46 protein-coding genes and 2 pseudogenes (2 of these 48 only partly in view) are annotated in these 57,671 nt (G+C 65.8%); 19 read left to right on the plus strand and 29 right to left on the minus strand.

The window, feature by feature from the left end; all coding sequences use genetic code 11:
• Nucleotides 1–438, plus strand: the final stretch of a protein-coding gene (locus tag ABD002_RS00810) for a potassium transporter Kup (protein ID WP_343786149.1). Its footprint begins 1,515 nt before the window's first position; the window shows 438 of its 1,953 coding nt (coding positions 1,516–1,953); its start codon lies off the left edge, out of view; its stop codon occupies nucleotides 436–438.
• 69 nt (nucleotides 439–507) lie between these two features.
• Here ABD002_RS00810 and ABD002_RS00815 read toward each other — a convergent pair.
• Together ABD002_RS00815 and ABD002_RS19610 are read right to left on the minus strand one after the other, a co-directional pair.
• Nucleotides 508–4,551, minus strand: a pseudogene (locus ABD002_RS00815) (DEAD/DEAH box helicase); the annotation flags it as partial.
• A 333-nt stretch (nucleotides 4,552–4,884) separates the two neighbouring features.
• Nucleotides 4,885–5,535, minus strand: a pseudogene (locus ABD002_RS19610) (DEAD/DEAH box helicase); the annotation flags it as partial.
• 388 nt (nucleotides 5,536–5,923) lie between these two features.
• Here ABD002_RS19610 and ABD002_RS00820 point away from each other — a divergent pair.
• From ABD002_RS00820 to ABD002_RS00850, 7 genes are all read left to right on the plus strand, one after another.
• Entirely contained in the window at nucleotides 5,924–6,178 is a 255-nt protein-coding gene (locus ABD002_RS00820; protein WP_343786154.1) for a hypothetical protein, read from the plus strand.
• 133 nt (nucleotides 6,179–6,311) lie between these two features.
• Nucleotides 6,312–8,048 carry a Na/Pi cotransporter family protein gene (locus tag ABD002_RS00825; RefSeq protein ID WP_343786156.1) on the plus strand — a complete coding sequence of 579 codons (1,737 nt, stop codon included), beginning with the start codon at nucleotides 6,312–6,314 and terminating at the stop codon, nucleotides 8,046–8,048.
• A 5-nt stretch (nucleotides 8,049–8,053) separates the two neighbouring features.
• Complete coding sequence (locus ABD002_RS00830) at nucleotides 8,054–8,731, plus strand: response regulator transcription factor (protein WP_343786158.1); 678 nt, start codon at nucleotides 8,054–8,056, stop codon at nucleotides 8,729–8,731.
• The gene (locus ABD002_RS00835) at nucleotides 8,728–9,684 is read left to right on the plus strand and encodes a sensor histidine kinase (protein WP_343786160.1); all 957 of its coding nucleotides are present in this window, start codon (nucleotides 8,728–8,730) and stop codon (nucleotides 9,682–9,684) included. The genes ABD002_RS00830 and ABD002_RS00835 overlap by 4 nt, the downstream gene beginning before the upstream one ends.
• 434 nt (nucleotides 9,685–10,118) lie before the next feature.
• A complete protein-coding gene (locus ABD002_RS00840; protein ID WP_343786162.1) occupies nucleotides 10,119–11,261 on the plus strand; it encodes an efflux RND transporter periplasmic adaptor subunit in 1,143 nt (380 codons plus the stop codon).
• The gene (locus tag ABD002_RS00845) at nucleotides 11,254–14,385 is read left to right on the plus strand and encodes an efflux RND transporter permease subunit (protein WP_343786164.1); all 3,132 of its coding nucleotides are present in this window, start codon (nucleotides 11,254–11,256) and stop codon (nucleotides 14,383–14,385) included. The genes ABD002_RS00840 and ABD002_RS00845 overlap by 8 nt, the downstream gene beginning before the upstream one ends.
• Nucleotides 14,382–15,815, plus strand: a complete 1,434-nt coding sequence (locus tag ABD002_RS00850; protein ID WP_343786166.1) for a TolC family protein — start codon at nucleotides 14,382–14,384, stop codon at nucleotides 15,813–15,815. The genes ABD002_RS00845 and ABD002_RS00850 overlap by 4 nt, the downstream gene beginning before the upstream one ends.
• A 403-nt stretch (nucleotides 15,816–16,218) precedes the next feature.
• Here the strand turns inward: ABD002_RS00850 and mgtA are convergent, their stop codons facing one another.
• The 16 genes from mgtA to ABD002_RS00930 form a co-directional block, all read right to left on the minus strand.
• Nucleotides 16,219–18,912: a magnesium-translocating P-type ATPase gene (gene mgtA / locus ABD002_RS00855; protein ID WP_343786168.1), complete on the minus strand. Its 2,694-nt coding sequence runs from the start codon at nucleotides 18,910–18,912 to the stop codon at nucleotides 16,219–16,221.
• Between the two features lie 328 nt (nucleotides 18,913–19,240).
• Complete coding sequence (lpxK, locus tag ABD002_RS00860) at nucleotides 19,241–20,248, minus strand: tetraacyldisaccharide 4'-kinase (RefSeq protein WP_343786170.1); 1,008 nt, start codon at nucleotides 20,246–20,248, stop codon at nucleotides 19,241–19,243.
• A 1-nt stretch (nucleotide 20,249) separates the two neighbouring features.
• A complete protein-coding gene (gene msbA, locus ABD002_RS00865) occupies nucleotides 20,250–22,031 on the minus strand; it encodes a lipid A export permease/ATP-binding protein MsbA (protein WP_343786172.1) in 1,782 nt (593 codons plus the stop codon).
• Complete coding sequence (locus tag ABD002_RS00870) at nucleotides 22,028–22,459, minus strand: ExbD/TolR family protein (protein WP_343786174.1); 432 nt, start codon at nucleotides 22,457–22,459, stop codon at nucleotides 22,028–22,030. Before ABD002_RS00870 ends, msbA begins: the two co-directional genes overlap by 4 nt.
• Before the next feature lie 4 nt (nucleotides 22,460–22,463).
• Nucleotides 22,464–23,135 carry a MotA/TolQ/ExbB proton channel family protein gene (locus ABD002_RS00875; protein WP_343786176.1) on the minus strand — a complete coding sequence of 224 codons (672 nt, stop codon included), beginning with the start codon at nucleotides 23,133–23,135 and terminating at the stop codon, nucleotides 22,464–22,466.
• 90 nt (nucleotides 23,136–23,225) lie between these two features.
• On the minus strand, nucleotides 23,226–25,568 hold the full coding sequence (locus ABD002_RS00880) for a DNA internalization-related competence protein ComEC/Rec2 (protein WP_343786178.1): 2,343 nt from the start codon (nucleotides 25,566–25,568) through the stop codon (nucleotides 23,226–23,228).
• Between the two features lie 136 nt (nucleotides 25,569–25,704).
• Nucleotides 25,705–26,403, minus strand: a complete 699-nt coding sequence (lolD, locus tag ABD002_RS00885) for a lipoprotein-releasing ABC transporter ATP-binding protein LolD (RefSeq protein WP_343786180.1) — start codon at nucleotides 26,401–26,403, stop codon at nucleotides 25,705–25,707.
• A 124-nt stretch (nucleotides 26,404–26,527) separates the two neighbouring features.
• Complete coding sequence (locus ABD002_RS00890) at nucleotides 26,528–27,772, minus strand: lipoprotein-releasing ABC transporter permease subunit (protein WP_343786182.1); 1,245 nt, start codon at nucleotides 27,770–27,772, stop codon at nucleotides 26,528–26,530.
• Nucleotides 27,773–27,870: 98 nt separating this feature from the next.
• A complete protein-coding gene (locus ABD002_RS00895) occupies nucleotides 27,871–28,296 on the minus strand; it encodes a hypothetical protein (RefSeq protein ID WP_343786184.1) in 426 nt (141 codons plus the stop codon).
• On the minus strand, nucleotides 28,268–28,510 hold the full coding sequence (locus ABD002_RS00900) for an FAD assembly factor SdhE (RefSeq protein ID WP_343786186.1): 243 nt from the start codon (nucleotides 28,508–28,510) through the stop codon (nucleotides 28,268–28,270). The genes ABD002_RS00895 and ABD002_RS00900 overlap by 29 nt, the downstream gene beginning before the upstream one ends.
• Nucleotides 28,507–28,929, minus strand: coding sequence for an MAPEG family protein (locus ABD002_RS00905; protein WP_343786188.1), 423 nt, complete (start codon nucleotides 28,927–28,929; stop codon nucleotides 28,507–28,509). The genes ABD002_RS00900 and ABD002_RS00905 overlap by 4 nt, the downstream gene beginning before the upstream one ends.
• 13 nt (nucleotides 28,930–28,942) lie before the next feature.
• Entirely contained in the window at nucleotides 28,943–29,728 is a 786-nt protein-coding gene (locus tag ABD002_RS00910; protein ID WP_343786190.1) for a succinate dehydrogenase iron-sulfur subunit, read from the minus strand.
• Between the two features lie 110 nt (nucleotides 29,729–29,838).
• Nucleotides 29,839–31,626, minus strand: a complete 1,788-nt coding sequence (gene sdhA, locus ABD002_RS00915) for a succinate dehydrogenase flavoprotein subunit (RefSeq protein ID WP_343786192.1) — start codon at nucleotides 31,624–31,626, stop codon at nucleotides 29,839–29,841.
• Nucleotides 31,627–31,629: 3 nt separating this feature from the next.
• The gene (gene sdhD, locus ABD002_RS00920; protein ID WP_343786194.1) at nucleotides 31,630–32,016 is read right to left on the minus strand and encodes a succinate dehydrogenase, hydrophobic membrane anchor protein; all 387 of its coding nucleotides are present in this window, start codon (nucleotides 32,014–32,016) and stop codon (nucleotides 31,630–31,632) included.
• Nucleotides 32,013–32,408 (minus strand): succinate dehydrogenase, cytochrome b556 subunit, encoded by a 396-nt coding sequence (gene sdhC, locus ABD002_RS00925; RefSeq protein WP_343786196.1) that lies wholly within the window; start codon nucleotides 32,406–32,408, stop codon nucleotides 32,013–32,015. The genes sdhD and sdhC overlap by 4 nt, the downstream gene beginning before the upstream one ends.
• A 61-nt stretch (nucleotides 32,409–32,469) precedes the next feature.
• On the minus strand, nucleotides 32,470–32,637 hold the full coding sequence (locus ABD002_RS00930; protein WP_343786198.1) for a DUF1674 domain-containing protein: 168 nt from the start codon (nucleotides 32,635–32,637) through the stop codon (nucleotides 32,470–32,472).
• 162 nt (nucleotides 32,638–32,799) lie between these two features.
• On the opposite strand from ABD002_RS00930, the gene ygfZ reads away from it, so the two are divergent.
• Nucleotides 32,800–33,633 carry a CAF17-like 4Fe-4S cluster assembly/insertion protein YgfZ gene (gene ygfZ / locus ABD002_RS00935; protein WP_343786200.1) on the plus strand — a complete coding sequence of 278 codons (834 nt, stop codon included), beginning with the start codon at nucleotides 32,800–32,802 and terminating at the stop codon, nucleotides 33,631–33,633.
• 454 nt (nucleotides 33,634–34,087) lie between these two features.
• Nucleotides 34,088–34,525: a cell wall hydrolase gene (locus tag ABD002_RS00940; RefSeq protein ID WP_343786202.1), complete on the plus strand. Its 438-nt coding sequence runs from the start codon at nucleotides 34,088–34,090 to the stop codon at nucleotides 34,523–34,525.
• A 182-nt stretch (nucleotides 34,526–34,707) separates the two neighbouring features.
• On the opposite strand, the gene ABD002_RS00945 is transcribed toward ABD002_RS00940, so the two are convergent.
• Nucleotides 34,708–35,187: an outer membrane lipoprotein gene (locus ABD002_RS00945; protein ID WP_343786203.1), complete on the minus strand. Its 480-nt coding sequence runs from the start codon at nucleotides 35,185–35,187 to the stop codon at nucleotides 34,708–34,710.
• A 183-nt stretch (nucleotides 35,188–35,370) separates the two neighbouring features.
• On the opposite strand from ABD002_RS00945, the gene ABD002_RS00950 reads away from it, so the two are divergent.
• From ABD002_RS00950 to ABD002_RS00965, 4 genes are all read left to right on the plus strand, one after another.
• Nucleotides 35,371–36,573: a magnesium transporter gene (locus tag ABD002_RS00950; protein WP_343786205.1), complete on the plus strand. Its 1,203-nt coding sequence runs from the start codon at nucleotides 35,371–35,373 to the stop codon at nucleotides 36,571–36,573.
• A 131-nt stretch (nucleotides 36,574–36,704) separates the two neighbouring features.
• Nucleotides 36,705–36,860, plus strand: coding sequence for a hypothetical protein (locus ABD002_RS00955; protein WP_343786207.1), 156 nt, complete (start codon nucleotides 36,705–36,707; stop codon nucleotides 36,858–36,860).
• 48 nt (nucleotides 36,861–36,908) lie between these two features.
• Entirely contained in the window at nucleotides 36,909–37,412 is a 504-nt protein-coding gene (locus ABD002_RS00960; protein ID WP_343786209.1) for a hypothetical protein, read from the plus strand.
• A gap of 390 nt (nucleotides 37,413–37,802) precedes the next feature.
• A complete protein-coding gene (locus ABD002_RS00965) occupies nucleotides 37,803–40,280 on the plus strand; it encodes a winged helix-turn-helix domain-containing protein (RefSeq protein ID WP_343786212.1) in 2,478 nt (825 codons plus the stop codon).
• A 160-nt stretch (nucleotides 40,281–40,440) separates the two neighbouring features.
• Here the strand turns inward: ABD002_RS00965 and ABD002_RS00970 are convergent, their stop codons facing one another.
• Together ABD002_RS00970 and ABD002_RS00975 are read right to left on the minus strand one after the other, a co-directional pair.
• Nucleotides 40,441–42,402: a DUF7933 domain-containing protein gene (locus tag ABD002_RS00970; protein ID WP_343786214.1), complete on the minus strand. Its 1,962-nt coding sequence runs from the start codon at nucleotides 42,400–42,402 to the stop codon at nucleotides 40,441–40,443.
• Between the two features lie 163 nt (nucleotides 42,403–42,565).
• Nucleotides 42,566–44,425, minus strand: coding sequence for a S8 family serine peptidase (locus ABD002_RS00975; protein ID WP_343786216.1), 1,860 nt, complete (start codon nucleotides 44,423–44,425; stop codon nucleotides 42,566–42,568).
• A gap of 1,340 nt (nucleotides 44,426–45,765) precedes the next feature.
• Here ABD002_RS00975 and ABD002_RS00980 point away from each other — a divergent pair.
• From ABD002_RS00980 to ABD002_RS00990, 3 genes are read left to right on the plus strand one after another with little or no spacing between them, the layout of a single operon-like run.
• On the plus strand, nucleotides 45,766–46,233 hold the full coding sequence (locus tag ABD002_RS00980; RefSeq protein ID WP_343786217.1) for an HvfA family oxazolone/thioamide-modified RiPP metallophore: 468 nt from the start codon (nucleotides 45,766–45,768) through the stop codon (nucleotides 46,231–46,233).
• Between the two features lie 4 nt (nucleotides 46,234–46,237).
• Nucleotides 46,238–47,155: an HvfB family MNIO-type RiPP peptide maturase gene (locus ABD002_RS00985; protein ID WP_343786219.1), complete on the plus strand. Its 918-nt coding sequence runs from the start codon at nucleotides 46,238–46,240 to the stop codon at nucleotides 47,153–47,155.
• A 7-nt stretch (nucleotides 47,156–47,162) separates the two neighbouring features.
• Entirely contained in the window at nucleotides 47,163–47,951 is a 789-nt protein-coding gene (locus tag ABD002_RS00990) for an HvfC family RiPP maturation protein (protein WP_343786221.1), read from the plus strand.
• A 48-nt stretch (nucleotides 47,952–47,999) separates the two neighbouring features.
• Here the strand turns inward: ABD002_RS00990 and ABD002_RS00995 are convergent, their stop codons facing one another.
• The 3 genes from ABD002_RS00995 to ABD002_RS01005 form a co-directional block, all read right to left on the minus strand.
• Nucleotides 48,000–48,890: a sensor domain-containing protein gene (locus ABD002_RS00995; RefSeq protein ID WP_343786223.1), complete on the minus strand. Its 891-nt coding sequence runs from the start codon at nucleotides 48,888–48,890 to the stop codon at nucleotides 48,000–48,002.
• The gene (locus ABD002_RS01000; RefSeq protein ID WP_343786225.1) at nucleotides 48,887–49,246 is read right to left on the minus strand and encodes a PadR family transcriptional regulator; all 360 of its coding nucleotides are present in this window, start codon (nucleotides 49,244–49,246) and stop codon (nucleotides 48,887–48,889) included. Before ABD002_RS01000 ends, ABD002_RS00995 begins: the two co-directional genes overlap by 4 nt.
• A gap of 331 nt (nucleotides 49,247–49,577) precedes the next feature.
• Nucleotides 49,578–50,567 (minus strand): alpha/beta hydrolase family protein, encoded by a 990-nt coding sequence (locus tag ABD002_RS01005; RefSeq protein WP_343786227.1) that lies wholly within the window; start codon nucleotides 50,565–50,567, stop codon nucleotides 49,578–49,580.
• Here ABD002_RS01005 and ABD002_RS01010 point away from each other — a divergent pair.
• Entirely contained in the window at nucleotides 50,566–50,862 is a 297-nt protein-coding gene (locus tag ABD002_RS01010; RefSeq protein ID WP_343786229.1) for a hypothetical protein, read from the plus strand. The two genes, ABD002_RS01005 and ABD002_RS01010, sit on opposite strands and share 2 nt — an antisense overlap.
• A gap of 106 nt (nucleotides 50,863–50,968) precedes the next feature.
• Here the strand turns inward: ABD002_RS01010 and ABD002_RS01015 are convergent, their stop codons facing one another.
• From ABD002_RS01015 to ABD002_RS01030, 4 genes are all read right to left on the minus strand, one after another.
• Nucleotides 50,969–51,844: a DMT family transporter gene (locus ABD002_RS01015; RefSeq protein WP_343786231.1), complete on the minus strand. Its 876-nt coding sequence runs from the start codon at nucleotides 51,842–51,844 to the stop codon at nucleotides 50,969–50,971.
• Nucleotides 51,837–52,661, minus strand: a complete 825-nt coding sequence (locus ABD002_RS01020; RefSeq protein WP_343786233.1) for a DUF2182 domain-containing protein — start codon at nucleotides 52,659–52,661, stop codon at nucleotides 51,837–51,839. The genes ABD002_RS01015 and ABD002_RS01020 overlap by 8 nt, the downstream gene beginning before the upstream one ends.
• Nucleotides 52,662–52,673: 12 nt before the next feature.
• Nucleotides 52,674–53,276 carry a DUF1326 domain-containing protein gene (locus ABD002_RS01025; protein WP_343786235.1) on the minus strand — a complete coding sequence of 201 codons (603 nt, stop codon included), beginning with the start codon at nucleotides 53,274–53,276 and terminating at the stop codon, nucleotides 52,674–52,676.
• A gap of 231 nt (nucleotides 53,277–53,507) precedes the next feature.
• Nucleotides 53,508–55,316 carry a glucan ABC transporter ATP-binding protein/ permease gene (locus ABD002_RS01030; RefSeq protein ID WP_343786237.1) on the minus strand — a complete coding sequence of 603 codons (1,809 nt, stop codon included), beginning with the start codon at nucleotides 55,314–55,316 and terminating at the stop codon, nucleotides 53,508–53,510.
• A 116-nt stretch (nucleotides 55,317–55,432) separates the two neighbouring features.
• On the opposite strand from ABD002_RS01030, the gene ABD002_RS01035 reads away from it, so the two are divergent.
• Complete coding sequence (locus tag ABD002_RS01035; protein ID WP_343786239.1) at nucleotides 55,433–56,143, plus strand: PDZ domain-containing protein; 711 nt, start codon at nucleotides 55,433–55,435, stop codon at nucleotides 56,141–56,143.
• Between the two features lie 56 nt (nucleotides 56,144–56,199).
• On the opposite strand, the gene pnp is transcribed toward ABD002_RS01035, so the two are convergent.
• Nucleotides 56,200–57,671, minus strand: the 3' portion of a protein-coding gene (gene pnp / locus ABD002_RS01040; protein ID WP_343786241.1) for a polyribonucleotide nucleotidyltransferase. Its footprint extends 631 nt past the window's final position; the window shows 1,472 of its 2,103 coding nt (coding positions 632–2,103); the start codon falls outside the window, past its right edge — the gene reads right to left on this strand; the stop codon is at nucleotides 56,200–56,202.

Raw genomic sequence — 57,671 nt, forward strand, 5'->3', positions numbered from 1 at the left:
TTCCTTACGCGATCCAGGTCCGGCGCCCCGCCGGTACTCCTCTGGTACGTGAAACACGCCCATGCCCTGCACGAGCGCGTCCTTGCGGTGACGCTGGAAACCGCATCCACGCCCTGGATCGCGGCTGACAAGCACCTGGAGATAGCGGAGACGGCGCCCAATTTCTGGTCGGTCCATGCCTGCTACGGCTTCATGGAGAGGCCCGACATGCCGGCCTTGATGGCGCGGATCAGGATGCACAACTGCCCCATAGACCCGCACCGGCTCACGTATTTCGTCGGTATGGAAAAGATCGTTCCTCGCGAAGACCGCCGCGGGCTGCCGCGCTGGATGGAAGCGACATTCGGCGCCATGCTGCGCAATTGCACGCGCGTCACCGACTACCTGCGGGTGCCTGCCGACCAGGTCGTGGATCTGGGAAGACAGGTTTCCATCTAACCGACCCGGATCCGCGGCCTGTTCGCGAACGCGTGCGCTTGGCGCGCGTTTCGCAGCTCCGTGGACGCCCTATTCTTCCTCACCGTGTTCGACCGGCGACCGCGGTCGCTCCATTCCCCGTAACAGCGTCGTTCGTGCCACACGTTCTGCAGTCGCATCCATCGATTCGAGCATCGACGTTTGCCCAGCGACACGCTTGGCAACCGGCACCCCATCGCGATACAGCACGCGCGACCCGGTCAAGCGCGGCACCTTCTCGCCGGCGAGCAGACTGCCGACAAGGTTCAACGGATCGGCGCCGCAGACGCAGACCAGGGTCTGGTCCGGCGCGCGCTGGCGCACGGACCGCAACGACGCGATCGCTTCCGGCAACGCGAACTGCTCGCCGGAGATACCGGCGACGAAGCGACCGCCACGGATTTCACCACGCGCTTCGAGACGGTGATAGACGCGCAACAGGTCGCGCCATGGCGGCAGCCAGTCGGCTTCGTGCGCGAGCATTCGCCAGCACACGACGCCATAGCGCTTCAGCAGCACGCGTGCGACGTGCTCGAGCGCGTCCGCGTCGAACTTGTCCCGCGACGTACGCGGTGATGCCGGTGCTCCAGCCTGATCGTTTTCGACCGTCGCCGCACGCCGACGCACCAGCGACCAGCGCCCTGCGTCCTCGATGCCGAACAGGGCACGACGACGGCCGTGCCGGCGACTCGTCGATGGCCGCTTCGACGAGGGCACCAGCAACGCACGCAGGCCGCTGAAACTGTCCGCATTGATCAGGCCGATCGCAACGAGTTCGCCGAGCGCATCCTCGAGTTCGGTGTGCAGTAGGCGCGTTCCGGACAGCAGCTCGTCGAAGAACGAGGCACCGTGCGCGGAGAGATGATCGGCGACCGCTTGCGCGCGCGACGACAACGTCAACGCGGCGCCTGCGGCGAGTCCGCCGAACTGTGTCCAGGTATCGAGATGGCGCCGCTGCAGCAGCACGATCGGCGTCGCGCGCACCGGGCCGCCGCCGCGCTCGCCATTTGCAGAACGCCCGCGCAGGCGCGTCCAGACCTCGCGCCCAGCCTGACACAGCGCGTCGAGCCAGGCGATCTCGTAGCCGGCGACGCGCGCGGGCAGGATCTCGCTTTCCCACGCCGACGCGGCGGCCTCGAACCCCTCCAGCTGTGCGAGCACGCCAGCCAGCGCATCCGGTCCGCTGACCTGCGAACCGGGTGCGATGCGCTGCCACTCGAACAGAAAGCGCATGAAGTCGCGCGGCTCGACCGGCTCGATCTCGCGGCGCAGGCGCTTGACCGTATAGCGATGGATGCGCGCAAGCAGGTGGCGCTCGCACCATTCCGTTTCCTTCGCTGCGGGATCGGACATCCTGTCGCGACCCGCAGCAAAACGGTCGCGGCCAAGCCGCGCCACGTTTTCCGAACCGGCGACTGGCGCCGCCGGTTCGTCGGCTCCTCCCTGGGCCGAATCGGCCGCGGACGTCATGGTGGTGAACTGGCCGCGCATCACGAAGCCTTCGGATTCGAGCGCGAGCAAGGCGATGCCGACGTCGCCCTGCGCAATACCGAGCGATGCAGCGATTTCGCTCGCGCGGGTCGGGCCAAGCGCAGTCATGCGCGCGCGCAGCACATCGATCAGTGCGTCCTCGCGCGTCCATTCGACCGCGGCGTATTCGGCGGGCGCGTCAATCGCGGGTTCGCGCAGCGCGTCGGGAAGGATCGCCTCGAATTGCGGCAGGCGTTCGGCGGGAATCCACACATACGGCTCACCCGCTTGCGAACCAGCCGCCGCAACATTTGTAGGAGCGGCTTCAGCCGCGATGCTCTTGCATGTGACATCCGACAAAAGCATCGCGGCTGAAGCCGCTCCTACGGGGGCTTTCGGCGTCGTTCCTATCACGGGGGCGAGACGCGTCACGCGCTGGTCCGCGGCGAGCTGCGCCAGCCATTCCGACCAGCCATACGTCGCGCGCGCTTCGGTCTCGGCGATGAACGCAACGCCCATCAAGGCCGCATGCAACTCGTCGGACGAACGTGCTTCCGGCCACGCCTCCTCGCGCACCGCCGCGATCGCATCCGGATCGAGCCGGCCGAGATCGTCGACGCTTTCGGGATCGCTCCAACGCCGGCTGGCCACGGCTTGCGTGCGGCGCTCCTCCAGCGGCGCGTCATCGAGGAACGAATACGGTCGCGCGCCAAGCACTTCGGCCGCCAGCGGCGAAGGACCGGTCAGGTCGCGCGCGACGATGTACGCACTGCCCTCTTCCAGTCGCTTCAGCAGCGCGACCAAGCCATCGATGTCCATCGCGCCATGCAGGCAATCGTGCAAGGTCTGCTCGACCAGTGGGTGATCGGGAATCTCGCGCTCGCCGACCAGGTTCTCAGCGCAGGCGACCTGATCGGGGAACACGGTCGCGAGCAGGTCCTCGGCCTTCATGCGCTGCAGTTGCGGCGGCACCTTGCTGCCGCCCTGGAAGCGCGGCAGTGCGAGCGCGGACGTCGCGTTCCAGCGCCAGCGCACGCCGAACATCGGCGCGTCGAGCAGAGCCTGGATCAGTACGTCGCGCACCGAGGCCGAGTGCAGGTAGCGCGTGACGTCCTCGAGCGGGAAGCTGTGGCTGGTCGAGAGCGACAACACGATCGCATCTTCGGTCGCCGCCGCCTGCAATTCGAAGTTGAACTTGCGGCAGAAGCGCTTGCGCAGCGCGAGCCCCCAGGCGCGGTTGATGCGGCTGCCGAACGGCGAATGGATGATCAACTGGGTACCGCCGGATTCATCGAAGAAACGCTCCATCGCGAGCGTCTCGTGCGTCGGCAACACGCCCAGCGCAGCCTTGGCGGAACCAAGATAGTCGACGATCTGGCGCGCAGCGGGTTCGGCGATGCCGACTTCCTCGATCAACCATGCCTGCGCCGTTGTAGGAGCGGCTTCAGCCGCGATGCTGTTCTTTTGCTCGAGAACATCGCCAGCCTCAAGAGCATCGCGGCTGAAGCCGCTCCTACCGAAAGCCGCTTCGAGCCGATCGGAAATCTCGCGGCGCAGCCGCGACACCGCGAACGACAGCTCATCACTGCGCCCCGGCGCCTCGCCGAGCCAGAACGGGATCGTCGGCGGCGCGCCCTGCGCATCCTCGACCCGAACGCGACCGCGTTCGACACGCAGGATGCGGTAGGACTGGTTGCCGAGCTGGAAGATGTCGCCGGCGATGCTTTCGACCGCGAAGTCTTCGTGCACGCTGCCGATCATCGTGGCCTGCGGCTCCAGCACGACCTCGTAGTCGGCGGTGTCCGGAATCGCACCGCCCGAGGTAATCGCGGTCAGACGCGCGCCGCGGCTCGCGCGCAGCACGCCATGGACTGCGTCGCGATGCAGCCACGCGCTACGTGGGCCGCGTCGCGTCGTGAAACCTTCCGCGAGCATGCGCACGACCGCGCCAAACTGCTCGCGCGTGATGTCGCTGAACGGATGCGCGCGGCGCACCAGATCGAACAGCGCGTCTTCCTTCCACTCGCGGCAGGCGACTTCGGCGACGATCTGCTGCGCGAGCACGTCGAGCGGCGCACGCTCGACGTGCAGGGTATCCAGCTCGCCGCGGCGCACCGCGTCGAGCAAGGCCGTGCATTCGACGAGCTCGTCGCGCGACTGCGGAAACAGACGCCCCTTCGGCGTACCGCTGACATGATGGCTGGCGCGGCCGACCCGCTGCAGAAAGGTCGCGATCGCTCGTGGCGAACCGATCTGGCAGACCAGGTCCACATCACCGATGTCGATGCCCAGTTCCAGCGAGGCGGTCGCGACCAGCGCGGAGAGATCGCCGCGCTTCAGGCGTTGCTCGGCGTCGAAGCGCTGCTCCTTGGCCATGCTGCCGTGGTGAGCGGTGACCTTGTCCTTGCCAAGGCGCTCGCTGAGGTGCCGCGCGAGGCGCTCGGCCATGCGCCGTGTGTTCACGAAGATCAGCGTGGTGTGGTGCTCGCCGATCAGTTGCTCCAGACGCGCGTGGACCTGTTGCCAGGCATCGCCGGACATCACTGCCTCCAGCGGCGCTTCGGGCAGCTCGATCGCGAGGTCGCGCGGGCGAACGTGGCCGGCGTCCACGATCTTGCAGCTCGGCTCCCTCTCCCCCAACGACGCGACGTGCTGCTGGATTGACTCCCTCTCCCCCAACAGCTCCATCGTTGGGGGGGAGGGTTGGGGTGAGGGGGCGGAGCTGGATGAAGTCGCAACGTCGGAGTAGCGAAAAAGCGCTGCATCGAAGCCAGCGGACTCCTCCACATCATCCAATGGCACGCTCCGCTTGGAGCCCCGCCCCCTCACCCTACCCTCTCCCCCAACGATGGAGCCGTTGGGGGAGAGGGTTTCACGCGGCCACGAGTCGGTGCTATCGGGAGTGAGGGTTTCGAGCGGTTGCGCACCAGCGCCGGCGCTCGTTTCGCGCGGCGGTCCGCCGATCAGGAACCTGGCCACCTCCCCGATCGGCTTCTGCGTCGCCGACAGGCCGATGCGCACCAGCCGCCGCTCGCAAAGTTCATCGAGCCGTTCCAGCGACAGCGCCAGATGCGCGCCGCGCTTGTTCGGCGCGAGCGCATGGATTTCGTCGACGATCACCGTGCGCGTGGTGCTGAGCATGCGCCGGCCGGACTCCGAACCGAGCAGGATGTACAGCGACTCCGGCGTGGTCACCACGATATGCGGCGGCCGCTTGCGCATCCTGTCGCGATCGGCCTGCGGCGTGTCACCGGTGCGCACCATCGTGCGGATCTCGACGTCGGGCAGCCACAGCCGCAACAGCTCGTCGCGAATGCCGGCCAGCGGCGTTTCGAGGTTGATGCGCACGTCGTTCGACAGCGCCTTGAGCGGCGAGACATAGACCACCGCGGTCTCGTCGGGGAGCGCGCTGTCGACGCCACGCCTGACCAGATCGTCGATCGCGGCGAGGAACGCGGCGAGCGTCTTGCCCGAGCCCGTCGGCGCGGCGATCAGCGTGTGCCGACCCGACGCGATCGCCGGCCAGGCCTCGGCCTGCGCCGGCGTAGGCGCCTCGAATGCGCTACGGAACCACGCGGCGACGGCGGGATGGAAGGTCTCGAGCGGCATACCGGCCTATTGTGCGCGCCTGCGTCTCACCATGTGATACATCGCCGTGAAGCAGCACCGACGCGCTGGCACGAAGCGGCTGGCCGGCCTGACAGCGCACGCCTGAACGGCTGAAAAAGAATTAGCCCCATTGGGTTGACCCGTGTGTGCGACGGGACTAGCATCCGCGCGCCCCGAAACCCGGGGCATCCCAGAGTTCTACGGTAGTCCAATACGACTATGGATCTTCCCCCTAGTAGCAACGTCGGCGACCGCGCCCTGTCGCGGATGTCGGCGTTGACCCACCACAACGACGCCTGCGGCGACCGCATCCGGTCGGCCGGCGCTTTCCTCGACTAGGGAAGTCCCGGCTCACCCCGGTTGCCGTTCGGCAAAACGGAGGTGAGCCATGAAGCTCAATCGCCAGATATTTCCGTTGCGCGTGCGCGGCGGCCTGTTCGCTTTCCTGCAGGCACCCGCATGCCGCGAGCGCGTTCGCGTCCGCCACGACTTGATCGCCGCCTCGCGGCCGTCGCACGACGCCGCCATGCGACCGGCGCTGCGCGCGCATTGGACACTCGATCCGCACAGCCATCTGCCCGCATGCCGGTGGGACATGGCCGCAGGCGAACGTGAACGTTCAGACTTTCCCTGCGCCGCATAACCTCCACGAGCTGACATTGCTTGACGCGACAGCGTCGGGCACTGGCTATGATCGCGTCGTGCCGCCCTGGATTGCGGCACGGCGCTCTGACGACACCCCATGACGGCGCATCGTCGTCACCGGAGACACATCGATGAATGGAACCCTCGCCCTGCTCGACATCGCCGGCTACGTCGCGCTGCTGTTGTGGGGCACGCACATGGTCACCAGCGGCGTGTTGCGCGGCTACGGCAGCACGCTGCGGCGCTGGCTCGGGCGTTATCTCGGCCATCGCCTGAGCGCGTTCGGTTTCGGCCTCGCGGTGACCGCCGCGCTGCAGAGCAGCACCGCGACCGGGATGATGGCCGCGTCGTTCGCGGCCAGCGGCTTCCTCGGCCTCGCACCGGGACTTGCAGTGATGCTCGGCGCCAACGTCGGCACCACCTTGATCGTGCAGCTGCTGTCATTCGACATCGCGGTGATCGCACCGATCCTCGTACTGGTCGGCGTGGTCGTGTACCGGCGCAGTGACGACGTGCGCTTCGCCAACATCGGTCGCGTCGGTATCGGCCTCGGCCTGATGCTGCTCGCGCTGCATCTGCTGGTGCTGGCGTTGGCGCCAGTCGAGAACGCGACCGCGTTGCGCGCGGTGCTGCACAGCCTGGCCGGTGAGCCGGTGCTGGCGATGCTGATCGCGGCGCTGCTGACCTGGGCCTGCCACTCCAGCGTCGCCGTGGTCCTGCTGATCGTCTCGCTGGCGACCGCTGGCGTCGTCGATGCGCCCGGCGCACTCGCGCTGGTGCTTGGCGCGAATCTCGGCGGCACGCTGCCGCCACTGTTCGACGCGGATACGCCGGTGGCGCGGCGCCTGCCGCTCGGCAACCTGCTGGTGCGACTCGCCGGTTGCATCGTCTGCCTGCCGCTGCTGCATCCGATCGCCGCCTGGCTGGGCGCGTTCGGCGACGGGCCGGCGCGCATCGCGGTCAACTTCCACACCGCGTTCAACCTCGCGCTCGCGATGGTCTTCATCCTCCCGCTCGACAACCTGGCCCGGCTGCTGGTCCGCCTGCTGCCGGAGCCGCCACGGCCGGACGATCCGGGCGTCCCGCAGTACCTCGACGAGGCTGCGCTGGACTCGGCCGGCGTCGCGCTGGCCAACGCCGCGCGCGAGGCGATGCGCATGGCCGACATGGTCGAGAACATGCTCAAGGGCCTGGTCGAGGTGTTCGGCAAGAACGACCGCAGCCGCGCCACCGCGATCAGCCGCATGGACGGCGCGCTGGATCGGCTCGGCGTGGCGATCCGCGAGTACCTGGCCGATCTCGGCGGCGAGGCGCTGAACGAGGAGGACGGCGAGCGCAGCCAGGAAATCCTCGCGTTCGTGATCAACATCGAGCACATCGGCGACATCACCGCGAACAACCTGATGGAATTCGCGGCGAAGAAAGCACAGAGCGGACAGGACTTCTCCGCCGACGACATCCAGGATCTGGCCGCGATGCATATGCAGGTGATGCAGAGCCTGCGCCTCGGACTCGCCGTGTTCCTGCGCAACAACCTGCGCGCGGCGCAACAGCTGGCCGAACGCAAGGGCGTGCTGTGGCGCCTCGAGAACGAGGCCTCCGACCGGCACCTGCGCGAGCTGCGCGAGCGCCGGCCGAGCCCGCTGGGCGGCGACGTCTACCTGCGCATCCTGCGTGACCTGAAGCGCATCCACTCGCACCTGGCCGCGCTGGCATGGCCGGCGCTTGAACGCGCCGGTCTTCTGCAGGAACGTCTGATCAGCGAATCGGGACAGCTCGCGCGCAGCGGCGTCGCGACGGTCCCGGTGACGGACGCAACGCCGGATCTCGTCGAACACGACGAAGAACACCCTCGCAACTTGAGTTGACCCGCATGCGCATCCTCGTGATCGAAGACGACGACAAGATCCGCCGCTACGTCGAACAGGCGCTGCGCGCGGAGCGTTGCGCGGTCGATGTCGCCGCGGACGGCGACGAAGGACTGTGGCTGGCCGGCTCGCACCCGTATGACGTGATCGTGATGGACCTGATGCTGCCGACGCGTGACGGGATGAGCGTGCTGCGCCAGCTGCGCCGCAGCGGCTCGACGGTGCCGGTGCTGATCCTGACCGCACGCGGTGGCGTCGAGGATCGCGTCAGCGGACTCAACGCCGGCGCCGACGACTATCTGGCCAAGCCGTTTGCCGTCTCGGAACTGATCGCGCGTGTGCATGCGCTCGGACGCCGGCAGCGGCCGCACCTCGGCAGCGTGCTGAAATTCGAGGATCTGGAGCTCGACCTGCTCGGCCGGCGCGTCAGCCGCGGCGGCCAGCGCATCGACCTGACGCCGCGCGAATTCGCGCTGCTGGAGCTGTTGCTGCAGCACGCGCCGAATCCGGTCAGCAAGGCCGTCATCATCGAGAAGGTCTGGGATCGCTGCTTCGATTCGGAAACCGCGCTGGTCAACGTGCATGTCTCGCATCTGCGCAAGAAGCTCGAACTGCCCGGCTCGCCGCCGCTGATCCGCACGATCCGTGGCGTCGGCTTCGCGCTAGGCGCGGAACCTGCGTGAACCGGTCCGTCACGACCATGGCGATCGCATTCGGCGCGACCTTTCTCGTCGCGTCCGCGATCTATTGGGAGTTTGCCGACCCGGCCTGGCTCGCCGGCCAGTCCGGGAGCGCAGGGCACGCCAGCGTGCGCTTGCAGGCGCTGTACGTGCTCATCGTGTGGCTGGCTTTCGCTGGGGTCGCGTGGTGGCTGCGCCGCCGCGCGACGCGCCCGCTGCAACGCCTGCAGGCGGATCTGCAGCGCATCGATCCGGGAAATCCGCTGCAGCGGATTTCCCATCAGCCGGAAACGCCCGAGCTCGATGGCGTCGTGGATTCGATCAACGCCCTGCTCGGCCGCGTGCATGACGAGCTCGGCCGGCTCGACCACTTCACCGCGCAGGTCGCGCACGAACTGCGTCTGCCGCTCACGCTGGCGCGCCTGCGCCTGGACAAGGCCGCGCCGCAGCTGCCCGAGGCCCTGGTGGAGGACCTGGTCGCCGAGTTCGAGCGGCTTTCGCGTTTCGTCGACCAGACTCTGCTGCTCGCCAAGGCCGAGCAGGGCAACCTGCCGCTGCAACGCGGACGCATGGATCTGCACGCGCTGCTCGGCCCGGTCGTCGAGGGCATTGCGCTGATGGCCGAGGCGCAGGGGCGCAGCCTGGAAATGGAATCGGAGTCTGCGTGGATCGATTTCGACCCCGACTACACCAAACAGATTGTCTACAACCTGCTGGCCAACGCGCTTCGCCATGGCACGGGCACGATCCGGGTACGCCTTCGCTCACGCAGCGGCAAGGTCAGGCTGCTGGTCGTCAATCCGGTGCGCGCAGTGCCGTCCCGCCGCGGCAGCCTCGGCAGCGGCCAGCGCATCGTGGCCGCGCTCGCCGCGCTGCATCGCGGCATGCGCGTGCGCTATCGCTGCTTTGGCCGGCTGCATGTCGCCCGCCTCGTGATTGCCGCGGCCGAATCTTGAAGAAACCTTAAAGTTCGCTTCAAGGGGTCTTTAGGGCACCCCTGCCACGCTATGCCGCGGTCGCAGTCCTCCGGGGAAATCTGATTGGCTCGTCATCCCGGCGAAAGCCGGGATCCAGCGTTTCTGCACTTCGATGAAGAAACTGGATTCCGGCTTTCGCCGGAATGACGAGCACGAGGAGTTCAGATGCTCCTTGGGGATGCCTACGGAAGCGGGCCGCCTCGAATAGAGACGGCCTCGCCCGAACATCCGAATCCTGTGCCTGGCCAACCGCCGCAGCGAAACGCCGCGACGGACTATCGGCGCACGCGTCGACATCGCGCACGGTCGTCATCTGACCGCGGCACGATCCGGACCTTCGAAGCGACCCACCCACGTTGCCGCGCATTGCGCGGCGCGTCCATGCCATCAGCAGCCAGCGATCGGAGTCCATCATGCGCACAAGTCCGCGTTTCATCGTGTACGGCGCCATCGGCATCGCAGTGCTCGCGATCGCCGTGCTCGCCCTGCGTCCGCAGGCGCGGACGAATGTCGCCGCGGCCGCCAGCGATTCGCCTGCATTCGTGCACAAGGGCAGCGCGCTGTTCGTGCCGCAGGACTCGGCGCTGCGCCAGTCGCTCGACATCGGCAGCGTCGCCGAACAATCATTGCAGGCGCCGATGTCGGCGCCCGCGGTCATCGAGGCCGATCCGGCGCGTCTCGCCAGGATCCTGCCGCCGCTGTCGGGCCGGATCGTTGCGCTGCAGGTACGCCTCGGCGACGCGATCCAGGTCGGGCAGCCGTTGTTCACGATCGACTCCGCCGATCTCGCCCAGGCGCGTTCGGACCTGCAGCACGCCGAAGCGCAGCTGCGCCTGACCCAGCACGCACTCGACCGCGCGAACGACCTGCGTGCGCACGAGATCGCCGCGACCAAGGAGGTCGAGCAGGCCGAGGCCGACCACGCAAGCGCGGCAAGCGACCTGGAGCGCGCGAAGGCACGCCTCGCCCAACTGGGCATCGCGCCGAACGCGAAGGAATCGCCACGCGTGCTCACCGTCAAATCGCCGATCGCGGGGCGCGTCGTCGATCTCGCCGCGACGCCGGGCACGTACGCGAACGACAACACCGCGGCGCTGATGACGATCGCCGACCTGTCGACGGTATGGTTCACCGCGAGCGTGCAGGAAAAGGACCTGTCCGCGATCAAGGTCGGCGAGGCGATCGCCGCAACCTTGTCGGCCTACCCCGGCGAGACGTTCAAGGGCACGGTCAAGTTCATCGGCGACATGCTCGACAGCGATACGCGCACGGTGAAGGTGCGCATCGCGTTCGACAATCCGGAGCGGCGCCTGAAGCCCGGCATGTTCGCCAACGTGCAGTTCGTAGGCGAAACGCATACGGCACTGACCCTGCCGACCACCGCCCTCGTGCAGAACGAGGAGAAGACCCTGGTCTACGTCGAGACCTCGCCATGGACGTTCGAGCCGCGCGAGATCCTCGCCGGCCCGCACATCGGCGGTCTCACCGAGGTTCGCCAGGGTGTCAAGTCCGGCGAGCGCATCGTGACCCGCAACGGAGTGCTGTTCCATGATTGAGCGCCTGGTTGCCCTGTGCCTCAGGCAGCGCATCGTCGTCTGGATGGTGTTCGTGTTCGTCGCGCTGTACGGCGCCGTCTCGTTCCTCCAATTGCCGATCGAAGCCTATCCCGACATCGCCGACACCACCTCGCAGGTGGTGACCCAGGTGCCCGGCCTCGCCGCCGAGGAAGTGGAACGGCAGATCACGATTCCGCTCGAACGCGGGCTGATCAACACGCCCGGCATCGAGGTGCTGCGTTCGAAGAGCACGTTCGCGCTGTCGCTGATCACGGTCGTGTTCAAGGACGGCGTCGAGGACTACTGGTCGCGCCAGCGCCTGCAGGAACGCCTGCAGAACATCACGCTGCCCTACGGCGCGCAGCCCGGCCTCGACGCATTGACCTCGCCGATCGGCGAGATCTACCGCTACACGCTCGAATCGAAGACGCACTCGCTGCGTGAACTGTCCGAACTGCAGCTCTGGACCGTGATCCCGCGGCTGAAAGCGGTACCCGGCGTCGTCGACGTCGCGAATTTCGGCGGCCTCACCACGACCTACCAGCTCACCCTCGATCCGCAGCGCCTGGTCAAGTACAACCTGTCGCTGGCCCAGGTCGAAGCCGCGGTCAAGGCGAACAACAGCAACGCCGGCGGCAGCGTGATCACGCGCGGCGAGCAGGGCTTCGTTGTGCGCGGCATCGGCCTAATCGGCGGCCTGGACGACCTAGGCAACGTCGTCGTGCTGACCACCAAGGACGGCACGCCAGTGCGCATCCGCGACCTCGGCGCGGTCACGCTCGGCAATGTCGAACGTCACGGCATCCTCGGCTACGACCATCAGTCCGACCATATCGAAGGCATCACGCTGCTGCTCAAGAACGAGCCGGCGGCCGAGGTGATCCCGCGCGTGCACCAGGCCGTCGAGGAACTGAATTCCAAACTGCTGCCGCCGGACGTAAAGGTGGTGCCGTACATCGACCGCAGCATGCTGATCGGCGCGACCGTGCATACGGTGTCGCACACGCTGACCGAGGGGCTGGTACTGGTCACGCTGATCCTGCTGCTGTTCCTCGGCAGCCCGCGCGCCGCGATCATCGTCGCGTTGACGGTTCCGCTGTCGCTGCTGATCGCGTTCGTGTTCATGCATCACGCGCATATCCCCGCGAACCTGTTGTCGCTGGGCGCGATCGACTTCGGCATCCTCGTCGACGGCGCGATCGTCGTGTTGGAGAACGTGCTGCGCCAACGCGAAGCGAACGAAGGCCGGCCGCTCACCTTGCGGGATGTCTACATGGCGTCCATCCAGGTCGGCAGGCCGGTGTTCTTCGCGACCCTGATCATCATCACCGCGTACATCCCGCTGTTCTCGTTCCAGCGTGTCGAATACAAGCTGTTCTCGCCGATGGCCTGGGCGGTCGGCTTCTCGCTAGTCGGTGCGCTGATGGTTGCGCTGACCCTGATTCCCGGTCTCGCCTACGTCGCGTACCGCAAGCCACGCGCGGTGTTCCACAATCGCGTCATCGAGCTGGCGAACACACGCTACCAAGCCCTGCTGGGAAAATTTGCTTCGCGCTCGCGGCTCGCGCTCGGCATTTGCGCCGCTTCGCTGGTCGTGGTCCTAGGCCTGCTCCTGACCATCGGCCGCGATTTCCTGCCCTATCTCGATGAAGGCTCGCTGTGGCTGCAGGTGACGCTGCCGCAGGGCATTTCGCTGAACAAGGCCAGCGAGTACGCAACGGATCTGCGCAATGCGACGCTCGAATTCCCCGAAGTCGAACATATCGTCACCCAGCTCGGCCGCAACGACGACGGTACTGATCCGTTCACGCCCTCGCACATCGAATGCGCGGTGACCCTGCACCCGTACGACACCTGGAAGTCGGGAATGACCAAGCAGGAGCTGATCGAGAAACTCGCGGCGCGCTACAAACGCCTGCCCGGCGTCGACGTGCAGTTCAACCAGCCGATGATCGACGGCGTCTACGACAAGCTCGCCGGCGCGCACAGCGAACTGGTGATCAAGGTCCATGGTGAGGATTTCGCGGAACTGCGCCGCATCGCGGTCGGCATCATGCAGACGCTGGCGACCGTGAGCGGCGCGGTCGACGTCGCAATGGATCAGGAGCCGCCGCTGCCGCAGGTGCGCATCACGCTGGACCGCGAGGCGGCAGCGCGTTACGGGCTCAACGCCGACGATGTCTCCGACCTGATCAGCAGCGGCATCAGCGGCGGCGCGCAGAGCCAGCTCTATGTCGGCGAACGCGTGTATCCGATCACAGTCAAGCTGGCCGGCTTCACGCGCGACGACCCCGACAAGCTCGGAGACCTTCTGCTGACCACGCCCAGCGGAGCACACGTGCCGCTGGCGCAGGTCGCGAAGATCGAGATCAGGTCCGGCGAAAGCACGATCACGCGCGAGATGGGGCATCGCCACGTCACCGTGAAGCTCAACCTGCGCGGCCGCGATCTCGGCTCGTTCCTGGCCGAGGCACAGCCGAAGATCGACGCCGCGGTCAAGTACGACCACGTCAAGTACCAGGTCAGCTGGGGCGGCCAGTTCGAGAACCAGCAGCGCGCACAGCAGCGCCTGATGCTGATCGTGCCGATCGTCGTCGCGCTGATGTTCGTGCTTTTGTACGCGGCATTCCGCACCGCGCGCCACGCGATCCTGATCCTGCTGACGCTGCCGCTCGCCACGCTCGGCGGCCTGCTCGCGCTGCACCTGCGCGGCATGACCCTCAACGTGTCCAGCGCGGTCGGCTTCATCGCACTGTCCGGCGTCGCGGTGCAGAACGGCATCATCATGGTGTCCAACCTCAATCGCTGGCGCGACAGCGGATCCGATCTGCTGGATGCGGTTATCCACGGCGCCGCCGAACGCTTCCGGCCGGTGCTGATGACCGCATCCGTCGCGATGCTCGGCCTGTTGCCGGCCGCGCTGGCGCACGGCCTGGGCAGCGATGTGCAGCGGCCGCTCGCGACCGTCGTCGTCGGCGGTTTGATCACCGCAACCGTGCTGACCCTGCTCGTACTGCCCACCCTGTACTACCTGATCGAAACGCGTGTCGCCGAGCGCATACGGACATCCACGCGCCAGCTGGACCAGACGCTCGACACCGACTTGTCCGGAGATGCGACATGAGAAAGACCCATCTGGCCGCCCTGGCCGTGCTGTGGCTCTGCGGCGCACACGCGACGGACGTGGTCACGGGCACGAACATCCGGAACGCGCTTGCGGCCCCACCATCGACGACGGCCAATCCGTATGCGGGTTTCGGCGCACCGCTCGACAGCTGGAAGGTCGACGCATCGGAGCCGGCCGAGCAGTCGCTGAGCTGGCCAACGTTCATCCACGAAGTGCTCGAGGCCAATCTCGACTACGCGGCGGCGCGCTACAACGTCGACATGGCGGCTGCCGACGCGGCCGCAGCGCGATTGCTGCCGAATCCGACCCTGTCGTTGAACGGCAACCGCGATCTGACCTTCCACGACAAGATCGGCATCGGCAACGATGGGCGCCCCGCCCGGCTACGCCAGGTCGAAAGCAAGACCTATGGACTCGATGAAGTCATCGAGACGGGCGGCAAGCGCAAGTGGCGCACCAAGGTCGCCGACCAGACCTTGCGCGCCGCCGCCGCAACGCTGGACGACTTCCTGCGCAACCTCAAGCTCGATGCGGCGTCGGCCTACGCCGATACGCTCGCCGCGCAGGACAATGTCGACCGGCTGCGCATCGCCGCGGGATTTCTCGCCGATCTCAGCCGCGCGCAGGAGCATCGCTATTCGGCCGGCGACATCGGCAAGCCCGACCTCACCCAGACCCGGCTCGAGGAACTCCAGTTCAGCAATGATCTGCGCAAGGCCGAGGCGGATGCGGAACAGGCGCGGTTCGCCTTGTCGACATTTCTCGGCCGCAATCGCGGACGAACGAAATTCAACGTCGTCGGAACGCTCAAGCTGAAACCGCACTCCTATGACGTCGACGCCACGATCAGCGAGATGCTCAAACAACGTCCGGATCTGGTCGCGCTGCGACACGCACGCGACGCTGCCACCAGCGGCGTGCAACTGGCCAAGGCGGCTCGCATTCCCAACGTCGATCTCGGCCTTTCGTACACCCACAACGGAGCGGTCGCGATCAATCATCCGATCAATCCGACACCAGCGTTCAATGCGCTCACGCTCAATGTATCGGTGCCGATCCCATTGTTCGACCAGGGCCAGTATGGCGTGCGCAAGGCCTTTGCGGCTTCGGACCAGGCCGAAACGCAACTGGCGTCCGCCGAGCTCAAGGCTGAAGTCGGACTGCGCACGGCGGATGCGCAATACCGTGCCGCCCTGGAGCGCGTAGTGAAATTCCAGGAAAACGTGCTGAAGTCTGCCGACGAGCTGCTCGCTGCCAAGCGCTACAGCTACCAGCGTGGCGCCAGCACGCTGCTCGAATTGCTCGATGCGCAACGCTCGGCCAACGAAACGCGCCAGGCATACGAGAGCGCGCTGGCGGACGCGGCGCAGGCATTGATCGAGCTGGAACGCGCCAGCGGCATCGATCAGCGCATCGATTTCCAGTAGCGCCAGCCGACCGCGGCCGGATGGGTTCGCTCCCATCCGGCGCCAGATTCCGGTACACGCGCGGATCTGGCGGGCTATCGGGAAAGGACTAACCGCTCGATCGGGCCCCGGCGCGCCAGGAGCGTAAGTATCCCCCGCAAAGCCGGGGGCCTTAGTAGCGGAGCCGCTCAAAGCGGCCGAGAAGAGCAGCAGCCGGACGGTCCGAAGCGCTTCGCAGGGTTGCTCTGCTCACGTTCGTTACGCCTCTCATCCGTTCGTGCTGAGGTATCGAAGCATGAACGGCGCGACACCGCGTGGGTTCGCCCTTTGATACCTCAGGGCGAACGGCTCCGTCGGGACACCGCAGCAACTGTCAAACTTCTGCTGCCTCCCCGGCAGAGCCGGGGGGACTCCCTCTGTTCGTCTAGAGCATCCCGAAGCGCCGGATCAGCCGCACCTTCACGAACTGCGTCAGCAGCATGTAGGCGCCAAGGATGGCCGCCAGGTACAACCAATAGAGGCCTGGCAGCGGCTGGAAGCCGAACTTCGCGGCCAGCGGCGAGTACGGCAGCAGTGCGCCGGCCGCGCAGATCACGATGCCGGTCAGGGTCAACGGCAGGCTTGCGCGACTCTCGAAGAACGGCAGCTTGCCGGTGCGGATCACGTGCACGATCAAGGTCTGCGAGAGCAGCGATTCGACGAACCAGCCGGTCTGGAACAGCGTCGCGTGCTCGGGCGCGTTCGCCTTGAACACGAACCACATGATCGCAAACGTCGCGTAGTCGAAGATCGAGCTGATCGGGCCGATGAACAGCACGAAGCGCGTGATCGCCGGCATGTCCCACTGGCGCGGCTTGGCAAGGTATTCCTTGTCGACCTCGTCGGTCGCGACCGAGGTCTGCGAAAAATCGTAGAGCAGGTTGTTGAGCAGGATCTGCACTGCGGCCATCGGCAGGAACGGCAGGAACGCGCTGGCGCCGAGCACGCTGAACATGTTGCCGAAGTTCGAGCTGGCGGTCATCTTGATGTACTTGAGGATGTTGCCGAACACCTTGCGGCCTTCGAGCACCCCCTCCTCGAGCACCATCAGGCTCTTCTCGAGCAGGATGATGTCGGCGGCTTCCTTGGCGATGTCGACCGCGGTATCGACCGAGATACCGACGTCGGCCGCGCGCAGCGCGGGACCGTCGTTGATGCCGTCGCCCATGAAACCGACCACGTGGCCATCGCGGTGCAATGCTTCGATCACGCGTACTTTCTGCTGCGGGTTCAGACGTGCGAATACCTGAGTGTCACGCGTCGCGACGCTGAGTTCCTCGTCGCTCATGGCTTCGACCTGCGGGCCGACCAGGTATTTGTCGACCTGGAATCCGACCTGGCGGCAGACGTTGCGCGTGACGATGTCGTTGTCACCGGTGAGAATCTTCACCGCCACGCCGTTCTCGTTGAGCGCCTTGATCGCATCGGCCGCGCTGTCCTTGGGCGGATCGAGGAACGCGATGAAGCCCATCAGCGTGAGGCCGGTCTCGTCGGCCAGCGAGTAAGCCGCCTTCGCCTCGATCTCGCGCATGCCCAGCGCGATCACGCGGAAGCCATCATCGTTCATGTCGCGCGCAACGCCGCGCACCTCGGCGAGCATGCCCTCCGACATGGCTTCGTCGCCATCGGGGGTACGCGACGCAGCGCAGATGCCGACCATTTCGGCGACCGCGCCCTTGGCGATCAGGAAATGGCGTCCGGCGCTGTTCTTGACGATCACCGACATGCGCCGGCGCGTGAAGTCGAACGGCACTTCGTCCACCAGCGTGTATTCGCTGTGCAGATGAGCACGCAGCTTGTCGTCGACGCGCTCAAGCACGGCGAGGTCGAGCAGGTTCTTGAGACCGGTCTGGTAGTGGCTGTTGAGGTAGGCGAATTCGAGCACGTGCTCATCTTCGTCGCCCCGGATGTCCACGTGGCGTTCCAGGATCACCTTGTCCTGGGTCAGCGTGCCGGTCTTGTCGGTGCACAGCACATCGATCGCGCCGAAGTTCTGGATCGCGTTGAGGCGCTTCACGATCACGTCCTTCTTCGCCATCGCCATCGCGCCCTTGGCGAGATTGATGGTGACGATCATCGGCAGCATTTCCGGGGTCAGGCCGACCGCGACCGCGACCGCGAACATGAACGCATCGAACCAGGCGCCCTTGATGATGCCGTTGAGCAGGAACACCACCGGCACCATGACCGCCATGAAGCGGATCATCAGCCAGGCGAAGCGCTGGACGCCCCTGTCGAAGCTGGTCTGCACGCGCTGGCCGACCAGCGATCCGGCGAGTGCGCCGAAATAGGTCCTGCCGCCGGTCGCCGCGATCACGCCGGTCGCGCTGCCGCTGATCACATTGCTGCCCATGAAGCAGAGGTTGCGCGCCTCCAGCGGCGCCTTCGCATCGGCATCGACGCCGGCGAACTTCTCGACCGGCATCGATTCGCCGGTCAGCGCGGACTGGTTGATGAACAGGTCCTTCGCGCTGAGCAGGCGCAGGTCGGCCGGGATCATGTCGCCGGCCGACAGGTGCACGACATCACCTGGCACGAGGTGGTCGATCGGCACCTCGGTCTTCTGCGCGACCGGCGCGACCGGTTCGGCGTCCTCGTCGCCACTGTCCGGCGGTTCCGGCAGGCGCCGCGCGGTCGCGGTATTGCTGACCATGCTGCGCAGCTGCTCGACCGCGCGCCCGGTCCGCGCTTCCTGGAAATACGACAGGAACACGGCCATGAACACCATCGCGAGCATGATCGAGGCCCCGACCGCGTCGTCGCCGAGCCACGAAACGACCGCAAGAACCGTCAGCAAGATATTGATCGGATTGGTTAAAAACCGGTGCCCGATCTCGAGCAGGAACGGCCGCTTCTTCTCCTGTGCAACGACGTTCGGGCCGTATTCCTCGAGTCGCGACTCGACTTCGGCCGCGGACAGCCCATCGCCGCTGACGCCGAGGCGCGCCAGTGTCTCGGCGCCATCCACGTGTACGAACTCGAGCAACGGGTGATTGGCCTGGCCATTGCGGCGAGCGTCGTTGCCGCCGATACGCAGCGCGGCCGGCACCGTGGCGGCGAAGAGGGTGAACTTGAACATGGCGACTCCGGAATCGGGACGGGCAGATCGATCACGCTGCCGCCGCGGGAATCGCCGGAATCGCTGTCAGTGCGTCGTCTCGCCGACGCAGGCAGGGTTCAGCCGGCCATTCGCTCCGTGGTGGCAGCGCTGCTTCGTCTGGGGCTACTGCAGCATTCCACGGAGGGAACCTCGCTGGACAGGAAAACGCGCCGGGAACGGCGCGCGGGCATCATAGTGACGCAGGGTTGTTTCGGCAATCTTTCAGATCGGACCGGATTGGCCGGAAATGCTTCATTTTTGAAACGCGCACAAGCATTCGAATCGGTCCGCGGGAAACCAAACCGACTCACGGGATTTCAATCGGCGCGCAGCTCGTCGACCGCAATCGCCCGGCCACTGCATCGAAGAACGTATCCGCCAGCTCGGCGCGCACCGGTATGCACCAGGCGTTCGCACCCGCGAAACGGGTGCACTTGATCGCGTCCTTCTCGGTCATCAGCACCGGCAGGTCATCGCCAAATGCAAGGTCCGACGGCAGGAATGCGTGGTGATCCGCAAACGCGTGCGGCACGACGTCGATGCCGTGTGCACGCAGGCTGACGAAGAAACGCTCAGGATTGCCGATCGCGGCGACCGCGTGCACACGCTGCCCGGCGAACGATTCCAGCGGCCGGGTGCCGCTGCCGCCGGCTACCGCGACAGCCATCTCGCCGACCAGACGCATGGCCGTCTCACCGGGTTGTGCCACACCGCCGTTGCATAGGCGAAAAGCAACGTCGGCAAGCCGCGCAACCGGTTCGCGCAACGGGCCTGCCGGCAGCAGCCGACCGTTGCCGAACCGGCGCTGGCCATCGATCACGCAGATCTCGATATCACGGGCCAGCCGAGGATTCTGCAGACCGTCATCGGCGATCACCACATCGACGCCGCGCCCGAGCAGCAGCGTCGCCGCGTGCGCGCGATCGCGCCCGACCGCGACCGCCGCACCGGTACGCCGGCGAATCAGGCAAGGCTCGTCGCCGACTCTTGCCGGTTCCGGCATGTCATCGAGCAGCAGCGGATCACGCTGCGTTCCGCCGTAGCCACGGCTGACCACGCCGGGCCGGAAACCGCGCGTTCGCAAGGCATCGACCAGCGCGATCACCAGCGGCGTCTTGCCGCTGCCGCCTGCGGTCAGGTTGCCGACCACGATCACCGGCACCGGTAGGCGTGCCGGCTTGCGCCAGCCCAGACGGTACGGTGCCTGATGCAATGCGCGCAGCGCCTTGTAGACCGGTACCAGCGCGCTCAGCCAGACCGGCACCGCTGTGCCGGCGTACCAGATGCGCTCGATCCGCGCGGCGAGACCACCCATCTCAATTCTCGACGGCAAACGTGGGCGCTGCAGAGTCATCCTTGAATTGCATGCGGTGCAGCATCGCGTAGTCGCCGCCGCGCGCGAGCAACGCCGCGTGCGTGCCCTGCTCGACGATCAGGCCGCGGTCGAGCACGACGATCTGGTCGGCATGCTCGATGGTCGACAGGCGATGCGCGATCACGATCACGGTGCGGTCGCGGATCAGCCGGTTCAGTGCGTCCTGGATCAGGCGCTCGGATTCGCTGTCGAGCGCGCTGGTCGCCTCGTCGAGGATCAGGATCGGCGCGTTCTTGAGCAGCGCGCGTGCGATCGCGATGCGCTGACGCTGGCCGCCCGAAAGCAGTGCGCCGCCCTCGCCGACCCGACTGTGGATGCCATCCGGCAACTGGCGGATGAACTCCATCGCGTTGGCGGCTTCGGCGGCAGCGACGATATCGGCTTCGCTGGCATCGGCGAGCGCGCCGTAGGCGATGTTGCGCGCGATGCTGTCGTCGAACAGGGTCACGGTCTGGCCGACCCAGGCGATCTGCCGGCGCAGGCTCTCCAGCGTGTAGTCGCCGAGCGCATGGCCATCGATCCGCACGCTGCCGGCGGTCGGTTCGTAGAAGCGCGGGATCAGGCTGGCCAAGGTTGATTTGCCGCTGCCGGAGCGGCCGACCAGCGCGGTCACGCTGCCGCGTACGCACGCGAGGCTCACCCCGCGCAGCGCCGGCTTCGCGTCCTCCGAATAGCGCATGTGCACGTCGCGGAACTCGAGCTCGCGTGCGAACGTCGCGAGTTCGGTGCGTCCGTCATCGCGTTCGCCGGGCAGGTCGATCAAGGTGAAGATCTCGTCCGCCGCGGCGAGGCCGCGCTGCAGGTTCGCCTGCACCGTGGTCAGGCGTTTCAGCGACGGCAGGATGCCGCCCATCGCGAGGATCAACGAGGTGAACGCGCCCGGCGACAGTTGAGTCAGCATGGGATGCCGCGTCGCGAAGTAGATGATGATCGCCAACGTGATCGCGGCGATCAGCTGCACGAACGAACTCGCCATGCCGTTCGTGGCGGCGATCTTGAGCGCGAGTTTGCGGGTCTGGTCGGACACCTTGTTGAAGCGGTTCGATTCGTAGCGCTGGCCTCCGAACACCTTGACCTCGCGGTTCGCGCCGACCGCTTCCTCGACGACGCCGGTCACCGTGCCCATCGAGCCCTGGATGCGATGGCTGATGCGCCGGTAGCGGCGACCGACGTAGGCGACCAGCGCGCCGACCAGGGGCACCATGACCAGCAGCACCAGGGTCAGCCGCACGCTGGCGAGCAGCATCACGATGACGTAGAACACCACGGTGAGGCCGTCCACGACCGCGATCTTGACCGCATCGGTCGAGGCCTGCGCGACCTGCTCCGAGCTGTAGGTGATGCGCGCGATCTGATGCCCCGAGGATTCGCGGTCGAAGAACGCGGACGGCAAGTGCAGGTAGTGGTCGAACACCTGCTGGCGCAACTGCTGCACGACGCCGCGACCGATGTACGCCGTGCCGTAGTCGGTCACGTACATCGCGATGCTGCGCACGAAGAAGATCGCGACGATGATGATCGGCATCCAGAAGATCCAGACCTTGTCGTGCGAGATGAACAGGTTGTCGAGCATCGGCTTGATCGCGCGCGCGAACACGCCCATGCACGCCGCGTCGATGACCATCCCCACCACGGCGATGATCGCGACCGGCCAGTATCGCCGCGTGTAGCCGAGCAGCCTGAGATAGATGGCCAGCCCTGAACGAGCGGGCGCGGCACTCATTTCTTGCCTGCCGCCTGCGCCTGCGTCGTCGCGATCGACAGGCGCGTGAAGCCGAGCGCGCCGAGCGCATCCATCGCGGTCACCACGGCCTGGTGCGGCGTCAGCGCATCGGCTCGTAGCATCACCGGACGGGTATGGTCTTCGCCGCCGACCCGTTCGATCGCTTCCTTCAGGGAGTCGAGGCCGGGATTCAGCACTTCGTTGTTGTCGATGAAATAGTGGCCGTCGCGGTCGATCATCACGGTCAGCGCCTCGCGCTGCTCACTCTGCTCGGCCGACTCGGCCTGCGGCAGCGTGACCTGCATGCGCGAGTGCTGCACGAACGTCGTGGTCAGCACGAAGAACATCAGCAGGGTCAGCAGCACGTCGATCAGCGAGATCACGTTGATCTCGAAATCGTCCTCGCGGCGGGCGGAAGCGATGCGCATGCGATCAGGTCGCTGTGCGCGCCACACGCACCGCCGCGGGCGCGGCGGTGGGAGTCGCTGCGGCGACGGTTTCGCCGGTCGCGGTCAATTCGTCGGTGAGCAGGAACACCTGCCGCTCCATCTCGACGACGAGATCGGAAACCCGGCCGCGAAAATAACGATGGAAAGCATAGGCCGGAATCGCGACACACAGGCCCGCGGCCGTGCAGACCAGCGCCTCGCCGATACCGCCAGCCATTTTCAGCGGATCGCCGACGCCGCTGACCATCACCGCGAAGAACATGCGGATCAGGCCGAACACGGTGCCGAGCAGGCCGAGCAAGGGAGAAATCAGCGCGATCGTGCCGAGCGTGTTCAGGAAACGTTCGAGCCGGTGCACGACATGGCGGCCGGTGTCCTCGACGCGCTCCTTGATGACCTCGCGCGGCCGGTGGCGCACGGTCAGCGCTGCTGCGAGCAGCTCGCCGAGCGGCGAGTTGGTGCGCAGCGCGTTCAGGTGCTCGGGGTCGAGCTTGCGCGTGCGCGCCCATTCGCGCACCTCGTTGCCGAGACCGGCCGGTACGACCGCCTTGCGGCGCAGGCTCCAGAAGCGTTCGAGGATGATCGCGAGCGTGACCGCGGAACAGATCAGGATTGGCAGCATCGCCCAGCTGCCGGCCATCAGGATTTCCAGCACAAGCCCACCTTCTACTTGCGGTTGCGACGAGCGCGCATCATAGCAGCGCGACCCGCGCGGTCTGTGCAGTACGTTGCAGAGCGCCGCCGGCTATTCACGCCAGTGACGCCGTTGGCGCTCCCGCTCCGCGGACACGAGCCGGGGCGGGGCGTCGTTCGGGAATAGGACCGCGAGTGCGCCCGCGTCGGCGGTATTCAGCAAGGGAACGCCCGCGGTCGCGTAACGCTGCACGACCTGTGGGTTCGGGTGCCCGAAGCGGTTGCGCCAGCCGGCCGAGACCAGCGCCAGTACCGGACGCAATACGGCGACGAACGCATCGCCCGACGAGGTCCGGCTGCCGTGATGCGGTACCGCCAGTACCAGTGGAGGCCCCTCCCCGACTTTCGCAGCGATCCCGGGCTCGACCCGCTTGCTGATATCGCCGGTCAGCAGCAAGCGTCCCGCCGCACCTTCCACGAGCAGCACGCAGGAACGGTCGTTGCCGCTCGCGGAGGATGCGCCACCCAGCGCCGTCGCGGCGGGATTCAGCACACTGAACCTCACGCCATCCCATTCCCAGCCCTGGCCCTCGCGACACTGCATCGTCGTCAACGGCATGCGGTCCGGCTCACCGCCGTAGCGCCGTGCCTCGGGCCACGCCTTGGCGACCGCCGCGGCGCCGCCGGCATGGTCGTTGTCGTTGTGGCTGACCATCAGCACATCGAGTTTGCGTACACCGAGCGAGCGCAGGGTCGGCAGCACGGCTGCTTCGCCGAGATCGAAATCGGATGGGTAGCGCGCGCCGGCATCGAACAATAGCGAATGATCGTGCGTGCGTACGAATGCGGATGAGCCCTGTCCGACATCGATCATGGTCATCTCGAACGCGCCGGGCGGCGGCAGTGGCCGGTCAGGCAGCAGCAAGGGCAGGAACAGCAGCGTGCCGAGCCCCCGCAACGGCACGCCGCGCGGCAGGAACATCCATGCAGCTCCGAACGTCGCCAGCAACAGCGCCCACGGCGTGACTTCAGGCAGATACCAATGGGCGCCGGGCCAGGTCGCCATCTGTTCGAGCAGCCACCATTGCGCATGCGCGAGCCAGCCGGCGCCGATCAGCACCGGCATCGCCAGCACGGGCACCGTCAGCAGGCCGAGTATCCCGAGCAAGCACAACGGCACGATCACGAAGCTGATCAGCGGCACCGCGATCAGGTTCGACAACGCGCCGACCAGCGAGGCCTCGCCGAAGAACCAGACCGTCAACGGCAGCAGCGACACCGTCATCACCAACTGGCCGACGCTGAGTTCGCGCAGAAAACCGAAGAAGCCGTGTCCGCGTGTCAGGCACAACATCAGGAACGCGACGCCGACGAAGGAAAGCCAGAAACCCGGCGCCAGCGTCGCCAGCGGATCGGCGACGAGGATCGCCAGCAGCGCAAGCGCGAGCGCATGCGGGCCACCGCTTGCGCGCCGGCCGAACCGGGTCAGCGTGACCACACCGATCATCGCAACGGTGCGCACGGTCGGCAGGCTGCCACCGGCGAGGAGCCCGTACAGCGCCGCAGTCGCGAATGCAGCCGGCGCCTGCGCGATCGGGAACGCGATGTGCAAACCGAGCCGCGGCCACAACCACCACAGCAGCTGGATCGCCAGCGCGCCGAACGCGGCGGCGACACCGACATGGAAACCGGAGATCGCAATCAGGTGCGGAATGCCGTTTGCGCGCGCGACTTCCCAATCGCCCTGGTCGAGCCCGCGCGTGTCGCCGACCGCGAACGCCTGCAATAGCGCGGCATCGTGCGGATCGGCGACCCGTTCGGCGATGCCGTGTGAGATGCGCTCGCGCAGCCGGTCGACGCAGAAACGCCGTTCACCGAGGCGTTGGTTCGAATCCGCGTCGCGCACGTAACCGACCGCGGCGATACCGCGCTCGAGCGCCTGGCGTTCCGAATCGAAACCGCCGCGATTGACGAGTCCGCGCGGCCGCTTCAGGCGCAAGCGCAGTTGCCAGCGGCTACATGCATCGAGACCGTCAGGCGCACCGTCGTACCATGACAGGCGCGCGCGGCCACGCAGCGGGACCTCGGCGCCATCGAGCTCGGCATGTTCGATGCGCAGCACGAAGCGTGTCGCATCGCTGCGCTCGACCGGTAGCTGGTCGACCACGCCGGTGACCGTGAAATCGCGCCCTTCGAGTTCGCGTGGCAGACGCTCATCGAGCGCGACGTCAGCGCGGAACGCGCACCAGGCGAAGCCGATCAGCACGCACGCCGGAATGCGCAGGCGCGGATGCCACAGCGCCGCGCATCCAACCGCCCCGAGCAGGGCATCGAGCCAGTGTGGCGGCAACCCCGGTAGCGCGTGCACGGCAAGCACGCCGAACAGCAACGCGATTGCACTGGCGATACCGAGGAGTGGCGTGTGCAGTGTTCGTGCTGTCGGCTCCTTGCCCACGTATTCCTTCCAGCAATACCGTCGCAACCCGTAGGAGCGGCTTCAGCCGCGATGCTTTCGAAGCGGATGAACACCATCTCTCTCAAGGGGAGGACCTGGAAGGCATCGCGGCTGAGCCGCTCCTACCAGGTCGTGTTCATGCTGACATCGCCTTCCCGATTGGGTGAAGGGCGCCGCCCGAAAGTTCGAGTATCCGGTCCGCGCGCGCCGCAAGCCTGTGGTCGTGCGTAACCAGCACCAGCGCGGTGCCGATCTCGCGATTGAGTTCGAGCATCAGGTCGTAGACCTGCGCCGCGTTCTTCTCGTCGAGATTGCCGGTCGGCTCGTCACCGAGCACGCAGGCCGGCCGCGCGACCAGCGCACGCGCGACCGCGCAACGCTGGCGCTCGCCACCGGAGAGTTCGCCCGGCTTGTGCTCGAGCCGCGCGCCGAGCCCGACCCGTTCGAGCAAGGCGACCGCGCGCTCGCGCGCCTCGCCGATCGCAGTGCCGCGGATCAGCAGCGGCATGCAGACGTTCTCGACCGCTGTGAATTCCGGCAGCAGGTGATGGAACTGGTAGATGAAGCCGAGCGAGCGATTGCGCAACTCTCCACGCGCGCAGTCGGACAGGCGCGACATCGTCTGCCCCTCGACGACGACCTCCCCGGCGCTCGGCGCGTCGAGGCCGCCGAGAATGTGCAGCAGCGTGCTCTTGCCTGTGCCCGACGCGCCGATGATCGCGACGGTCTCGTGGCGGCGTATCGACAGACTCACCTCGCTGAGCACATCGGTGCGCAGGCTGCCCTCCTGGTAGGTCTTGGCGATCTTGTCGGCGCTGAGGACGATGTCGTTCATGGCTGGGAATCGGGAATCGGGAATCGGGAATCGCAAACGGCGGACCCGCAGGTTTCCGCAGGGGTGATACCACTAGGGATGTCGCAGCTGCGCGCTCTTACCATTCTCAACTCCCGATTCCGAGCTACTCATACCGCAGCGCCGCCGCCGGCTCGGTCTTCGCCGCACGCCGGGCCGGATACAGCGTCGCCAGCGTGCAGAACGCGAACGCGGTGACGGTGATCCAGATCACGTCCGGCCAATGCAGGTCGCTCGGCAACTCGCTGATGTAGTAGACGTCCGGCGACAGAAACGTCACGTGGAAGGTCTGCTCGATCCAGTGCACGATCGCGGAGAGGTTCAGCGACAGCAGCACGCCGAACAGCACGCCAAGCGCGATGCCGAGCGTGCCGACGAGGATGCCCTGCACCATGAATGTGCCCATGATGCTGTTCGGGCTCTGGCCGAGCGTGCGCAGGATCGCGATGTCGGCCTGCTTGTCGGTGACCAGCATGACCAGTGTCGAGACGAGATTGAACGCGGCGACCGCGACGATCAGCGAAAGGATCAGGAACATCACCTTCTTCTCCATCGCGACCGCCTTGAAGAAGTTGCTGTGGCCCTGCATCCAGTCGGTGATGCGGTAATACTGGCTGCCGAGGTTGCGGGCCAGGTCCCGGCCGATCGGATACGCCTGGAACATGTCGTCCAGCTTGAGGCGAATGCCGGTCGGACCATCGAGCCGGTACAGCGTCTGTGCGTCCTGCATGTTCACGACGGCGAGGCCGGAATCGTATTCCTGCATGCCGACCTCGAAGATGCCGACCACGGTGAAGCGCTTCATGCGCGGAATCGCGCCGATCGGCGTCGCACTGAATTCCGGCGCAAACACCGTGACGAGATCGCCGACGTCGACGCCGAGCGTCATCGCGAGTTCGCTGCCGAGCACGATGTCGAAATGCCCGGCGACGAGATCGTCCAGCCTGCCCTTGCGCATATGCTGATCGACGTCGGAGACCTTGGGCTCCAGAGCCGGCATCACGCCGCGGATGATCGCGCCGCTGACGCGTGTGCCCTGCAGCATCGCCTGGCGTTCGACATAGGGCGCGGCGCCGAGCACGTGCCCGTTCTCTTTCGCGAGCTTCAGCGCTTGCGGCCAGTCGCGCACGGTTTCGTCCACGCCCTCGATCGTCGCGTGCGCGACCATGCCGAGAATGCGCTCCTTGAGTTCCTTGTCGAAACCGTTCATCACCGAGATCACGGTGATCAGCGCGGTCACGCCGACCGCGATACCGAGAATCGAGACCAGCGAGATGAACGAGATGAAATGATTGCGCCGCTTGGCGCGCGTGTAGCGCAGGCCGATGAAGACTTCGAGAGGACGGAACATGCGGGCGGAGGAATCCTTGTCGGTCGGCTGCAACGAGACTGCGACCATGAACCGCGGCGAGAGTGCCGCAAGCGCCGTGCGCCGGCAAGCGAAGAAGGCTAGCCGGCCTGTACGACTTCGGCGCGCGCGAGCATCGCGACCAGGCGCCGCCGCGACCCCGCATCGAGATTGTCCGGTGCCAGCAGCACACGGAAGCGCGCGCGCGGTGCGTACCGGAGGCTGAGTGCGAGCAGCGCGCCGAGATGCGCATGCGACTCCAGCAGCGCCGGATGCTCCTCGCCTCGCGTGTCGACCAGCAGCCAGCCGGACTCTCGGAACGCAGCGCGCCGGAACGGCGGATGCAGGAAACGCCACAGCGCGTGAGAGCCGGCTGCCAGCGCGAACAGCGACAGCATCACGCGCGCAGGCAACGGCAAGCCGCTCAACCAGGGAGCAAGTACGGCGCACACGCAGACCGCTGCGGCCGCAGCGCCGATCCGGCGCGAGGGCCTGTAGTCAAACGCGATGGTGGGCGCGGATTTCATCGATGATCGCGGCGAAGTGCGGCTCGACGGGTGCAGCGTGCCCGGTCAGCCAGTCCCAGAGATCCGGGTCCGGACAATCAAGCAGCGCATCGAAGCCGGCGCGTCTTTCGACGCTGGCTTGCGGATAGCACTCGTCCAGCCACCAGCCGAGGAGCCGATCCAGTTCGCGCGTGCCGCGACGCGCACGCCAGCGCAAGCGGGCTTCCGTGCTCATCGCAACAGATGCCAGGCCAGCCAGCCCCAGAGCATCCAGAGCACGATTCCGCTCGCGACATAGACGCCGAAACGATGCATGACGCGGTTGTAGCTACAGTGGATCAGGCTGTGCAGGACACGCAAGGCGACGAACAGCCAGGCGAGCATCAGCATCGGCGCGTCGACTGCGACGATCGCAAATGCGATGCCGAGCGCCACGTAGAACAGCACGGGCAGCTCGAAAAGGTTCCTGAAATTGTCGGCCGCGCGCGTATCGACAAACCGCTCTGCTGCCCGCGCCGACGTGGCGACACTCTGCGGATGGATACGCAGGCGGTACATCTCTGCGATGCGCACGACGAACAGGCGCAGCCAGACGATCAGAGTCAGCAGCGCCAGCGCGACGGCCGGCCAGAAGATCGCGCGCGCGTCCGTCATTGCCTGGCGCGCCTCAGCCGACGCGCTCGACGATCAGCTTCTTGACCTCGGCGATCGCCTTGGCGGGATTGAGTCCCTTCGGACAAGTCCGCGCGCAGTTCATGATCGTGTGGCAGCGATAGAGCTTGAACGGATCCTCGAGCTCGTCGAGGCGCGCCCCGGTGTCCTCGTCTCGCGAATCGACGATCCAGCGATAGGCCTGCAACAGCACGGCCGGACCAAGGTAGCGGTCGCTGTTCCACCAGTAGCTCGGGCAGGACGTCGTACAGCAGGCGCACAGGATGCACTCGTACAAACCGTCGAGTTTGGCGCGGTCTTCCTTCGACTGCAGGCGCTCCTTGTCCGGCGGCGGCGGCGTCTCGGTTCGGATCCACGGCTTGATCGACGCGTACTGCGCGTAGAAGTGCGTGAGGTCGGGGACAAGGTCCTTGACCACCGGCATGTGCGGCAGCGGATAGATCTTCACGTCGCCGGACGGGCAATCCCCGATCGCCTTGGTACAGGCGAGCGTGTTCGTACCGTCGATGTTCATCGCGCACGAGCCGCAGATGCCCTCGCGGCAGGAGCGGCGAAACGTCAAGGTCGGGTCGATCTCGTTCTTGATCTTGATCAGCGCGTCGAGAACCATCGGCCCGCAGGTCGACATGTCGACATCGTAGGTGTCGACACGCGGATTCTCGCCGTCGTCCGGGCTCCAGCGGTAGACGCGGAACGTGCGGATGTTCTTCGCCTCGGCCATGGCGGGATGGTGCTTGCCGGCCTTGATCTTGGAGTTCTTGGGAAGAGTGAATTCGGCCATTGTCGGAAAACCGGGAATAGGGAATAGCGATTCGGGAATAGCTTTGAAGTGGGACTGCGTGGGTACCGGCTCCTTCCGATTCCCAATTCCCGATTCTCCATTCCCGGCCTTCAATACACGCGTTTCTTCGGCGGAACCGCTTCGACGTCGGTGGTCAACGTATTCATGTGCACCGGCCTGAAGTCGAACGCGCACTTGCCCTTTTCGTCGACATTGACCAGCGTGTGCTTCATCCAGTTGGTGTCGTCGCGATCCGGGAAATCCTCGCGCGCGTGCGCGCCACGGCTCTCGTGGCGCTGCTCGGCCGAGTTGATCGTCGCGACCGCGTTGTAGAGCAGGTTCTGCAGTTCCAGCGTCTCGATCAGATCCGAGTTCCAGACCAGCGAACGATCGGACACCTTCACGTCGTCGAACGACGCGAACACCTGGTCCATCTTCGCGCAGCCTTCCTGCAGCGTGTCCGCAGTGCGGAACACGGCCGCGTCGGCCTGCATGGTCTTCTGCATCGCCATGCGGATGTCCGCGGTCGGTGTCGAGCCGTTCGCGTTGCGCAGGCGGTCGAGATTCGCCAGCGCCTTGTCGCAGATCGAGGTCGGCAGTTCCTTGTGCGCTTGGCCCGGCTTGATCGTCGCCGCGCAGCGCTGCGCGACTGCGCGGCCGAACACGACGAGGTCGAGCAGCGAATTGGACCCGAGCCGGTTGGCACCGTGCACCGACACGCACGCCGCCTCACCGATCGCGTACAGGCCCTGCACCACTGCATCCGGATCATTGCCAACCTTGCGCACGACTTCGCCGTGGTAGTTGGTCGGCACGCCGCCCATGTTGTAGTGCACGGTTGGAATCACCGGGATCGGCTGCTTGGTCACGTCGACGCCGGCGAAGATGCGCGCGGATTCGGAAATGCCCGGCAGCTTCTCGTGCAGCACCTCGGCGCCGAGGTGCATCAGGTTCAGGTTGATGTGGTCCTTGTGCTCGCCGACGCCGCGGCCCTCGCGGATCTCGATCGTCATCGAGCGGCTGACCACGTCGCGCGAGGCGAGATCCTTCGCGTTCGGCGCGTAGCGCTCCATGAAGCGCTCGCCTTTCGAGTTCGTGAGGTAACCGCCCTCACCGCGCGAGCCTTCGGTGATCAGGCAGCCCGAGCCGTAGATGCCGGTCGGGTGGAACTGCACGAACTCCATGTCCTGCATCGGCAAGCCGGCGCGCAGCGCGAGGCCGCCGCCGTCGCCGGTGCAGGTGTGCGCCGAGGTCGCGCTGAAGTAGGCGCGGCCGTAGCCGCCAGTCGCGAGCACGACGCCGTGCGCGCGGAACAGGTGCAAGGTGCCTTCGGACATGTCGAGCGCGAGCACGCCGCGGCAGACGCCTTCGCTGTCGAAGATCAGGTCGAGCGCGAAGTATTCGATGAAAAAGCGCGCATCATGCTTCAGCGACTGCTGGTACAGCGTGTGCAGGATCGCGTGGCCGGTACGGTCCGCGGCGGCGCAGGTGCGCTGCGCGGTGCCCTTGCCGTAGTGCGTGGTCATGCCGCCGAACGGGCGCTGGTAGATCTTGCCCTCGTCAGTGCGCGAGAACGGCACGCCGTAGTGCTCGAGCTCGATGATCGCGGCCGGCGCCTCCTTGCACATGTACTCGATCGCGTCCTGGTCACCGAGCCAGTCGGAACCCTTGATCGTGTCGTAGAAGTGGAAACGCCAATCGTCCTCGCCCATGTTGCCGAGCGCGGCCGAGATGCCGCCCTGCGCCGCGACCGTGTGTGAGCGCGTCGGGAACACCTTGGTGATGCAGGCGGTTTGCAGGCCGGTCGCGGCGAGACCGAAGGTCGCGCGCAAACCTGCGCCGCCGGCGCCGACGACGACGATGTCGACCTTGTGTTCCTGGATCTTGTAGCTTTCCATCGATCAGCGTCCCAATGCGATGCGGAGAACGGCAAGCACGCTCGCGGCGGCGCCGAGGAAACACAGGAACTTGACCACGACCTGCGACAGCAGGGCGAGTCCCGGCGTATGCACGTAGTCCTCGATCACGACCTGCAGACCGAGCTGCGCGTGCCAGAACACGGCAACCACGAAGGCTAGCATCAGCACCGCGTTGAACGGTTGCGCGATCAGCGCATGCGCGCCGGCATAGTCGAGGTGCAACAGCGTCAGTACGGTCCAGATGAACCAGAGGGAGAGAATCGCGAGCGCAACCGCGGTCAGGCGCTGCACGATGAAATGATGCACGCCGTGCTTCGCGGAACCGAGCCCGACCGCATTCTTCAGCGGTGTACGCAGCTGCGTGCTCATGCGCCACCCCGCTGTGCGACTACGCACGCCCAGACCAGTGCGGTCAGCACGAAGCTGCCGATGCTGACGATCCAGCCGTTGCGCACGAACTGCACCGGCAGGTAGCCGAATCCGACGTCCTGCAGCAGATGACGGATGCCGTTGAGCAGATGGAATGCGAGCGCCCAGGTCCAGCCGAACAGCAGGATGGTCCCGATCCATGATGTGCAAAACGCGCTTACGTCGGCGTAGGCATCCGGCCCCGAGGCCAGCGCGAGCAGCGCGACGACAAGCAGGATCGTGCCGGCGGCAAGCGCTACGCCGGTCGCACGATGCACGATCGAGGTGACCATCTGGATCTGCCAGCGGTAGATCGAGAGGTGCGGTGACAAAGGTCGCGCAGTGGCTGGCATGGCTGGCTCGTGCTGACGAAAGTTGAGTCTCACCGCGCCGCGCGACGACGCGCGGCTCGCATCAGAAATCGATGCAGCGGCCGTTCTTTTCCCAATCCCCGTATCGCGTCGGATCAAGACCCGACGTGCGTCCACCGATCTCGACCGCAGACTCCGCCGGCGCGTCGGGCGGGACGCTGGCCGTCGGTGGCGTCTGCTGCTCGGCGGGGGAAGGTCTGGATTCGGACATGGTGCGATGCGGCGCAAAGGTTAAACCCAGTCACGCATCGAGACAACCACGGAGCGCGTGTGAATCCGGCCGCCGCCGACTCCCGCACGCTGCCGACGCCTGCGCGGGGCACATTCCCGCGGGTGCTAGAGTGAAGAATCGTCCTTCACCTATCGAACCTTCATGCCCGCTCCGCTCTGCCCTGCCGAACTTCTCGCACTCTCGGGCGCGGACGCGACCTCCTTCGCGCACGCGCAATTCACCAGCGACGTGAAGGCACTCGCCGCCGGCGATTGGCAGTGGAGCGCCTGGCTCGACGCGCAGGGACGCGTGCGGTCGTTTTTCGCGCTGCTCCACCCTGAACCGTCGTGCCTGCTCGCGTGGCTGCCGCTCGGTGGCGCCGAGCCGATGCGCGAGGCGCTCGCGCGCTTCGTGTTCCGTGCCGCCGTAAAACTCGAGACGCGGAGTTGGACGCTGCATGCAATGGAGAGGGCCGATGTGCCGACTGCGCTGCAACCGCACGAGGTCATTGCACACGACGGCGGCCAGCTGCTGCGGCAGCCAGGTACTCCGGATCGCATCGCGTGGATCGCGCCCACACACGCCTCATCAGCTGACCCCGAAGCCTTGAGTCGATGGCGGCTCGCCGATATCGAGGCCGGCCTGCCGCTGCTCGCGCCGGAGCTGAGCGGCGAGTTCGTGCCGCAGGCGCTCGACCTCGAGAGCGTCGACGCGATCCGTTTCGACAAGGGCTGCTACCCGGGACAGGAAGTCGCCGCACGCCTTCATTTCCGCGGCGGCAACAAGCGTCATTCGCAGCGCCTGCGCGTGCACGGCGCGCCGCCTCCACCCGGCATGGCGATCCTCGGCGAGGCCGGCCGCGCGGTCGGCCAGGTGCTCTACTCCGCTGCTGAGCGCGACGGTACGAGTGCGGCGCTTGCGGTGCTGGAGTCGACGTCGTCGTCGCCCTCCTCGCTTGTCACTGCGACCGGCTCTCGTGTCGAATTGTTTCAATAGAAACAAATATACGTTGCGCACTAATAAAAATTGCACGCGCTGCCGTTTGTGAAATTCCTGACCGAAGGCTTCCTTACGGGAAACTGAACGAGGATCGCTCGTTCAGCGACACGCCCGCTCCGATCGCGTAGGCTCCACATCCACGCCCTGCTCAGTCAGGGCGTTTTTGTGTGTAATGAATCATCTTGATCGCGCCGCAACGAGGCGCCGCGATCCACGCCGCGCAGATAGCGTCGGCACGAAGTACAAACGTCGGGACGACTGCCGGGGCGGCAGACGCGACCGGCAGGCGTTGACGAGCGCGAACCTTTTCGCGCGCACGCCACACTTTGCAATCACATCGATGGAACAGGTACACGCGGTGCGCTCCTTGCACCCGGAACCCATGCGGCGCTTTCAAAACCGCGTGATGGCTCGAACCTCGGGCTGTGCTGTCGTGAATGAGAGGTGAAAAATGAAACTCGCTTTCCTGTTGTGGCTGGCATCCGCATTGCCGCAACCCGCGTCGGACCAGGTCTGCCTGGCGACGACGGTCTATCTGGAAGCCCGCAGCGAATCGAAGGTCGGGCAGATGGCCGTCGCCGAGGTCGCGATGCGTCGCCGCGAAACCGGACGCTGGGGAACGACCGTGTGCGATGTCGTACGCGCACCCGGCCAGTTCGCGACGGCGACGACGAAGGAGAACTTCGTGCTGGACAGTCCAGAAGCGTGGCAGACGGCGTGGAAGATCGCCGGTCGCACGATCGAGATGTGGTCGCTGCCGATCAAGCAGCGCAAGTTCGTCGTGCCGAATGCCGATCATTTCGTCGTCGTCGACTCGGTGTCGCCGGCCTGGATCAAGGGGCCGCCGCTGGCAACGATCGGCGCGCACAACTTCTATCGTATTAATTGATGCGATTCATCCGGGATCGCATTGATCCGGCCAAACTGGATTGGCGTTCACGCTGCGGCTTCGTATCGCCGCATACACTGAGATCCGGCGTACACGAAAACGGCGGAGGCCAAAGCCTCCGCCGTTCGTCTTTCCACGGACTGCCACGCACGCACCCGCGGCCGGAAGTCGGTGCCGATTGATCAGCGCAGGCGCATCAGGTGATTGTCACGGATCATCACGCGATCGCCCGGACGCAGGTCGTCGTTGTCCCACTGCGTCACGGTCGCCCATTGCCCGTTGTCGAGCCTCACGTTGAATTGCCACGCGGGGCGATCGCCACGATCGTTGCTGTTGCGCTCGATCGCATTGCCGGCGAAGCCGCCGGCGACTGCGCCGGCGACCGTCGTGGCTGTCCGCCCGCGTCCGTGGCCAAGCGTATTGCCGAGCACGCCGCCGATGATCGCGCCAAGCACGGCGCCGCCACCGCCCGTTGAATTCTCGCGCACATAGACCTGGCTGACGTCGCGAATCACGCCGCACCGCGAGCAGTCATACTCCGCCCGCCGCTGATAATAGGAATCGTCATAGCTGTACCTCGCACGCGGTGGCGTCGCGACGCAGCCGGCCATCGTCACGACCGCGATCCCCGCCAGCACCATCGACACGAAATGATTTCTCATCGCAGGATTCCCTTGGTTGGTTTGCAGACGGGCATGGTCGTCCCCGCATGGTAAAGATGCCATGAATGGCGGATCCGGCACACCTCCGATGAGATGGCGATGCCACGCCAGCACTGCCGTGCCGAACGCTATATGCGCGGCCAGGCATCAGATAGCATCGCGCCGCCGACCAGGGGTTCCGCGATGCAACAGGACAACGTGACGATCGACGAACTCCGCGAACTCGATGCCGACGGCACCGTCACGCGCCTCGCCCCATTGCCGAACCCCGCCATCGCGCGCTTGCTGCACGGGCTCGGCCCGGGGCGTGCCGTCGCGATCATGGATCGCTTCGGTCCGGAACGCCGTCGGCAGATCGCGTTCGCAGCCGGCCAGGGCGAGGATGGCCAGTGGCTGAGCGGGCAGCACTGGCCGGAAGGTTCGATCGGCCGCCTGATGGAACCGCCGCCCGCCGTGTTCCCGCCCGATGCGACCGTGACCGAAGTCATCCAGACTCTGCGCCCGATCGTCTCGCATACCTTGGTCACCTACGTGTTCGTGATCGACGGCGAACGCCACCTGATCGGACTGGTCGCGTTCCGCGAACTCGCGTTCGCGCAGCCCGGGCAGCGTCTGGCCGACATCATGATCGTGCGGCCGTTCGCGTTGCGGCCCGACACGGAAGTGATCGACGCGATGCGCGAGGTCGTGCGCCGGCACTATCCGGTGTATCCCGTCAGCGATGCCGACGGCCGCCTGATCGGCATCGTGCGCGGTGCCGTGCTGTTCGAGGAGCAGGCGTTCGAGATCAGCGCCCAGGCGGGCGCAATGGTCGGCGTCGAGAAGGAGGAGCGACTGGCGACGCCTTGGCTGCGCAGCCTGCGCTTCCGCAATCCGTGGCTGCAGATCAACCTGCTGACGACGTTCATCACCGCGACCGTGGTCGGTTCGTTCCAGAACACGATCAATCACATCGTGCTGCTCGCGGTGTTCCTGCCGGTGCTGTCGGACCAGTGCAACAACACCGGCAGCCAGGCGCTCGCGGTCACCCTGCGCGGCCTCACGTTCGGCGAGCTGAAGCCGGGTCGCGGCTGGATCCTGCTCGCCAAGGAGGCCTGGCTGGGATTCCTCAACGGCGCGCTGACCGGCCTGGTCGCCGCGCTCGCGATGTTGGCACTCGCGCGCTACCAGGGCCATCCGCAGGCCTTCGTGCTCGCAGTGATCACGTTCGCCGCACTCACCGGCAGCTGTGTGCTGGCAGGGATCGTCGGCGCTGGCGTGCCGCAGATCCTGAAACGCCTCGGCGCCGATCCGGCGACTGCATCAAGCATCTTCCTGACCAAGGCCACCGACGTCGCCAGCCTTGGCCTGTTCCTCGGCCTCGCAACGTGGCTGATCGCGGGCTGAGTGCTTCACGACAAAGCCGGGGGCTTTGGCCACGTGAATCGCTCAGCCAGTAGCTGACGCGCAATCTCCCGTACCGCTCGCTCGTCTGCAGACACGAGCGGTGTTCGCGAACGGGCCGTGGTTGCGCAGGGTTGGATCCCGCCGGTGTCGTCCAGCCGCTGAAGTTGACTGGCACCGGGTCGGCGGTCGTGTCGACGACGATCCGGGTCGCAGCCGCCATATCGATCTTCAACACCGAGGTGGCCGACGGTGTCGTGCCCGGATTGAACGCGACCTCGATGCTGTAGGTCGTGTTCGGCTGCAGCCTCAGGCCGGCGATGCGCGCGAAGTTGTTGTTGGTGCTGGCCGGCAAGCCGTCGTCGTTGCAGCCGCCGGTCACCATCCGGAAACCGGACGTCGGCGTTCCCGTCCACACGGCGATCACCGGGTCGAACCCCGCGACGGTGAAGCTCGCCTCGGTCGCCTTGATGTTCACGTACTCGACGGCAGCACCGGTCGTGTACGTGTACCAGACCGTGTCGGCCATCTGGCCCTCTGCCGCATTGAACGCCGCGGGAGCCGGGTTGACGAATGTCACGTTCTTGCAGGTGATCATCGGATCCGTGGCATCCACGGTCGCGAGATTGACGTTCGCCACCGTGCCGCTGTGCGGCGTCGCCGGCGTGAGCGCAACGGGCGCAGCCGGATTGTTGATCTGGATCGCGTTGGTCCACGTGTCGTTCGCTGGGGCCGTCTGTGCCCAGACTGCGTTTGCACAGCCGGCGAGAGCCATCAGGGACAGGGCCCGCAATGCGGTGCCTGCAGTGTGTCGTTTCATTCCCCTCGCACCGATGAAGTAGCTATGGTCGTGAGTCCCCCTTCCGGGACCTTCGCGAGTCTCATCCCCGTGGGCATGGGCAACATCAAACGCCCCTGACAATGTCATGACAGTTTCAGCGGGCGGCATTGGCACGACGTGAACCTGCAACGTGCGGGCCTGCGGAACAGCTCGCGACTACAGGCGAGAACCCGGAGAACTGCTGCAGATCGTGGCCCCGGCAATCAGCGCCCCGCACGGATCGGCGTTCTTCGTGACCGCACTGTCAGGAAACAAGAGGAGCGTGTTGCTACGCCCCATATTTATTGGCGCGCCCTTTGTCACACGTGCACGCGCCCCATCGCCGAGCAGCCGCGAATGTCCTGCTTTGCGGACATGGCGCCGCGCTTCACCACAGACTACCCTTCCGCCAATGAATTCCGAGCAATATCAATTTCTGGGTTGCAGCGCCGATACCGCTGCGCGTGAGTTGCGTCGTGACGGCAAGGTGGTCGAACTGTCACCCAAGGTGTTCGACTGCCTGATCTACCTGATCGAGAACCGCGAGCGCGCGGTCAGCCGCGACGAATTGATCGCCGCGGTGTGGGGCCGCGCCAACGTCAGCGACACCCAGCTTGGCCAGACCGTGCTGAAAGCCCGTCGCGCGATCGGAGACACCAGTCAGGAACAGCCCGCGATCCGCACCGTGCGCCGCTTCGGCTATCGCTGGATCGCCGAGACGTCGATCGAAACCGCTCACTCTCCCGCCACTGCGCCTGTGCACAAACCCGCGCTGGTGCCGGAGGTGGCTGCGCCCGCCCCGCCCATCCCCGCGGCCACGGACGACGAGATGCGACTGAGTGAGCCGCCATCGCCACCGCCTCGTCGGTCATCGGTCGCGCGGACTGGTGGCGTGGTCGCCGTTACGCTGGCGGCCCTCGCTATGACGCTGGCTGCGATCCACGCATGGCGCGGCGACAAACCGGATCGCCCCGGATCGCCGTCGCAGGAGCGAACGCCTGAGCAGGCGGCAGTGGCCGAACGGGGCGCGAGCATCCCGAGTCAGGATGGCACCGTCGCTGTGATGCCTGTCTCGCATAGCGCCGGTGACGACTGGTTCTGGCTGCGGCTCGGCCTGATGGACCAGATCGGACGCCGCCTGCATCTCGCCGGCTTTGCAGTCGTGCCGAGCAGCAACGTCGTGGCGCTGACGCGCGCCTTGCCCCAGACCGCGACGATTCCCGATACCAGCGTGCGCGCCGCGACCGGCGCGCGCTATGTGGTGCTGCCACAAGCCATCAGGACAGCGACGGGCTGGCGCGTGCAACTGGACGTCCACGAAGGCGATCGCTCGACACGGCTGGTCGAAGGCGTCGGCGCCGATGTGGTGGTCGCCGCGGATTCCGCCACTGATCGGTTGCTGCTCGCGCTCGGCAAATCACCGCCACACGAACAAGGCTCCGCAATGCCCACCACCGACCAGTTGCTGCAACGCGCCGATGCGCTGCTGGGTTCGGATTTCGCGGGTGCCAAGCGCGTGATGGACGCCGTGCCACCGGCCCAGCGCGAACTGCCTGCCGTGCGTCTCGTGTTGGCGCGGATCGAGTGGCGAACGGGCGCGTTCGATTTGGCGCGTACCCATCTGGGTGCGCTGCTGCGCGAAGTTCCCGCCGAACGCGATCCGGCCCTGCGTGCCCGCGCGCTGTACGCGCTGGCCTCCATCGACGTGCAGGAAGATCGGAGCGCTGACGCCGAACCCCTTTTTTCCGAAGCCTTGACGCTGCGGCTGCGCGACAACCAGCCAGCCGAACTCGGCGAGATCTATACCGGACTTGCCGGCGCGTTCATGAATCTCGGCCGCTACGCGCAGGCAAGCGATGCGCTGGCGCGGGCGCGCGTGCAGCTCGACCTCGCCGGCGACACGCTCGCGCTGGCGCGCGTCGATGCGAACGAAGGCGCGCTCGACGTCGTTCGCGGCCGACCGGCGGAAGGCTTGCCGCTGTTGCAGCGCGCGGCTGAATGCTTCCGACTTTTCGGCGCGGTGACCGGGCGCCTCCTCACCGTCGCCGCCGAGGTCAAGGCCCAATTGGCCCTGCTCGATCCGGCTGGCGCACTGGTGACCGCCGATGCGATCGACGCGCAGTTCGACCAGCGCGACAACGCTCACATTCGCGCCACGCTCGGCGTGCAGCGCGCTCGCGCGCTCGCGGCGAACGGCCGCATCGCCGAAGCGATCCACCTGCTAGACAAGCTGAAAACCGACGTCGCACAAGGCAAACATGCCGGCCTGCCCGGCGATATCGCGTCCACGCGCGCGCAGTTGGCGCTGGCTGCCGGCGACGCCGTGACGGCTGAAAAGGAGGCTCGGATTGCGGTGGCCGCGCTGCAAACCGTCGATGAGCAGCACGAGCGTGCGCGCGCATGGCGCGTGCTGACACGCGCGTTGCAAGCCGGTGGCCATGTCGACGAGGCGACCTCCCAGGTTCGCGAGTTTTCGCAATGGGCCACGACGATGCAGCCGGCATCGCCGCCGGTTTTGTATGCCGCGCTGGCCGGCGCGGAACACGCGCGCGACCTGCATCGAACCGACGAAGCCGACAAGGCCTATGGCGCAGCGCTTGAGGCCGCCGAACACTGGGACGTTCCGGACGATCTCGCCGAAGTCGTCGAGTCCTTCGGCAATGCGCTGATCAAAGACGGTCGACTCGATCTTGCCAATCAGGTCATCGCGCGAATCGCTCGCTGGACCGACCGTGATTTCGCGTGCGCCCTGCTGCAAGCCCGGCTGTATAACGCGGTCGGACAACGGACCGGCGCCGAAAATGCGTTGGCGCGCGCGCGCAGCCTGGCCGGAGAGCGTGCGTTGCCCGCTTTGCTGATCGATCGACCCGCGAACGTGTCGCGCGACTAGCCGACTCCCCCAGCGTGAGCCTTCACTGCGAAATTCCGGACAACGGCTTCCGTTTTCACACAACACGCCCCGACCCAAAAAGACGCCGTCCGAGAGCAGGTGAACGGCGCTTGAGGGACTGGTATGCGGCGGCGATCGTCGGATCGCCGCCGCGAGGGCCTTACTGCCCCACCGTGATCGCCCTGCCGTCGCCATCGAAGGCGTAGCTGACGAGCGTCACCGGATAGCCCGTGGTACCCGCCGTGGTCTGCACGCGAGCGTAGCCATAGCAGAAGCCACCTGCGACCTGATTGACCTGACGGGGCTTGTCGCACTGGAAACGGAAGCCGACATAGCCATCCACGCCGGCCAGCCACGCGGGCGAGGTCAGGAATGCGGTGGAACCGTAGGTCAAGTAGGTCGACGGTCCGACCACGTCGCCGGGATGCATCACGATCACGTTGTTGCCGGTGTCAACCGCCAGGCCATCCATGTTCGTCTTGACCGTCGTGAAGGTCAGGTGGCCACCGCTGGCATCAAACAGGTTGAGATCCCACGGGCCCGACTTCGGGCCGGCGTCGTCGATCGCGCCAGTGACCCAGTTGATCGTCGAACCGGCAGTGGCGTCGACCATCACGTGATTGAGCGTGGGCGAATGCACGACGCCGTTGCCACCCGGGATCACCTGAAGCGACGTATTGGAATCCGTCCGGTTCTGGCCGGCGGAGGTCACCAGCGAACCTGTCGGAATCACGTTCTGGTAGGTGCCGCTCAGGTTCGAGGTGACCGCGATCGAGATCACGCAGTGACGACCGGCCGGGATGACGGCGCCGCCATGCAACGTGATGGTGTCGTAGCCCGCATACGCGACCAGCGGATCGGCGCTGCAGGTATTGGAGGCGTTCGGCGTGGCGGCGATGACCAGTCCGAACGGGAGCTGGTCGATGAAATCGCTGGTCAGCGTCGCGTCGGCCTTGCCGGGATTGTCGAGGTCGATGGTCAACGTGGCCGGTGCGCCTTGTGCGCCCTGCGCGAGGATCGTGCTCGGCGACAGCGTCGCGAAGACACCGAGCGAGGTACCGTCGAAAGCATCCGAGAACAGCTTGTCCGGCGTTACCTGCACCGTGTAGGACGCGGCCGTCGAACTCGCGGACCAGCCAGCGACAAATGTGGCATCGCTGGACAGCGCCCGCACGGCGCCGTCGAGATTCACGTTCCAGTCGGCCGGTACCGTACCGCCGTTGGCGGTGATCCAGTCCACCAACCTCATCGTGCCGACGCCTTCGTGCCAGATCAGCGCAGTGAGCGGATCGGTGTAATTCGCGTTGAAGAAGCCCGCGTTGCCGACGATGGTCTTGCCGTCATTGGAAACGGCGAACGAATGATCCATGTCCGGGATGAACAGGACCGAATTGTCCGCCCGGTTCCAACGCCAGCCGCCGGAGTTGCCATTGATGTCGCTGCTATAGCTGCCAACCACGAACTGATCGTTCGCGCTAATGCCATCCGCCTCGCCGTAGGGCAGACTCGGCGAGAGGCCGATGTCCTGCGGCGCGCCATCCACCCAGATCACGCCGGTACGGAAACCGTAGGTCTCGTCGTTCCAGCCATAGATGATATGGCCGTCGGTGCTGATGCCATTCGCGCGCGAGTACGCAATCGTGCGATTGACCGGCAGTTTCTTCATGCCGGCGGCCGCGCTCCACACATAGGCGCTACCAACGCCCTGTATGCCTGTGTGGGTGGTGGACAGGCCAACCAGGGTGCCGTCGTCGGAAATGCCGTAGGCACCGGAGTCTTCGAGCAATGGATTGGAAATCGCGACCGGGTTGCTGCCGATCGGTGCATACGCGCCGGTATCGGTGCCGCCTTGGCTGGTACCGCCGTTGACGAGGAGAGCACCCGCCAGCGTGCCGGCGCTGTTGACGCCTAACACGCCCATCGTCAGGAGGTCGACCTGCCGAGTCGCCATGTTGTAACGGAAGCCCGTCGCACCGGTGCTGTTCGTGCCGACCAGATACGCGCCGTTGGGCGAGAGCCTGCCGATGGAGGCGGGCGAAATCTGACTGATGTCGAAAGGCGAGAAGGTGACGACGTCGGCGTGGGCTACGCCACAGACAGCCAGTGCGATAACGGCGGACAAGGTGTTGCGCATGGAACCCCCAAGATGGACGTGTTCTGAATGAAATTTGGACAGCGTCGCCGATCTGACACATATCGAACCAGCGTGGCTCAATGGGTATCAGCCTGATGGCAGGCCATGCACTCCTGCCTCGTTCCGATCGCGCTCCGACCTCATTCGCATTTCATTCCACAGAATTCCAAGGCGTTGTTTTCCCTTGGAAATCCTTGTTAGCAGAGCAAGCGTCCGACGGATGGCTTTGCGCCATCCGCCGGTCATGGCGCGGCTCAGCGAGCGGACTCAACCTCATCACTCCATCGGGCAACCTCTCCATCGATCGGCTCCCACTGCGCCGACCGGAATGACGTCTGCAGATCGGCGGCACGAGCTCGCGGACAACATGCGCTAGAAGCTCAGGGAATGGCCACCCGCTTTTTTTGCCGGCTCCGCAGTGGCACCATCGCGAATCAATGGATTCCCATCCCTCCCGCGCGGGCCGGCCTTGGCCGTGCCTGCTGCTGGGATGCAGGCCGCTCAGCAATGCGCCCGCACCGGTGGTGTGCGGGGTCGCCATCGACGTGCCGTTGAACAGCGCGACGAGATTGGGGCCGTTCGTGGTGCCATCGTTGCTGACCGCGGCCAGGATATTCGTGCCCGGCGCCTGCACTTCCGGCTTGATGACGTCGATCGCCGCCGGGCCGAGCAAGCTCCTGACCAGGGCGATGGCGTTCTGGAACGTGTTCGCCGGATAGGCCGCGCATCCATCGGTGCCGGTCGTGTCGGTATTGTGGAATTGCGGACTCAGCTTGAACGGCGTCGTGCCGGGCATGGTCGCCGCGAGCGGCGTGTCGCCCTGGGTTTCCGTGAGTCCGATGTTCTGGGTGTTGGCCGGCGGCGTACCGGGTCCGGTGACGGACATGTTCGGCGCGATCGCGCCGCCGGTGTGGTTGGCCGCCGCGACGGTCGTGACCCACGGCTCGAAGTGATTCACCGTGCCCGCGATCGCGGCCGGCGTGGACGCGCTGGTGTTGCCGCCTGCCGCGGCGATGAAGATGCCGGCCGTTTCGGCGGCAAGGAACGCCTTCGATGTCGGCTCGTTCCACTGATCGAAGCCGCCGCTGATCGAGAAGTTGATCACGTCGACGACGCCACCGGCCACGGCGTCATCCGCCGCATGGGCCAGCGCGTCATCGGGACAGTTCTTCGGCGCCGGTGCGCAACCGTAGAAAACCACCAGGTTCGCGTGCGGTGCCATGCCCGAGATGTGGGTGGTGTATCCGTTCAGCGTTGCCGAGCGCGAATCACCGGCCGCCGTCGATGCGGTGTGGCTGCCGTGGCCCTGCGTGTCCTCGACCGAATATGGCACGGTGACGCCGTCGTCGATCTCGTCGTAGACGCCGATGACCTTGTTGTTGCACCCCGCCTTGCTGATTCCCGCCACGCTGCACTGGCCGAGATAGTGACCTGCGCCCAGCGGGTTCGTGATCGCATAGCCGGTGTCGTCGACCGGAGCAAACGAGGGGCTGAGGCTGTTGTAGCCGGTGTCGATGTCGCCGACCACGACGCCGTCGCCGAGCGCCGCGCTGCACTTCGACGGCGGCGTGTTGCCGTCGAAATTGCTGGCGAAGATGTCATCGGTGATGCCGTTCGGGATCGCCCACAACGCGGTCGCCCCGATGAATTGCGGACCCAGATCCGTCGCCAGCGCATGGCTGCCGACCGGACGCACGGAGAGAACGCCGTCGGCCGTGGCAGCGCGCTTTGCCTCGGCCGCTGTCAGTTCGACAACGGCGGCGTTGAGCGCATGGCGCATCGTGCGTAGCGGCGTGACAGCGCGGCCGAGTGCGCTCGATACGGCGCCGAGATGCTGCGTCTGGACCGTGGCCAGGTGGGCCACGTACTGCTGCGCCTGGGCACTTTGGGTGTCGAGCTTGTTGCGCCCGTCGGTCTTGGTCACGCGCGGGATCGCGGCGAGTTGCGGGTCACTGCCGTCATAGAGCGCAAGCGGCGCCTCGCGGAATTGCACGAAGTAGCGCGCCGGCACGTCCCTTGCCGTCCAGGACTACATGGTCGTCCGGCCCGACGGCTGGACCGATGCCGGTGTCCAGTACGGGACCTGCCACCACGGGATTCGAGCCGGCGCCCGCAGCGGCGACCAGCGTTGCGATCGCGGCTGCGAGCTGCCACGGCCTGTTGTTGCTTGTTTTCATTACTGCTCTCCAGATGAAACCGATGATGCGAAATGAATCCGGTGACGCGACACAAGCCGGCGAACCCTTCGCCACCGGCAGGAGGAGCCCCCTTCCTCCAATGCCGGCAAGACGCCAGCGCAGACAGGGCGCGCGAAGCGCGCCCGCTGGCCCAAGCTCCTTCCGCTCGCTTCGAACCGATCGAGTGGCAACGAATCCCGGAGGCGGGACGCTCGTGAGCATCCGGCCAGGGCGGCAGGGCCGGCTTGAACGCGACCTGAGCCGCGCCTCACAAAGTCATGGCAATTTGAGTCGAATGACCGATGTAGCCACGCGCCGACATCAGGACGTTCCAACACCGCAACCAATGCGCCCACCAAGGATCGGCAGATGACCTTCGCGGACAGCGAGCAGCGTGCCTGAAGCGCGATGCACACCGGCGTGTGCCGCCGTGCGCCGATCGGGATGCCGCGCGGCCAGCGCGGCAAGGGCTGGCCGGCGAGCGCACGATTCCGGCACCGCTTTTGCAGTTGTCGGCACCGGGCGGCGTATCGGCCGCCGCGCGCATACCGTAGGCCGGGCGCGGCGGTTCATCGGAGTCCCTGCGTCCGAGGCGTGTCCGGGCCGACTCGATCGGCGGCGTTATCGCGAAAGGCATCAGCGGAAGGCCGACCTGCACTCGCTCGTACAGGCATCGATCATCGATCTGGAATGAAACACGCATGGAAAGCGAATGCGCGGTCCGTGCCGATCGTTCACGCTCCCGTTCCAGGACCGACCCATCGATGACGCGGCCGTCGCGAACGGCTTCGACAGAGAACTCCCTCGGCTCCTGGCAAGCGCCCGCCGCTCGGCCTCTCTCCGACGGCGGGTTTTTTTTGGATCCCTGGAATCACCCCGACTGCACCGGCGCGGACGGTCGCCCGCGAGCATCCGCTGCTACGGCGCTCGCTTATCCATTGAAAGATTCCGGACCAGACGGCGGTCCCGTCGACAGACGACGGGCGCTGCGACGCAGCAATCGACGCAACGATGCGTTCACGCGCCGGATGGAATGAAACATCGCCGTCCGGTGATGTCAGATAACAACGCATTCAGCGAAGAGAGCCTAACGTTCGCCTCCACGACGACCGCCGGTGCACCGGCTCAACCCGACGGGCAACCTGCCCGTTTTCAACCCACGGAGATCACCCCAATGTCCAGCAAGTTCGGCAATACCCTCGGCGTCGCGATTGGCGCTGCGTTCATCGGTTCCCTGTCGCTGAGCCAGCTCGCCGCGGCCAGCCCGGCGTTCCAGGCCGGTGACCTTGCCTCCGGCTACATGCTCGCGATGGCCGGCGAAGGCAAATGCGGTGAAGGCAGGTGTGGCGTCGCGAAACTCGACAAGGACGGCGACGGCAAGGTGTCGATGGAAGAGGCGAAGGCCGGCGGTTTCAGCGAGAGTCAGTTCAAGGCCTGGGACAAGAACGGCGATGGCCAGCTCGACGCGACCGAACTCGCCGCGATGCACGCCGCGATGGACAAGGGCCACCACAAGGACAAGAAAGGCGCCGAAGGCTCCTGTGGCGGTGACAAGAAGGCAGCCACCAAGGGCGCGGAAGGCTCCTGCGGCGGCGACAAGAAGGAAAAGGGCGCCGAAGGCTCCTGCGGCGCTCACGGCTGATCGGATGACGGTGAGTCCGCGCTTATCGCCGCACAGTGCCGGACTTGGCTTGCGGCGGGCCCTCCTGGGCCCGCTGCAGGACCATTTCGCGCACGACCAAGGTGGCGATACACCGATCGACTTTCTCGAGATCGCACCGGAGAACTGGATCGGCGTCGGTGGCAAGCTCGGACGCGCGCTGCGCGCATTGACCGAACGCCATCCGTTCGTCTGCCATGGCCTGTCGCTGTCGCTCGGCGGTCCCGCACCGCTCGATGAGACGCTGCTCGCGCGCATCCGCCGATTGCTCGATGCGCACGGCATCGCGGTCTACTCCGAGCACCTTTCCTACTGTTCTGACGATGGCCATCTCTACGATCTGATGCCGATTCCGTTCACCGAGGAAGCCGTGCGCTGGGTCGCTGCACGGATCCGTCGCACCCAGGACATCCTTGGCCAGCGCATCGCGGTCGAGAATGTCTCGTACTACGCCGCGCCAGGCCAGCAGATGCGCGAGATCGATTTCGTGAATGCGGTGCTCGCCGAGGCTGATTGCGACCTGCTGCTGGACGTCAACAACATCCACGTCAACAGCGTCAACCACGGCTATGACGCAAATGCATTTCTCGATGCGTTGCCGGGCGAGCGCGTTTCCTACATGCACATTGCCGGGCACTACGTCGAAGCGCCCGACCTGCTCGTCGACACGCACGGCGCCGCGATCATCGATCCAGTCTGGCAGTTGCTCGCACGCGCGTACCGGAATTTCGGCGTGCGCCCGACGCTGGTCGAACGCGATTTCAATTTTCCGCCACTGGCCGAACTGATCGCCGAAGTCGAAAGGGTACGCGCGATCCAGGCCGAGCAGCAGATGCGTGAGGTCCGCTCGTTGTTTCCCTCCCTAGGCCCGGATCCCGGCCACTCCATGGTCGGGATGACGTGATGTTCCCATGAGCTCTGCAAGCGCCGCCCCGACCTGCGGGATCCTGCAGGATCTGCAATATGCATTCGCCGCGCATATCCGCGACCCGGAGAATTCACCGCGACCGGCCGATATCGAACCGCGGCGCATGACGGTCTACACCGAGCTCTTCTTCAACAACATCGAGAGCCTGCTCGCTGCGAATTTCCCGGTGATCCGCACGCTCCACGACGAGAGCGCATGGCGTGGACTCGTGCGCGATTTCTATCGCATGCATCGTTCGCACACACCGCTGTTCACCGAGATCGCACGCGAGTTCATCCGCCACCTCGAGGACCGCAGCGAAAGCGGTGCCGGTGATCCGCCATTCCTGATCGAACTCGCGCACTACGAATGGAGCGAGCTCGCGCTGAGTCTGGACGAGCACGATATCGGGAAGATTGCACACGACCCGCAAGGCGACGTACTGACCGGCGTGCCGCTGGTTTCACCGCTGGCGCGCGTGCTGGCGTACCGGTTTCCGGTGCACCGGATCGGTCCCGACTTCCGGCCGCACGAACCGGCGCCACAACCGGTGCTGCTCCTGCTCTCACGCGGTCGCGATGATGTCGTGCGCTTCCTCGAGATCGACGCGTTGACCGCGCTGCTGATCGAACGGCTGCAGGTAAACCGGAACCACGCCGGACTCGTCTGCCTCGATGCGCTGCTGCACGAACTTGGTCGCGGTGACGATCCGGCGCTGCGCGCTTCGGGCGCCGCGATCCTGGCGCGCCTGCGCGCGCGCGATGCGATCATCGGCACCATCGCCACGCGTTGAACGATCTTCCCGCAAGACCGCGTTCATCGCTGTCGTTGGCGACTCTCGTCAGGCGGCCGATTTCACCAGCAGATGCTTGGCCAGCGCACCCTGCAGATGGCCAACGCCACGCGCCAAGTGCAGCAGGGCGACGAACAGGAACACCCCGATCACCAGCGTGAATGGCGTCGCCCAGAGTGGGGGCGCGTAGTGGTCGTCGTTGATATTGATGATGCCCCAACCCGTGATCGCCTTGACGATGGGGCTGACCGCGAGCGAGATCGAGACGCTCAAACCCACGATTGCGGTGGTGAAATAGAGGATGCCGAGCGGCAGCATCAACAGCATGTAGAGCAGCGTCGACCAGGTGCGCGGATCGGTGAACATCTCCTTGACGCGCTCGCGCAGCGGCTTGTCACGATCCGAATACAGCGGGCGGCGCGGCATGCGTTCGCCGAGCATGACCTCGATGATGCGCCCCTCGACCAGCGACAGCACGCGCACGGTGCCGAAGAACAGCACCGCAAACGCGATGCCGAAGATCAGGATCGACAGGCCGATCGACAACGAAATCCCGGTCACCGCCCAGGTGAAATAGAAGATGCCGGTGGCGAGCGACAGCAGCATGTAGAACAGTGCCGCATACGCACGCGGGTCGGCGACGATGCCGAAGAAACGCCCGAGCGTGCTGCTGCGCGGCTTCAGCGGAGGCGGACGCAGCGCGTGCTGGACCTGATGTTCCTTGTCGACATAGATCCCGGCGACTTCCTCCGGCGCGCCGTAGCTGGTTGCGATCTTCGCCAGCACTTCCGCCTCGGACTTGCCGGAATTCTCCGCCAACTCCGAACGCAGGTGATCTTCGGCGTCGTAGAGCGCGTCCTGGACCAGGGCCGGATCGGCGCCGCTCAACGCGGCACGCAGCTGATCAAGGTATTCCTCGATGGTTCGCGGCGTCGTCATGATTCCTCCAGCACGGTGTTCACAAAATCGCGGGTCGTGGTCCACGCGTACGTCCATTCGTCCAGCACGCGGCGACCGAGTGTCGTGATCCGGTAGTAGCGGCGTGGCGGCCCGCTGACAGACGGCTCGACCTGGCTGATCAGCAGGCCTGCCGCGCTCAGACTGCGCAGCACCGGATACAGCGCGCTCTGCTTGCCGCTGAGCACGCCCTCGCCGGTCTCGTCGAGCTGCTTGGCAATCTGGTAGCCGTACATCGGCTGCTTCGCGCGTGCGAGCACGGCAAGCAGCACCAGCGAGACGATGCCGGCACTCAACTCCTTGTGGAATTTCCACAGATGAACTTCGGTATCGACCATCGCCCTGCCCTTCACCTGCTTATAGGCATGGGTTGATCATAGTACTCAGTTGATACTAGTGAACGGGCCGGAAGTCATGGTCGAAATGCCGACATCGACTGGCATGACACCAATGTATGTACCACCTGATACAGCCATTGCCGCCTGCTCTCGTCGATCGGTTACCGAACTCCGGCACAAACAGAAGCCGATGACCATCAACCCTCGAGCACGTTGCCCATGGCAGCGTGACTCGAACCAAATAGCCTCCGGAAAACCCCGGGGGCGGTTCAAGGTCCCTGGACCGGGCGGCCTGGCTAGCAAGTGGTCGAACCGCCAATGCGCCAAGCCCTCAAGGCAGAGAATGCTCCTTGAAGAACTCGAGCATCTCATTGGCCAGCACCGCTTTCTTCGGCCATCGAATGTGCTCGTACAGACCGCGCGGTTTCCTGCACAATCGAACGCACTGCGCGTTCGGCCCAGCGTCCTCGCCGTCCAACGTCAGATCGACGCGCCGCAGTGGCCAGTTCTGCTTCTCTAGCGTGTTGCTCCAGCTGCTGGTCTCGCTGCACGTGGCGAGTGCGTCGCACATGTTTCGCAGCAGCGTGAGCGGCACTTGCCTGCCCGACGGCATGTCCACAGGGCAAGGCGTGCGCTGCCATGGATCGGTGCCGGCATACTGGCCCACCGCTGCGATGCGGTCGGCGCGCCATGCACCGTACAGCACCGCCATATCCGCACCGTTGCTCCAGCCGAACACGTAGATCTGCTTCACATCGACGAGGTCCGTCGCGACCGCCTGGTCGATGAAGTGGTCGATCGCTTGCACGTCTAGATTCTTCCCTGGTTCGCGCTGCCACTCGTCCCAGTGAAAGCCCGTTCCCGTATGCGGGCCCTCCGACGCCCAAGCCTTGGCGCGTCGGCCTTCCGGTGCCAGCAAGATGAACCCCTTGGCGCCGGCGTGCGCCGACAACGGATAATTGCGGCTCAACTTGAACAGCGCGTGGCCGGTTCGATAAAGGCTGTCGGGATTGGTCATCGAGCCGTGCAGGTACACGATCATCGGCCATTTCGATGCACCGGCGACGGCGTGCGGCGGCAGATTGAGGCAGGCGTAGCGCGTCACGCCGTTTTGATCGAACGACAGCACCTGGCCGTCCTTGCAGGTTGGCCGCTCAGTAACAGGCTCGACGGTTTCGAGCGGCGGAGTGCCAGTTGCCGAGCACGCCGGCTGAGCAACGGCAGTGCCGGCTGCATTGGCAGCAGCGGCGAGAGTGAGCGAGATGAGCGGCACAAGTGCGCGGATGAGTGCTGCGGCATAGACAAAGCGACGTTTCGGCATGGTCTTCCTCGTCAAGCTCGAATTGTTCAATCGGTTGGAAAAGGCCTACGAAAAAATCCTCGACTACAACGCGAAACGCTCGGATATTCCACTTGCCGAGGCCGAAGCAAACTATTTCCGCCAACGTGTTACTGCCGTGGCCTGGCAGCGTGAACAATTGAACCAACCACAATTCGCTTCGTCACTCCCCCCATGTCACCTGCAGCACCAAGGTGACTGCAATGGTTACATGATCTTTGCGGCACACATTTTGATTGAAAAAGGGCGGGCTTTGGCGGAAGCAAGCGTTACGTAGCTCATCGTTTCCCATGGAACTGCACATACTTTGCCATCAGGCTGCAAGCAAAGTACGTACATAGGGCCGCCGCACTACGTTGATGTCATGCCCACGATTCCACGATCTACGGGCGCGGCCTTTGCGACCTGCTGGTCAGCACCAACGCAATGCCGCCGAGGATCGCCACGGAGGCAGCAGCCAGGCGCGGCGTGATCGCTTCCGACAGGAACGCCACTCCACCCACTGCAGCGATCAGCGGTACCGACAACTGCACGGTGGCAGCGCGCATCGAGGAAAGCTTGCGCAGCGCGGCATACCAGATGACATATCCGATGCCGGACGTGAGCGCGCCGGAGGCGATGGCCAAGGCAGCCCCCACCGCATCCGCGTGGACGTTGGCGACGAAAAGCACGCTCAACGCGAGTGCGAGCGGCACCGCCCGTGCGAAGTTGCCCGCCGTGGTCGCAAGCGCGTCGGCCACTCCGCGGCCGCGCAGCGAATACACACCCCATGCCACGCCAGCAATCGCCATCAACGCGGAACCGAGGAAAGGCGGTGCAGCGACACCCGGCGAAACCAGGTAGACGAGCCCCGCGACGGCCAGTGTGAAGCCGAGCCATGCGACGGGTCCGAACCTCTCGCCCGAGCGCAAGCCTGCGCTGAACATCGTCAATTGAACCGCGCCGAACAGGATCAATGCGCCCGTGCCCGCGGGCAAGGTGAGATACGCGAAGGAAAAGAACGCGACATACGCAAACAGCATGGCCGCGGCGAGCCAGTCGACATGGCCAGGCGAGGACCGTTCCGACCTCAAACGCACGATGACGGCGAGCGCGATCGCGCCGGAAATCAGCCTGACGTTGGCGAAGCTGGTCGGATCGATGTTTCCTTGCTGCAACGCGAGCCTGCACAACAGTGAATTGGCCGCGAAAGCGAGCATCGCCATCGCGGTGAGCACGATCGTATGCAAGGCGGGCAGGCCACCGCGTGCTTCATGCATGGGTCGCCACCAGGACGACGGCCCAGGACAGCAGCGCGACGCCGAGCGGCGTGCTGAGACGCCGGCCCCAACGTACGTTCTTTTCGATCGCCATCACGGCCGCGAGCAGGAGCATCCAGCCGAGGCTGCCGGTGCCGAGCGCGAACATCAACAGCATCAGCGCCCAGCAGCAGCCGACGCAGAACAGGCCGTGCTGTGCGCCGAGCGCGAACGCATGACGCGCTTGCGCGTGCCCGCGCCAGTGCTCGATGACGAAGCTCAAGGGCGTGCGACACTTTTCCAGGCACCGGTACTTGAGCCGGCTGAACTGGAATGCGCCGGCCAACGCGATGGTCGCGGCGCCGATCAGCCAGCCGTCCCAGGCCAGTGCGGGCACGCCGGCAAGCAGCGACAGCACTGCGCCGTGGAACGCATGCGCGAGGAGCCCGAAAGCTCCCCACACTGTCATGTAGCCCATCCCGAGCAACATGAGCAGGCGCCCATGGTCCGGGCGCCGGGCCGTCAACCGGTCGAACGTGTTGAACAGCGGCAACGTGGTCGGCAGCATCATGGCGGCGGTCATGAGGATCCACGCGGCGGCGTAGAGCATCATGGGCACGACCACATTTCCGGCGGGAATGGCGCGACACAGGAACGCCGCCGGTCCGGTCGCTGTCCAGTCGCCGTGCTCGAGATAGCGTCCGTACGGGCTGCGCGCCCACGCCCACAGCGCCAACCATGCGAGAGCGATTAGCGCCGCGAGGACCGGCAGGAACACACGGCGGTGACGGGAGCCGTTGCTTGCGCCCGGCGGCGTAGCGCCTGCGGTCGCGCTCATCAGGGCACGGCCTCAGGCGTCGAAGACGAACGTGCTCTGCAGGGCGTTGTGGTTCTTGATGTCGAGGTCGATGTTGAGCGCGGCGTTCTTCGAGCGGTACGTCGGGGCCTTGCCGACAAACACCGGAGCGCCCGGCACGGTCGAGAACACGGTGTCGGAGAGGGTGGTCAGGCCGCCCATCGCACCGCGATAGGGCTCGAGTTCGGCGTAGTAGTTCTTGCCGATCTCGAGCTCGCCCTTGCCTGCGACCACGGTGAAGCGGATCGGCGCCCGCTCCACCGATACGACCTCACCGATCAGCTTGGCGAGATCCGCGACCGGTCCTCCCGCCTGGCCGGTGTAGACCTTCAGCAGGGCTTCTTCCTGCGCCTTGGAAGCCTGCTCGTCGACATAGATCGCGGCTCTCCAGTTGCCTTGCAGGATATTGCCCGGAATATGGGCCACGGCCGCGATGGTGTTGCCGCCCACATCGACGCCGTCGACCGTTCCCTTGTCGATGCGCCACGCGACGATGGTGTCGCAGGTGCCGTTGTCAGGATCCTCGCCGATCCAGCAAGGGCACAGGACGTTGCAGTTGCAGACCTCGAGCAGACGACCTTCCAGGTGATAGCTCATGGGAGCCTCCCGTTAATCGACTTGTCGCGGCGGTTCCGGCGGCAAGGGAGTGATAACCCTACGCCGCGAGGTGCACCAAGTACAGTTCGATCACGGCCGGCCGCGCAGGTCAATTTCGATGCCAAAACCGGTCGACCTGGTTCGGCACGGCGCGTCTCGCCTGCAGCGGTTTGCAGCTACGACCTGTTCCCGGGCGTCGCGCCCAACCGGTGTCGCGCGCGCAGCGACGCGTCAGGATTCAGCCGGCTCGGGCTCGTTCGCTTCAGCCGACCCGCCGGACAGATCCGCATCCTCCGATTCTTCGGCATCGGCGACGAACCTGCCTTGCCCATCGAGTTCGGCGAACAGACCGCCCATCGCGACGAGTTCATCGTAGCGGCCCTGCTCGACCAGTTCGCCATCCTTGAGCACGAGGATCACGTCGGCATTGCGCACGGTCGACAGGCGATGCGCAATGACGAACGTCGTGCGGTTCTCGGTCAGCTTGTTCAGCGCGCGCTGGATGCGCGCCTCGGTGGCGTTGTCGAGCGCGCTGGTCGCCTCGTCGAGGATCAGGATCGGTGCATCCTTCAGCATCGCGCGCGCGATCGCGAGGCGTTGGCGCTCGCCACCGGACAGCGAACGACCGCGTTCCGCGACCAGGGTGGAATAGCCATCCGGTTTCACGACGACGAAATTGTGCGCCTCGGCCGCCTGCGCCGCGGCTTCGATTTCCTCGTCGGTCGCATCCGGCTTGCCGATGCGCAGGTTGTCCGCGATCGAACGGTAGAACAGGCCAGGATCCTGGAACACCACCGCGATATGCTCGCGCAGTGAATGCAGGCTCACGCTGCGGATGTCGATGCCGTCGATCGTGATGCGGCCATCGCTCGGATCGTAGGCGCGATAGAGCAGGCTGAGCGCCGTGGTCTTGCCGGCGCCGGTCGGACCAACGATCGCCGCGGTGCCGCCGGCGGGCACGCGGAAGGTCAGATGCTTGAGCGCCGGATGCGAGACGTCGTAGCCGAACGAGACGTTCTCGAACGCCACCTCGCCGCGCACGTCCGGTGGCAGGTCCGGCGCACCGGCCTGTTCGTGCAGGACCGCTGGCGTATCCAGTACCGCGAAGAAATCATTCAGCGAATGGGTCTGGAAGAACAGGCCGGAGATGAACCCGGCGAACTGCTCCATGCGCCCGATCAGCATCATCGCGAAACCGACGAAACTGACGATCGCGCCGACGCTGACCTCGCCCTTGCCGTTCAGCGAGGTGCCGAGCGCGAAGATCGCGATGATGGTCAAGGTGCTCGCCGCGCGATTGGCGACCGACAGCCAGGCCCAGCCGCGCAGCACGGGGTATTGTGCGGTCAGCACACGCCGCACCATGTTGCGGATCTCGGCCACCTCGGCCGAGATGCGCGAGAAGCTCTGCACCACCATCACGTTGCCGAACACGTCGCCGACACGCTCGGAAATCTCGTGGTGCAGCTGCTCGACCTCGCCCTGCGCCTTGTGTGTACGGCGCATCGCGATCGCGTTGAACACCGCGAAGCTGACCATCAGCGCGATCATCAGCAGCGCCAGCTTCCAGTTCATGCGCAGCGCGAGCGGCACCATCACCAGGATCGACAGCACCGTGGCGAGGTGATCGCGGAAGAAGCCGAGCCACAGCGAGAACAGGTTGCTGCTGCCGGTATGCATGATGCGCAGCAGGCGTCCGGTGTGGTGCTGGCCGTGGAACGACAGCGGCAGTCCGATCGAATGTTCGAAGAACTGCGCGATCACCGCCAGCCGGCGCCGATGCGCGAGCCGGTCCGCATGCAGCGATACCCACACGCTGGCGGCGACACCGGCGAAGCCGACCGCGGCCCAGGCGCCGATGAAGCGCCACGCGTTGTGATGCGCCTTGTCGGCGAGCGCGTCGACGACGCGGCCGAACAGCCACGGCTCGAGGAAGTACACGCCGGCGAGCGACAGGTTGGCGAGCGCCAGCGTGATCGCCAGGCCTTTCTCCGGCGCGAGCAGCGCGATGACGCGATAGTAGATGCGCAGGATCGGCACGAAGATTCCCGCTCGAACGGTCGGCGCATCCTAGCAAAGCTTGCATTGTCGATTGCGTAACATCGTGGCCGGTATGATCGGGCCGTCACTTCGCCGCACCCCGAGGCCCCTGCCCGATGACGTCACGATTCGCTGCCCTGGTCCTCTTGCTGATGCTCGCTGGCTGCGCGACCGCGCCGCGCGGCGTGCCGGAAGCGCCACGGCAGCCAGCGACGACCAATCGATACGAGACCGAACCCGGCCGCGATGCCGCGATGGTCGCCGAACTGCGCGCGGCACCGGCGCCGGAGGTTCCCGAGCTTGTGCCGGGGAAGAGCCCGACCAGTGACCACAACCGGCTCGCCGCGCGCGGCTACGTGCGCATCGGAACCGGATATTTTCCCGGCACGGAAGCCACGGTGCGCGACGCGGTAATTCGCCAGGGCCAGCAGGTCGGCGCCGACCGTGTCCTGCTCTATGCTCCGACGGCGGGAGCAGCCACGCCGGGCAGCGGTGGCGAATGGCTCGCGACCTACTACGTGCGTTTCCAGCTGCCGTTCGGCGCGACATTCCGCGATCTGCGGGCGGAAGAGCGTGCCTCGTTCGATGCCGAAGGCGGCGTTGCGATCGGCTCCGTGATCGGCGGTACGCCGGCCTCGCGCGCGAACCTGCTCGCCGGCGACATCGTGCTGAAGTTCGACGGCAAGCCCATCGGCAATCGTGCCGCGTTCCAGGGCCTGCTCAAATCCCGTGCCGGTCATCCGGTGACGCTGACGATCGTGCGCAACGGCGAGACGCTGCAGCGCGTGGTCCGGCTCGGCGTGGTGGCAAGCCCGACCACTCCGTGAGCAAAAAAAGGCGGGCACATGGCCCGCCTTTTTCATTTATTGCCGAAGCGAAGCGATCAGGCTGCGCCGACTTCCTCGTCGACTGCCTTCATCGACAGGCGGATGCGGCCCTGCTTGTCGACCTCGAGCACCTTGACCTTGACGATGTCGCCTTCCTTGAGCTTGTCGGAGACCTTCTCGACGCGCTCGCTGGAGATCTGCGACACGTGCACCAGACCATCCTTGCCCGGCATGATCGTGACGAACGCGCCGAAGTCCATCAGCTTGGCGACCTTGCCTTCGTAGATGCGGCCCGGCTCGACGTCGGAGACGATCTGCTCGATGCGCTTCTTCGCCGCGTCGCCCGCCTCGCGGTTGACCGAGGCGATGATCACCGTGCCGTCGTCGTTGATGTCGATCGTCGCACCGGTTTCCTCGGTGATCGAACGGATCGTGGTGCCGCCCTTGCCGATGACCTCGCGGATCTTGTCCGGATGGATCTTCATCGTGATCAGGCGTGGCGCGAATTCGCTCATCTCGGTGCGCGAGGTCGTGATGACCTTGGCCATTTCGCCGAGGATGTGCAGGCGACCGCGCTTGGCCTGCGCCAGCGCGACCTTCATGATCTCTTCGGTGATGCCGTCGATCTTGATATCCATCTGCAGCGCAGAGATACCCGCATCGGTACCGGCCACCTTGAAGTCCATGTCGCCGAGGTGATCCTCGTCGCCGAGGATGTCGGACAGCACGACGAAGTCGCCGCCTTCCTTGACCAGGCCCATCGCGATGCCGGCAACCGGTGCGGACAGCGGCACGCCCGCGTCCATCATCGCCAGCGAGGAACCGCAGACCGAGGCCATCGACGAGGAACCGTTCGACTCGGTGATCTCGGAGACCACGCGCAGCACGTACGGGAACGCCTCGATCGTCGGCTTGACGGCCTGCACGCCGCGCTTGGCGAGGCGGCCGTGGCCGATCTCGCGGCGCTTCGGGCCGGCCATGCGGCCGGTCTCGCCGACCGAGAAGGGCGGGAAGTTGTAGTGGAACAGGAACGTGTCCTTCGACTCGCCTTCCGGTGCGTCGATGATCTGCGCATCGCGCGTGGTGCCGAGCGTGACGCTGACCAGCGCCTGCGTCTCGCCGCGCGTGAACAGCGCGGAACCATGCGTGCGCGGCAGCACGCCGACGCGCACCGTGATCGGGCGGATGTCGTCGAGCTGGCGGCCGTCGATGCGCACCTTCGACTTCAGCACGCCGCCGCGCAGGGTGTGGTACTCGATGTCACCGAACGCGGCGCCGATGTCGCCATCGGTCCAGCCGGCCGCGCTGGCCTTGTCGGCGATCGCGGTCTTGACCTCGGACTTCAGCGCCGAAATCGCGTCGCGGCGCGCGAGCTTGTCGCGGATCTGGAACGCATCGGCGAGACGGCTGCCGAGCACACCCTCGATCGCGCCGAACAGCGCATCGTTGCGCGCAGGCGCTTCCCACTTGAACGTCTTGCGGCCGGCTTCGGCGACGAACGCGTTGATCGTGTCGATCGCGATCTGCA

It is taken from the genome of Dokdonella soli (assembly GCF_039523175.1).
GTDB classification, from domain to species: Bacteria; Pseudomonadota; Gammaproteobacteria; order Xanthomonadales; family Rhodanobacteraceae; genus Dokdonella_A; species Dokdonella_A soli.

Excerpts from the sequence above, each read along its gene's own strand:
- ABD002_RS00820 (WP_343786154.1), top strand. The coding sequence starts at position 5,924 with ATGAAGCTCAATCGCCAGATATTTCCGTTGCGCGTGCGCGGCGGCCTG.
- ABD002_RS00825 (WP_343786156.1), top strand. The coding sequence starts at position 6,312 with ATGAATGGAACCCTCGCCCTGCTCGACATCGCCGGCTACGTCGCGCTG.
- ABD002_RS00830 (WP_343786158.1), top strand. The coding sequence starts at position 8,054 with ATGCGCATCCTCGTGATCGAAGACGACGACAAGATCCGCCGCTACGTC.
- ABD002_RS00840 (WP_343786162.1), top strand. The coding sequence starts at position 10,119 with ATGCGCACAAGTCCGCGTTTCATCGTGTACGGCGCCATCGGCATCGCA.
- ABD002_RS00845 (WP_343786164.1), top strand. The coding sequence starts at position 11,254 with ATGATTGAGCGCCTGGTTGCCCTGTGCCTCAGGCAGCGCATCGTCGTC.
- ABD002_RS00850 (WP_343786166.1), top strand. The coding sequence starts at position 14,382 with ATGAGAAAGACCCATCTGGCCGCCCTGGCCGTGCTGTGGCTCTGCGGC.
- mgtA (WP_343786168.1), bottom strand. The coding sequence starts at position 18,912 with ATGTTCAAGTTCACCCTCTTCGCCGCCACGGTGCCGGCCGCGCTGCGT.
- lpxK (WP_343786170.1), bottom strand. The coding sequence starts at position 20,248 with ATGGGTGGTCTCGCCGCGCGGATCGAGCGCATCTGGTACGCCGGCACA.
- msbA (WP_343786172.1), bottom strand. The coding sequence starts at position 22,031 with ATGAGTGCCGCGCCCGCTCGTTCAGGGCTGGCCATCTATCTCAGGCTG.
- ABD002_RS00870 (WP_343786174.1), bottom strand. The coding sequence starts at position 22,459 with ATGCGCATCGCTTCCGCCCGCCGCGAGGACGATTTCGAGATCAACGTG.
- lolD (WP_343786180.1), bottom strand. The coding sequence starts at position 26,403 with ATGAACGACATCGTCCTCAGCGCCGACAAGATCGCCAAGACCTACCAG.
- ABD002_RS00890 (WP_343786182.1), bottom strand. The coding sequence starts at position 27,772 with ATGTTCCGTCCTCTCGAAGTCTTCATCGGCCTGCGCTACACGCGCGCC.
- ABD002_RS00895 (WP_343786184.1), bottom strand. The coding sequence starts at position 28,296 with ATGAAATCCGCGCCCACCATCGCGTTTGACTACAGGCCCTCGCGCCGG.
- ABD002_RS00900 (WP_343786186.1), bottom strand. The coding sequence starts at position 28,510 with ATGAGCACGGAAGCCCGCTTGCGCTGGCGTGCGCGTCGCGGCACGCGC.
- ABD002_RS00905 (WP_343786188.1), bottom strand. The coding sequence starts at position 28,929 with ATGACGGACGCGCGCGCGATCTTCTGGCCGGCCGTCGCGCTGGCGCTG.
- ABD002_RS00910 (WP_343786190.1), bottom strand. The coding sequence starts at position 29,728 with ATGGCCGAATTCACTCTTCCCAAGAACTCCAAGATCAAGGCCGGCAAG.
- sdhA (WP_343786192.1), bottom strand. The coding sequence starts at position 31,626 with ATGGAAAGCTACAAGATCCAGGAACACAAGGTCGACATCGTCGTCGTC.
- sdhD (WP_343786194.1), bottom strand. The coding sequence starts at position 32,016 with ATGAGCACGCAGCTGCGTACACCGCTGAAGAATGCGGTCGGGCTCGGT.
- sdhC (WP_343786196.1), bottom strand. The coding sequence starts at position 32,408 with ATGCCAGCCACTGCGCGACCTTTGTCACCGCACCTCTCGATCTACCGC.
- ABD002_RS00930 (WP_343786198.1), bottom strand. The coding sequence starts at position 32,637 with ATGTCCGAATCCAGACCTTCCCCCGCCGAGCAGCAGACGCCACCGACG.
- ygfZ (WP_343786200.1), top strand. The coding sequence starts at position 32,800 with ATGCCCGCTCCGCTCTGCCCTGCCGAACTTCTCGCACTCTCGGGCGCG.
- ABD002_RS00940 (WP_343786202.1), top strand. The coding sequence starts at position 34,088 with ATGAAACTCGCTTTCCTGTTGTGGCTGGCATCCGCATTGCCGCAACCC.
- ABD002_RS00945 (WP_343786203.1), bottom strand. The coding sequence starts at position 35,187 with ATGAGAAATCATTTCGTGTCGATGGTGCTGGCGGGGATCGCGGTCGTG.
- ABD002_RS00950 (WP_343786205.1), top strand. The coding sequence starts at position 35,371 with ATGCAACAGGACAACGTGACGATCGACGAACTCCGCGAACTCGATGCC.
- ABD002_RS00965 (WP_343786212.1), top strand. The coding sequence starts at position 37,803 with ATGAATTCCGAGCAATATCAATTTCTGGGTTGCAGCGCCGATACCGCT.
- ABD002_RS00980 (WP_343786217.1), top strand. The coding sequence starts at position 45,766 with ATGTCCAGCAAGTTCGGCAATACCCTCGGCGTCGCGATTGGCGCTGCG.
- ABD002_RS00985 (WP_343786219.1), top strand. The coding sequence starts at position 46,238 with ATGACGGTGAGTCCGCGCTTATCGCCGCACAGTGCCGGACTTGGCTTG.
- ABD002_RS00990 (WP_343786221.1), top strand. The coding sequence starts at position 47,163 with ATGAGCTCTGCAAGCGCCGCCCCGACCTGCGGGATCCTGCAGGATCTG.
- ABD002_RS00995 (WP_343786223.1), bottom strand. The coding sequence starts at position 48,890 with ATGACGACGCCGCGAACCATCGAGGAATACCTTGATCAGCTGCGTGCC.
- ABD002_RS01000 (WP_343786225.1), bottom strand. The coding sequence starts at position 49,246 with ATGGTCGATACCGAAGTTCATCTGTGGAAATTCCACAAGGAGTTGAGT.
- ABD002_RS01010 (WP_343786229.1), top strand. The coding sequence starts at position 50,566 with ATGGTCTTCCTCGTCAAGCTCGAATTGTTCAATCGGTTGGAAAAGGCC.
- ABD002_RS01005 (WP_343786227.1), bottom strand. The coding sequence starts at position 50,567 with ATGCCGAAACGTCGCTTTGTCTATGCCGCAGCACTCATCCGCGCACTT.
- ABD002_RS01015 (WP_343786231.1), bottom strand. The coding sequence starts at position 51,844 with ATGCATGAAGCACGCGGTGGCCTGCCCGCCTTGCATACGATCGTGCTC.
- ABD002_RS01020 (WP_343786233.1), bottom strand. The coding sequence starts at position 52,661 with ATGAGCGCGACCGCAGGCGCTACGCCGCCGGGCGCAAGCAACGGCTCC.
- ABD002_RS01025 (WP_343786235.1), bottom strand. The coding sequence starts at position 53,276 with ATGAGCTATCACCTGGAAGGTCGTCTGCTCGAGGTCTGCAACTGCAAC.
- ABD002_RS01035 (WP_343786239.1), top strand. The coding sequence starts at position 55,433 with ATGACGTCACGATTCGCTGCCCTGGTCCTCTTGCTGATGCTCGCTGGC.